This window comes from Streptomyces liliifuscus, from assembly GCF_016598615.1.
Lineage (GTDB): Bacteria > Actinomycetota > Actinomycetes > Streptomycetales > Streptomycetaceae > Streptomyces > Streptomyces liliifuscus.
Genome location: NZ_CP066832.1, coordinates 109,602 through 163,699, shown reverse-complemented (window position 1 = coordinate 163,699; position 54,098 = coordinate 109,602). Strand labels below are relative to the sequence as shown.

The window sequence follows — 54,098 nt, the reverse complement described above, 5'->3', positions numbered from 1 at the left end:
CCGCCGGCGACATGGCGGTGTCAGTCGCGGCGTTCGTCGAGGACACGGAGACGGCGGAGGGCGGCCTGTCCGGCGATCGGTGGGCCGCGGTGGGCGAGACCGTCGGGTGCCTGCACCGGACCCTGGCCCGGCACCCGGCCGGGCCTCCGCGCCGTGTGCCCGCCCGGGAAGTCTGCGACGTGAAGCGGGCCTGGCAGCGCCTTGACCGGCTGCTCGTCCTCTTCGCCAAGAGGCCGCCCGCCTCGGGCTTTCCCGCCTGGGCACGGGAAACCGCCGCCCAGCGGCTCGACGCGCTGCCTGCCGTGGCCGCCATGGTCAAAGGGCTGCCGACGACGTTGACGGTGCAGACCGTCCACGGAGACCTGGCCTCGCCCAACCTGCTCCTTCGCGGGCAGCAGGTGGCGGCATTGATCGACTTCCGACGGCCCGGTCACCGCAGCCCCGCCTGGGAGCTCGGGCGGATCGTCCTGGACCCGCGCACTGTCCTGGCGCAGCCGCAGTGGCCTACCGGCCTCGCCGAAGCTGTCGCTGCCTACCGGGAAGCCAACCCGGCGCTGCCGGCCGAAGAGCTCCTAGCCGTGCCCCGCCTTGCCGCCGGATACCTGGCCTGCTCGGTGTATCCCCTGTCCGAAGCCGTCGACGACCCGGCCGCCGTCACCCCCGAACTCGAGGCGTACGGCCGCAACCGGCAGGCGGCCATGGCCGAGCTGTGCGAGCGCCTGCCAGAAGCCGAGGAGGTGCTCCATGACTTCCTCCACTGACCCCTCCTCCTCTCCCGGCACCCGGCCGTCGTTGTGGCGGCACCGCAACTTCCGCCGCTACCTGACCGGGCAGGCAGCCAGCGTGACCGGCAGTTCGATCAGCAGCATGGTGATCCCCGTGCTGGCGGTGCTCGAACTGAACGCGACCACCGCCGAAGTCGCCTGGCTGACGTTCCTGGGCCAACTGCCGCCCGCACTGCTGGCATTGCACGCCGGGGCTCTCGCCGATCGACACTCCAAACGGAGGCAGATGATCGCTGGCGACCTGGTCAGCGCCGCCGCGCTGGCCAGCGTGCCGGTGGCGGCCGCGCTCGACCGGCTGTCCCTGACCCAGCTGATGCTGGTCGCGGTCGTGCAAGGCGCGGCGGGGGTGCTGCACGATGCCGCCGCGATCAGTCTCCTGCCCAGCCTGGTCGACCGGTCCCTGCTCCAGCGGAGCAACAGCCGCGTCGGCAGCCTCTTCGCCATCGCCGCCACCGCGGGCAGCAACCTCGGCGCCACCCTGACCGCGCTCCTCGGCCCGGCCCGGGCGCTTCTCGGGGATGTCCTGTCCTACCTCGTCAGCGCCTGGTGCACCGCCCGCATCCAGGCCCCCGAATGCGCCCGGCCGGCAGCGGAAGTCCGGCGTCTGCACACCGAGATCGGTGATGGCCTGCACTACGTGAACGGCGACCACCGGCTGCGCACCCTGACCCTCGTCAACGCGACGACGTCGTTTGCCCTGGCGCTCCTCAATACCTTGTGGGCGCTGTACTTGCTTGTTCCCGCTTAACGACGGTGTTGCTTACCGTCTGATACCCCACCTGACCTGCTCGTTTGCTTGTTGCACTCAGCCGGGTTGCATTGGTACTCATCGGCCATGCACCAATCGACGTACTCATCAGCAGGCTGGGAGTCCTGGGGACTTGCGTTCAGGCCGGCGATCCCGGAGGGGATGCCGTTGCTGTTCGACGAGGACCTTCTCTTCGAAGACAGCAACGGCGTCCGTCCCACCACCGTGATCAACTGCTGGGCCTGCGAGCTGCCAGCGAATGGATGCCCATCACCAAATTCGTGGCCCTACTACGTGCGTACGGTGCGTGAGTGGCTGGAATTCATATCCGGGCACGGGGTCGCCCTGTTCGACACGCGGCGTCGCCTGAAGGCAGCGTTGAGCGCGTACTCCGTCTATCGAGCCCAGGGGCCCATCCAGCACCGCTTCGAGACGTCCACGTGGAACCAGAACATGGGGATTCTGGCGGGGTTCTACAAGTGGGCGAAGGACGAGGAGTACGCCGACTCCGAGCCGTTCACGTACCGGCAGGCGGTCTGGACTTTCAAGGGGCAAGTCCGTCGCGGACAGGTCAACCAGTCACGGCGGCGCCAGGCCAAGCCTCACGTGACGATCAAGTATCTCGACGACGACTTCACGGACATGTTCCTGAAGGGGTTGGCGGGCCTGAGCCCCGACGGGGAGCGGGATCTGCGGTACCGCGGACGGGAGTTGGCCCGAAACTCGGCGGTCGGCCGAATGATCGTCTCCAGCGGGCTACGCAGCCAGGAGTACACATACCTGCTGGTCTGCGAGGTGCCCTTGCTTCCCTCGCGACGGACCGCGGTGCCGGTGTCGTTCCCGATCCCTTCCGGTATCACCAAGGGAAGCAAGTACCGCGAGTCGTGGATCGACTACGACTCGCTGGCCGAGCTGCACTCCTACATCGCTCTCGACCGAGCAGCAGCGACGTTCGGATCGTCGTGGCGTCCACCGGCCCGCTGGGGAGAGCCGCTGTTCGTGACGGACGCCGACCAGCGGGGCGGACGCGTCAACGGGGTCCGTGTGCAGTGGAGCTCGCTCGGCCCCGGCGATCGGCGGCGTCTGGTCGCCCCGGAGGGCGGTTCGATGCTGCTGTCGGTGTGGGGCCAGGGACGCCCGTTCACCGGATGGTCCACGGTCTTCGCCAGGACCTCTGACCGCATCCGCGAGCGTTACGAGCCGCGCTTCCCGCACGTCAATCCGCACCGGCTGCGTCACACCATGGCCATGGCGACCATGGCGCGGCTGATGCGCGGCTGGTACGAGCAGGCTGCTCGACAGGTCCGCGACACCGACGACGATGCCGCCCTGGCGCACTACCTGCGGACCCAAGAACCGCTGCTGATTCTGCGCGATCTGCTCGGACATACCAGTTCATTGACCACGGAAGCGTACCTCCACCGTCTGGACGTGCTCCGCCTGTTCACCTCCCTGTATCGACGGGTCGGCAAGGAGTACGGGCTGCTGGCCGAGGAGGCCGAGCTGGAGCTCGAGACTGAGTTCGACGACGAACCGGCGGTAGTCTGATGCCGGCCACCGTCACCCTTGACCCGCTGGGTGTGCACTGCATCTTCAGCGACGGGTCGGAGTACCGCCGTCCCCTGCGTGTGCGGCGGCCAGTGGAGCTCCCGGGGCTGGCACGCACGCTGCTGGAAGGCGCTACGGACCTTGTCCATCCGCACGGGCAGGTCGACAGCGCGGGAGGCTTCGACCTCTACCTCACGGCCGTCCGCGGCTTCACCGACTGGCTGGTCGAGTTCGGGTTCTCCGGCGGGGCCTCCGACCTGACGCGCGCGCTCCTCGCCCGGTACTGGCGGCAAGGGGTGCGATCCTCCCAGGAGAGCGCGCTGCGGGCGATGTTGCGCTGCGCGGATGACCAGGATCAGATTCTCGCGCCGGATGTGCGCGCGTTCGTCGATGGCCGGCTGTTCAACACGGGCGAGCGGTACGGCTCGCACCAGCCGTACAGCGAGGCCGAATGGGCCCGGCTCATCCGTACCTGCCGCGACGAGGTCGATGGCGCGTTCCGCGCGTTCTGCGCGGCCCGTGAGCAGGCTTCGTCAGCTGACGGGCCAGGGGCTTCGCTCCGTGAGCGCACTGCCCATCACTGGCTGGTGCTTCACAACGGGCCCGACCCGCTCGTCAGCGAGATGGCAGGCCGCGGCTCGTTCCCCTTCCGGCAGAGATACGGGGTCGGTCTTCGCGCGGTGCTGGATCCGCTGATCCCGACCCTGGATGTGATCATCGCCTATCAGCTGCTGTTCGGCGCCTACACCGGGGTCGTGCCGGACGGGATCGCGGACCTGGGACTTACCGACATCGAGTGGGCGGGTGACGAGAAGATCCTCCTCAGCTACGTCAAGGGCCGCACGGCGGCGGAGAGCCTTGCTCTGTCACGTCAGGCCACTCGCCTGCTGGAACAGTGGCTCGATCACTCCGCGGTGGCCCGCCGCTTCGCGCCCGAGGAACTGCGCGACGAACTCTGGGTGCGTTTCACGCCGAGTGGCACATGGGCGGGAGAGCGATGGCTGGCCAAGCCGGCCACGCGCCTGTCCATATGCGCCTGGGTGGAGCGGCGCCAAGCCGTCGACGAGGACGGGCGCCCCACGCAGATGACTGGTGACGACGGCCGCCCCCTGTTCCTTCACCGGCACCGCATCCGCACTACCCACGACGCGCTGAAAGACCGATCGCACTGGCGCGGCAGCCGCCGGTCAACGCTGGATCCGAACCGGTCCCCCGGCATCGAGGGGGACCACTACCTGACGAACACGACGCCGGCTCAGCGCGAGGCGGCGGAAGACATCATCGCCCAGGCGCAGGAGGACCTCGTTCGCCGGGCGCTGCCGCCCTTGGTGCTGGCCACCGCTGAAATGGCCGACCTGGTGGAGAACTATCCCGAGCACATGAAGCGGCTCGGCCTGGACGACGACGCCTTGGCGCAGCTTTTGTCCGGGGAACGCGACGTGTTCACCGCGGCATGTGGAGATCAACTGTCGGGGCTCCATGGGCCGAAGGGCAAGCCCTGTCCGGCACGCCCGTGGGTTTGCCTGCTGTGCCCGCTGGCCTTGTTCGCCCCACGCCATCTGCCGAACCTGCTGCGACTGCGGGCGTTCTTCTCCCGCCAGTGGCAGCAGATGCCCACCGCCGAGTTCATCCCCGTCTTCGGCCCGTACGCCCACCGTCTCGACGAGATCCTGACCCCCGACCGGTACTTCTCCGAGCACGCGCTACGGGCAGCAGCTGCCGAGGTCACCGACTCCGATGTCGAGCTTCCGCTGCGACCTGAGGAGCACACCGTATGACCACCCTGCACCGGCCCGCGGGCCTCGCGGCTGCCTTTTCGCGTTCCGTCTTTCGAGGTGAAGACGTGTGCGCTGCGGCCGGTCTGCCGGTCCACGGCGCGGGCCCGCATCCTCACTTCGATGACGCAATTTGGGACTTCACCGGTGTCATCGGGCTGCCGCGGTACCTTGCGCGGTACGCGCGGATCTTGTCCTTCACCGAGATCCTCAATCCTCAGTGGAGGGAACTCGCGAAGGAGTTCATTTTCGCCCGGCTCGCACCGGACCACCGTGCTGTGCGGGAACTTGCTCACGCCTACCGAACGCCGGTGCTGATTGCCACGGTGCATGGGCGGCTGACCGTGCTGACCGGCTGGCTGAACTGGCTCACCGAGCAGGGCGTGGACAGTCTCGGGGAGGTCACCCAGCAGCACTGCGGTGCCTACCTGGAGCTTCGCAAGAAGGTACGGGACAAGCACGGTGTCGTGATCCGCGACAGCAGCCCCGGCTACCGCATGGACGTCGTGGCGGTCATCCAGGAGCTGGGCTACTACAAGGAATTGTTCTCGGCCGACGGCTACGTGTCGGCCTTCCGTCCGTGGGGGCGACGCACGGCGTACTCCGTCGCCGGGATGGTCCGTCGGACGGGCAACACGACACCTCCGCTGAGCAACGACGTCTTCCAACCGCTCGTCGCGGCGGCCCTGTACGTGGTGGAGGTGCTGGCGCCGCACGTCATGGAGCTGCAGCAACAGTTGCAGGAGATGGTGCCGAACCGGCCGGGCCGCAACAACCGTGAGCGTCCGGACTGGAGGGTCGAGGTCGCGCAGGCCATCGACCGGCACATACAGGAGGGCGATCCGTTGGATGTCGCTCTCGATCACGTCGTAGCCGAGCGGCTGGCGGACGGCTGGGATCCGGACGATCCGCTGCTGCGGGTGAACCTGATCTCCCTCGCTCACGAGACCGGGCGGCACGCCTTCCACTACACGTGGCTGCCCACGCTGCGCGGCCACCTGGAGGAGGCCGTCAGGGAAGTCGGCCTGTCCAAACGCTGGGGCCGGACGGCCGCTCTGGTCGAACGCGCGGACGGACGGGGCAGTGTTCCCTGGACCCTGCCGCTGAACACCACCGAGGCCCGCCTGCAGCTCTCCCGGGCCCGCACAGCCTGCGTCATCGCGCTCGCCGCACTGACGGGGATGCGGAAGAGTGAACTGGCTGAGCTGACCCATGACTGCCGCCTGCCTCCCGAACAGCTCGGCGAGGGCCGCGTTCGCTACCGCCTGAAGGGCAAGGTCATCAAGGGCCGGAAGCTGGGTGGTGAACACGATCAGTGGGTGACCATCAAGCAGGCGTACGACACCGCCGGCGTAGCCGCCTCGCTCGCTGACCCGGTGAAGAACGCCGGTCACCTGTTTAAGTCGCTCTCCTTCTTCACCCCGTACGAATGGTTCCTGACCTGGGTCAATGGCCCAGTGGGCCGTCGCCTTGGGCTGGCGCCGATCCCCGAGGTGCCGGTCAGTCTGCGGATGCTAAGGAGAACCCTCGCGGTGGAAATGGCGCACCGGCCCGGTGGTCTGCTGGCGGCCAAGATCCATCTCAAGCACATTTCCGTGGTCACCACGGAGGGCTATGCGGACCGCCCCGGTGGGGCCCAGTCGGTGCTGATGGCCGAGTTCGGCCAAGAGGAGCGAGAGCACAAGATGCGCGTCGCTCTCGACGCTTTCCGCGACTACCAGAACGGTATCCGGCCTGCGGGGCCTGGCGCCAGCGACCTCCTGGACTTCTTCGCGTTCGTCGACGAACAGCTGGATTCCTCCGGGGCGCCGAACATCAAGCGCAGCGACCAGGAGGTGACGAACCTGCTCGCCAAGCGGGCCAAGGCCCTGCACCTGGGGCCGGCGAACTACTGCTGGTTCCTCGATCCGTCCAAGGCGCTGTGCCTCAAGCTCGCAGGGGCCCACGCCCGCGGGGCGACAGAGCCCTTGATCGGCATGTGCGATTCAGCGCGGTGCCCCCAGGCCACCCACCATGCCGGGCACCGCCCGGTGTGGGCGGCTAGCGCGGAGAGCAAGAAGGTGTTCATCGCCACCATCGGGCGCGCGCAGCGGACGGAGAAGGCCCGGCTGGGTGCGGAGCTTGCCCGCGATGAACGGGTGTTGTCCGAGATTGACGTGAACTCCGGAACGGGGGCATGACGTGGCCCGCATCAGCGACGAGACCCGACGGGACAACGAGGCGGCCATTCGGCACGTCATGGACCGGCTCCTTGCCGGTGAAATTCCCGCAGGCAGCAAGTGCGATATCAAGACCCTCGCGGCCCAAGCCGGGGTCACCCGCACCGGCTTCTATCCCAAGAAGAATCGCGACGGCTCGCCGCGGCCAGGTCCCTACCAGCACCTGGCGGAGGAGTTCGAGCGCCGGTTGGCCGAGCTTCGGGAAACGGGCGTGATTCCGGACCCGCGGGCTGCACAGATCGAGCGCCTCAAAGAACAGGTCTCCGGGCTGAAGGAGCGCCTCGCCGCGCGTGACGAGCAGATCGGCGGTCTCACGGACTTCAGGGAACGGGCTCTGTCGCAGATCGCCGCCCAGCGGATGGAGATCGAACGGCTTCGCGATGCCTTGGCCGCGCCGTCGAATGTCCGGGCTCTGCCGAACAGCTCGAGAGCGAGTGCGCCGTACGGATCGTGTAGCTGACTGCCCGCTCCAGCACCGGTTTCGGCTGGCACCCGCGCAGGGTGCGGTACTGCGGCGCCTGCGAGAACGTTCACGTACAGGGGCGGGGTTTTCGGTCGAAGACTGCCGGGTGCCCCGCCCCCTGCGTTGAGATGGGATCTCCTCGCCGGGCCGAGGACATGCCCCCTTGGGGCCGTCGAACGTCCTTATCCCATCGGTCTGGTGACGCTGGAGCCCACGGAGTTCAAGGTGGTCACCAGCCGATGGTCAGGCGGGTCACGCGGCGGTTGACGTGGGCACCGGCGGCGAGACGGTCGTCGGGTGTGGCCGCGGGGTAGCCGGTGACGACGGGCTGCTCGGGCCTCTCCTGGCTCCAGCGCCGCAGGAGATCGCTGACCTGGCCGATGAGTTTGCTTCTGTCCGGGCCGCGCGCGATGAGGCCGAGCCCGTTGGCGTCCTCGCAGGCAGGGCGGGCGGTCACACAGACGAGGGTGCCGCCGTCGTACAGGCCCGCCCCGGCCCGGGATCGGCCAGGCCGAGGGCACGGGCGGAGGAGCCGATGGACAGTCGGCCGAAGCTGAGGCCGCTGTTCATGGTGGCGAGCCAGAGGTCGAGGGACACCCGCCGGTGGCAGGTCAACCTGTGGTGCGACACCTGGCTGGCTTTCTCACCGCCATTCGGCCCCGGTTCTCCGGTTTGCGTTGGACCACCCCAAAACGGACGGGTGTAGTTCCGGCTTCGTCCGGCACCACTGCCCACCGGCCGATACAAAACCAAGTGGGGCCACGTGAGGCCGGAATCGAACGAAGGCTCAGGTCCAGGTCAGGCCGGAACAGGTGGGGCCAAATACTCCGAGAAAGCCAACCTGGCAGGCCGGCTGGCCGCCGAACAGATGACTGTCCGCCACCTGTCATGTCGCTGCCGCTGCGTCAGAGGCTGGCGCTAATGGCTCGGGTCATGACTGGAGGCCAGCGTCCTTCCTACTGGTTCGCTCCCGCCCGATGCCGGGTACGAAGCGGCCCGCAGTGGCCGCGTAGTGGAGGTAGGTAGGGCCGTGGACTGCCCGAAGGTAAGGCTCCTCGACCACACGCACCTGTAGCTCGACGGCGATGATCAGCGCGGCGAGGCAGGCGAGCGCCAGGACGTTCGGCACCATCAGCGTCAGTCCGAGGCCGGTGACGGCCATGGTGGTGAAGATCGGGTTGCGGATGTGAGCGAACGGGCCGTCGCTGACGAGTGCGGTGCGCTCGGCGTGGTCAACGCCCACCCGCCAGGACGCTCCCATGGCCTGCTGGGCTGTCAGTGTTCCGGCGACGCCGAGCATGGCGATCGCCGCACCGATCCCGTACACGGCTGGGATGTCGTCGATGAGGACCGGCAGGCCCGCCAGTGTCGCGGCGGGTGCGGCGACGGCGCCCAGCAGAGCCACGACGAAGAGCACTCCGGCCCACCACGACGCCGAGCCGGGCGTGCCCGACAGGCCGCGGAACCCGGAGTCGCCGGTGCGGCGGCGCTGGATGAGCGTGCGCAGGCCGAAGGCGGACAGCAACCAGAATCCGTACAGCGCCAGTGCCGCCCAGGCCCAGCCGATCATCGGGTACTCGCCTCCTTCGCCGGGGTGCAGCACGAGCAGCCCGGCCCGCACCCGCATCCGTCCTGCTCCTCGGCTTCAGGAGTGATTCCTCCGATGGGCATCGCGCAGCAGTTGTCGCCGCGCCATGCCTCGCGGCCTTCCTTGACCGCGACGGCGGCGATGACGAGGGCGGCGACGGGGTCGGCCCAGCTCCAGCCGAGCAGGGAGTTGGCGAGCAGGCCGACCAGGAGGACGGCCGACAGGTACGTGCACAGGAGAGTCTGCTTGGAGTCGGCGACCGCGGAGGCGGAGCCGAGTTCGCGTCCGGCGCGGCGCTGGGCGGTGGACAAGAACGGCATGACCGCGAGGGAGAGGGCGGCCAGGACCATGCCCGGTGTGGAGTGTTCGGCCTCGCCGGTGCTGGTGAGGGCGCGTACGGAGTCGACGGTGACGTAGGCGGCGAGCGCGAAGAAGGAGAGGGCGCTGATGCGCAGCGCCGTCTTCTCCCGGGCTTCGCGTACGGCGTGGTCGGCGGCGGAGAACTGCCAGGCGACGGCTGCTGCCGATGAGACCTCGACGACCGAGTCCAGGCCGAAGCCGATCAGGGCGGTGGAGGAGGCGAGGGTGCCGGCGGTAATTGCGACCATCGCCTCGATGACGTTGTAGGTGATGGTGGCGGCGACCAGCAGGCGTATGCGGCGGGCCAGTTGGGTGCGGCGGTCCGGCGCGGGGCCCAGGGAGATCGACATCGTCATCAGCAGCAGCCCTTCTCCTCGGCGTCCGGGCAGGTGCGGTCGGCCTCGACAGCGAGGACCGCGCCGAGCAGGTCGTCCAAGGCGTGGCCGAGGCGGGCGTCGGCCAGTTCGTAGCGCACGCGACGGCCTTCGGGGACGGCGACGACGATGCCGCAGTCACGCAGACAGGCGAGGTGGTTCGACAGCCGGGTACGGGAGATCTCCAACGCCTCGGCCAGATCGGCCGGGTGCGCGGGCGCCTTCCGCAGCGCAAGCAGGATGCGGCAGCGGAGCGGGTCGGCGAGCGCACGGCCGAAGCGGGCCAGGGCGTCGATGTCGGAGGCAATGGTCAGCACACCCTCGACGGTACACGGAAACTTGAATTCAGGGAACCGTGTACCGTCGTCGCGTCGGCCCGAAGGTCAGTGGTTGTGCGGCCCGTCCCGGTGGGTGGGGCCGTGCGGGTCCTCGCAGTGCGCGGCGTCGCCCGCTCCTTCGCCGGTCAGGGCGAGTTGCAGCACCTCTTCCTGGGTGTGGTCGACCTGGAGCGTGGTGTGGGTGATGCCGTAGTCGTGCTGGAGGAGTTCTTCGAGGTCGCGGCGGACGGCGTGGCAGTCGCCGCCGGGTTCGACCAGGACGTGCGCGGACAGGGCGGACTGGCCGGAGGTGATCTGCCAGACGTGCAGGTCGTGGACCTCGACGACGGCCGGCTGGGAGACGAGCTTGTCGCCCAGTGCGTCCGGGTCGACATCTGCGGGGGCGGCCTCCAGGAAGATCCGGCCGGACTCGCGCAGCAGCCCGTACCCGGCCTTGAACATGAGGGCGACCACCACGAGCGTGGCGATGGCGTCGGCGCGGGCGAACCCGGTCGTCAGCACGATCAGACCTGCCACCGCGGTGCCGATGAACGCGAACAGGTCGTTGAGGATGTGCTGGTAGGCGCCCTCGACGTTGAGGGAGGAGCGGTTGGCCTTGGAGATGCACCAGGCGGCCGCGATGTTCACCACGATCCCGGCGAGGGCTGTGCCGAACACCAGCCCGCCTTCCACCTCGGGCGGATCGATCAGGCGGTGCACGGCCTCGTACGCCAGCCAGGCACCGAGCAGCAGCAGGGTCAGGCCGTTGGCCTGGGCGGAGAGGATCTCGGCACGCTTGAGCCCGTAGGTGAAGACGCCGCGTGCCGGGCGTGCGGACAGCCGCATGGCGATCAGCGCGAACACGATCGACACGGCGTCGGTCAGCATGTGCGCCGCGTCCGAGATCAGGGCGAGGGACTGGGCCATGATGCCGATGACGACCTCGCCCGCCATGAACACGGTGATCAGGCCGAGCGCGATGCCCAGCCAGCGCCGGTCGGCGTCCGCCGAGACGCCGTGGGAGTGCCCGGCGTGCCCTCCTCCTCCGTGCTCGTGTCCTGGACCGTGCTCGTGATTGCGATCGCCCATGTTGTACGCCTTCCCCCTCGCAGCGGTTGCCTTGCCCGCAGTGAAACGCACGCATACGCGAATCACCAAAGGCTGCATCGGTGACCGTTGTCATGTCGGTTAACAATCATCTGACCTGCGGAAACCTCTCGACTGGTGGAAGCGTCCGAGCGGCGGCGCCGGGAGCTGGACCCTGTCGTGAACCAGCGGGCGGGGTGGTCGGTACGCTTCCAGGACGTACGGGCCATGCGATCCCGTCACCTGTCACCCGCCGCCCCGTCCGCTCCCCGCGACGGACTCCCTGAAGGCCACGATCTGATGCGTACGCACTGCTCGCCCGGACCCGGCTCGCCGGCGTCCGGCGTTCTGCGCGGGCTTCGGGCCGGGGTGCTCGCGGTGCTGTGCGTGCTGTTGCCGCTGGCCGGGCACGTGCTTTCGCAGTGTCACGCGCCCCGGTGGATCATCGTGGCCGCGACGGCGGCCGTCGCGCTGCCGGGCGCGGCGGTGCTGACGCGGCATCGGCTGACGGACACCCAGCTGCTGGGCGTGCTCGCCCTCGCGCAGTTCGCCTACCACGTGGCCTACTCGCTGCCCGGAGCCTGCGCCGCGGTGACCGGGCAGGACAGTTCCGTCGGCGGCCTGGGCCGGCTGATCGAGCACGACGCGGCCGCCGGGCCGCCGCCCGGCGTGCTGCTCGCCGGCCACCTGGTCACCCTGCTGCTCGTCGCCCGCCTGCTGGGCGTTTCGGAGCGGCTGCTGTGGCAGAGCAGGTCCCTCCTGCTGGTCGTACGGCGTCTGCTGCTGTTCTTCTGGCCACTGCTCGGCGGCCGTCACAGCACCGGCGCGCAGGCCGCCTACCCCGAGAGCACCTCGCCGCTGATGTCGGCTCTGCTGGTGCGGCTGCACGAGGGCCGGGCGCCGCCGCGTGACGGGCACGGTCCGTTCGCCCTTCTCCGGCCGACGCCGATCGGCGCTCTCCGCCTGCCCTGACGGGCCTGACGCGAGGGCCGCCCGGCGGGCCGGTCCCTCCCGTCCCGGCGCCCTGGCTGCCGGGGGTCACAGAGAGTTCCGCGTCATGTACGTCACCGACCGGCGTGCCGTCCGCACGGCGGCACGCGCCCTTGTTCTCCCCGCCGCCCTGGCGGCCCTGGCCGTCGCAGCGCCGCAGGCCGCGGCCCACACCGAACTCGACACCAGCAGCCCGGGCGCGAACGCCGAACTCGCCGGGCTGCCCCCGCGCGTCACGCTGACCTTCAGCGACGCGATGACCCAGAAGTACGCCAAGGTCGCCGTCACCACCTCGGACGGCAAGTCGGCCGCCTCGGGCGAGCCGCGGGTCTCCGGCAAGACGGTCACCCTCGCCCTCGATCCCGCCTCGCCCGCCGGGCCGTACACGGTGGGCTACCGGGTCGTCTCCGCCGACGGCCACCCCGTCTCCGGCTCGTACACCTTCACTGTCGCCGCGACCACCAGCCTCACTCCGTCGCCACGCGCCGCGGAGTCGACCGGTGCGGCGACTCCCCGCGCCGCCCAGGAGTCCGCGCCGGACAAGACCGATACGGGGTCCTCCGGTGGGGGCGTCCCCGTCCTCGTGGGTGCCGGCGCGCTGGTCGTGGCAGCCGCGGGCGCGTACGCCGTACGACGAAGGCGGGCCGGTCATGGCCACTGAGACCACCTCCAGGGCCGGGCGGCTGCCGCAGCTGCCGCTCGTGCTGGCCGGATCGGTTGGCCTGGCCGTCGCCGTCACCGCGGTCGCGGTGTGGGCCGGTGGCGGGGCCGCGGTCGAGATCCCCGGGATTGAGGATGCGGGTGCGCTGACCGCGTGGGGCCTGCCGGTTGCCCGTACCCTCGCGGACGCGGCCGCCGTGGCGAGTGTGGGTGCGCTGTTGCTGGTCGTCGTGCTGTTGCCGGGCGGCAAGAAGCTCAGCCCAACGCAGCTGCGTTACCTCAACTGGGCTGCCGCGGCTGCGGCGTTGTGGACGTTGGCGGCGGTGGCCGCGCTGGTGTTCACGCTCTCGGACCTGTTCGCCCAGCCGGTCGGCGAGATCGTGTCTCCCGCGGTGGTGGCGGACTTCGTCGCCACGGACGCCCAGGGACGCTCGTACGCGCTTATGGCGGGTGCCGCGGGTCTGATCGCGACGCTCTGCGTGGGCATCGGCACGGCCCGCTGGGCCCGTCTGGCGCTCGTCCTCGCGGTCGCCGGGATGCTCCCGCCCGCCTTCACCGGGCACTCCTCGGCGGCGGGCAATCACGACGCCGCCGTCACCAGCCTCGCCCTGCACCTGGTCGGTGTCGCGGTATGGGTCGGCGGGCTGGTCTTCGTCCTGATCGTCGCCGCGCGCAGGGAGGAGCAGGCGGCGGACGCCGTCCGGCGCTTCAGCCCGCTCGCCGCGTGGGCGCTCCTCGCGGTCGCGGCCAGCGGCATGGTGAACGCCGTGGTCCGATTCCCGTCCCTGGGTGAGGTGTTCACCAGCCGGTACGGGCTGATGGTGCTCGCCAAGGCGGCGGCGCTCGCCGCGCTGGGAGGCATCGGATGGTGGCATCGCCGCCGCACACTGCCCGCCCTCAAGGACGGCAGGCGGCGGGGGTTCGTCCGGCTCGCCGCCGGCGAACTCCTGCTCATGGCCGCCGCCATCGGTCTCGCCGTCGGCCTCTCGCGCACTCCCGCCCCCGGCGCCGGTGACGCCTCGCTCTCGCCCACCGAGGAGCTGCTGGGCTTCGCCATGCCGCCGCCGCTCGGTGACTTCCCGTGGACGCCGCTGTTCACCCAGTGGCACTTCGACCCGCTGTTCGCCTTCGGCGCGGCCGCCGCCGCGCTGCTGTATCTGGCGGGCGTACGGAAGTTGCGCAAGCGGGGCGACAAGTGGCCCGTGGGACGGACGATTTCGTGGCTGCTGGGCCTGGCGGTGACCGTCCTGGCCACGATGAGCGGGCTCAACACGTACGGCAAGGTGCTGTTCAGCGTGCACATGGGCCAGCACATGATCCTCGCGATGACGGTACCGATCCTGCTCGTGCTGGGCGGGCCGGCCACCCTCGCCCTGCGGGCCCTGCCCGCCGCCCCGAAGGGGGAGCCGGACGGGCCGCGCGAGATGCTGATGAAGCTGCTGCACAGCCGGTACGTCAAGGTCATCTCGCATCCGGTGGTGGCCAGCGTGCTGTTCATCGGCAGTGCCTTCGTCGTCTACTACAGCTCGCTCTTCGAGACCCTGATGCGCAGCCATCTGGGCCACACGTTCATGCTGGTGCACTTCCTGGCCGTTGGACTGCTGTTCTTCTGGGTCGTCATCGGCATCGACCCCGGCCCGCGCCGCCCGCCCCATCTGGGCCGGCTGTTCGCGCTGATCCTGACGATGCCGTTCCACTCCTGGTTCAGCATCTCGCTGATGAGCTCGACCGCGCTGATCGGCGAAGGCTGGTGGTCGGCGCTCGAGCGGCCCTGGGTCGAGTACCCGATGGACGACCAGTACGACGCCGGAGCCATCGCCTGGGCCACCGGCGACATCCCCGTCCTGATCACCACGATCATCCTGGCCATCCAGTGGGTCCGCTCCGACCAGCGCGAGGCCCGCCGCGTGGACCGGCAGATCGACCGCGGCGACGGCAACGACCCGCTCGCCGCCTACAACGCCTACCTGGCGGGCCTGCACGCCCGCGACCGGCGACCCGCCAACCCCCCTACGACGACCACGCCCACCGAGGAATCATGAAGAAGCTGCACAAGCACCTGATCGTCGCCGCCGTGCTGGTGGCCGGTTTCGCCGCCGCCTTCGGCTCCTTCCTGCTGTTCTCCCCCGACGACCGCGATGCCGGCGGCCTGGACGTGCAGCCCGCCGCCGAGGCGCTGCCCGTGCGCGACTCCAGCCACCGTCTCAGCGAGCCGAAGAAGAGCGAGCTGACGATCGTCGAGTTCCTCGACTTCGAGTGCGAGTCGTGCGGGGCGATGTACCCGGTGGTGGAGCAGCTGCGCGAGGAGTACGGCGACCGGGTCACCTTCGTCGCCCGCTACTTCCCCATGCCCGGCCACCGCAACGGCGAACTCGCCGCCCGCACCGCCGAAGCCGCCGCCCGACAGGGCAAGTTCGAGGAGATGTACACCAAGCTCTTCACCACTCAGAAGGAGTGGGGCGAGTCCCAGGAGTGGAAGGAGTCCGTCTTCCGCGGCTACGCGAAGGAACTCGGCCTGGACATGGCCCGGTTCGACGCCGACCTCGCCGACCCGGAGGTGGCCGGACGCGTCCAGGACGACCAGCGCGATGGCCTCGGCCTGGGCGTGCAGGGCACCCCGACCTTCTTCCTCGACGGAGAACAGATCGCCATCCCCGGTTCGTACGAGGCGTTCAAGGCGCTCATCGATGCCCGGCTGTCCGACTGACCGAGTGCGGAGGCAGCATGCAGTACCTGATCGACCAGGTGCGGGTCTTCCGCGCCCGCGCGGCAGCCCACACCCTGCACCTGGCCGGCCTCACCCAGCACCACCGGCCACGGGCGATGCTCATCTCGTGCTCCGACGCCCGCGTCGTGCCCGCCCTGCTCACCGCTGCCCGGCCCGGAGACCTCTTCGAACTGCGCACATATGGAGGGGTGATACCGCCCTACGACGCGAACACGCCGACCGGCGAATCCAGGACGATCGAGTACGCGGTCAACGAGCTGAAGGTCGCGGACATCATCGTCTGCGGCCACTCGCACTGCGACGTCGTCACCGCGGCCATGCACGACAGCCTGACGGCCTCCGGCATCACGGAGTCCGACGACGATCCGGCCCCACTGACCGGAGACGTCACCGCCGCCGGGCACTGGCACGTGCTCAGCCAGCTCGACGCGCTCAGCAACTACCCGTGCGTCGTGCCCCGGCTGGCCGACCGGTCGCTGCACCTGCACGCCTGGTTCCACGAGATCGACACCGGCGCGACCCTGGCCCACCACCCCCGCGCCAGCACCTTCCTGCCCCTGTGAACCACCAAGCCCCATCTGACGTATACGACGAGGTGAACGCCCGTGACCTCCACCAGCCGGCTCGTCTACGACGAACGCCTGACCGCCCCCAGAACCTGGTGGGCCATCGCCGTCCTCTTCGGCCTCTCCCTGGCCCTGATCTTCCTTCCCTACGGGCCCATCGCCGCGCTCATCGCCCTGGCCATCGGCACCTGTCTGGCCGGGATGTACGTCAGCGCGCAGGGATCGGCACGCATCCGGGTCACCGACGACACGCTGTTCGTGATGGACGCCCGCATCCCGCTGGCCGCGCTGGGGCAGCCGGAGGTCCTCGACGGCGAGGAGGCGCGGGCCTGGCGGACGTACAAGGCCGATCTGCGGGCCTTCATGGTGATGCGCAGCTTCATCACCACCGCGGTGCGCGTCGAGATCGTCGACCCCGACGACCCCACGCCCTACCTCTACCTCTCCACGCGGACGCCGGACCGGCTTGCCGAGGCGATCGGTGCGCGAGCCTGACCGAACGGTGTCGTACGGCTGTTTCCCGGACGGGCGCCGACCGGTAGGGAATGATGAGCGACCGTGCCACGTGATCACGTGACCGGGCACGAGATGCGTGCCCCCGCAGGCCGGGCCGGCCGCGCGGGAACGTGCGCGCGGGCCGGCCTGTTCGCCGTGCTCGGCACTGTGCTCGCGGCCTTCGGCCATCACGCGATCGCCGAGGGCACGGTGCCCTGGCGGCTGGCGGGGGCGTCGGTCCTGGCCCAGTTCGCGGCGGTCTGGCCGCTGGCACGCCGCCGCTACACCCCGGCCGCGACCCTCGCGTTCACGCTGGCCACGCAGGGCGTGCTGCATCTCGCGCTGTCCTACGCAGACGGTGACACACCGACGGGTATGGCGGGGCACGTAATGCACGCCGGGCACGGCACGGCCGTGGCAGGGGACGGTCACGGCTGGCATCACGCCGGGGCGGCGATGACGGCCGTGCACGTGGTCGCCGCGCTGGTCGTGGCCTGGCTGCTGCACCGGGCGGACGCACGGTTGACGGCCGCCTTCGCCGCGCTCGGGACGCTGGCCAGGGCGGCCGTTGCGGCCCTGGTCCAGGTGCTGCCGCGACCGGTCCACGACACCGGCCGCATGGTGCTCGCGCTGCCCGACCGGCGGCCAAGGGCCCTCTTCGAGGTGGCGGCGCACGCATGGGATGACGTACTGGAGCACGCGGTGGTGCGCAGGGGACCACCCGGGCGGGAGTGCCTCCATCCCTCACCGGTCCCTGACGTCTGCGGGGCCGGCTCTTCCCGTACCAGCAAGGAGCTTCCCTGTGTCCATGTCCAAGCACCCGTTGGCCCGTGCCGGCCGCCGGATCGCACTCGCCGGTGCCGCCGCACTGACGGCCACGCTCGCCCTGGCCGCACCGGCCGCCGCGCACGCGGAGGTCGAAGCCGACAAGGCCCAGGCCCTGGCCGAGAACGTCACCCTCAGCTTCGTCTCCGAGGCCGAGTCCGCCTCCGCGGGCTTCACCGAGATGCGCGTCGTGCTGCCCAAGGGCATCGCTCCCGGTGACGTGACGCTCGACGAGGCCCCCAAGGGCTGGAAGCTGAAGGCCACCAGCGACGGTTACAACGTCGCCGGCCCCGCTCTGAAGGCCGGCGTCGACGCCGAGCATAAGATCAAGGTCCGGCAGCTGCCGAACGCCAAGGAGATCGCGTTCAAGACGATCGAGGTCTACAGCGACGGCAAGATCTCCCGCTGGATCGAACTGCCCGCCGGGGGTGAGGAGCCGGAACAGCCCGCGCCGGTATTGGAGTTGAAGGCGGCGGCCCCAGACGCCGAGCCGGTGAGCCCCAGTCCCAGCGCCAGCCCGACCGAGAGCGAGACACCCACCCCGACCCCGTCGGCTACCGAGTCGACGGTTGCGGCTGCGGGCTCCGAAACCGACACCAAGGCGACAGAGGAGGACGAGGGCGGCTCGACGGGCCTGGTCATCGGCGGAGTCGTCGTGGCGCTGCTCGTCCTGGGCGGCGGTGCGTGGTGGCTGGTGAAGCGGCGCACGACCACTTCGCAGAGCTGACCCCCGTTTGACGTGTCGTCTGTGGGGCGGAACCGCTTCCGCCCCACAGGCCGAACGCAGGAGCCGCGTGCGTGCTCATCGGACACGGGTACGGTGTGAGGGCCCGTTATGAGCCCGGTAGAAGGTGACTCCCGCTTTCGAGTGAGAACGAGTTATGCGAACCGATCGAGCTCCCGGATGGCCTTCACGCCTCCCAAGTGATCTTGCTCTGGCAAAGGACCGTTTATGAGAGCGGACTCGGGGTGGCCGAGAGCGAGAATGGTGTAGATCTCAGCGAAGCGGTGGTCCGGGCGGGTTCAGGGAACCGGGCGCAGGCCGTCGAGGGTGACGGCGACCAAGCGGGTCACTGCGGCCTGGGAGGTGAGGGCGGTCGCGGCGGTCAGGGCGTGGAGGCAGTACTGGGCGAGTTCGGCCGGCGGGACGTCGGAGCGCACGTCGCCGGCTTCGACTGCTTCGGCGAGGAGGTGCTGGAGCATGCCGTGCAGGTGCCGTTCTGCGTGGGTGACGTGCTCGCCCTGGTGCAGGAGTGCGGCGAGTTCGCCACCGTGCCGCTGCCGGGCGATGCCCGCGTACGCCTCCAGCGCCGCGCGTAGGCGCTCCATGGCGGTGCCGTCCTGGTCGCGGATGCCTGCGAGCTGCTGGAGGTGGGCGGCGACTTGGCGCTCATGCCAGGCCCGCAGGACCGCTTCGATGTCGGCGAAGTACTTGTAGAGCGTCGCGCGGCCGATGCCGGTCTGCTCGGCGATCTGGGACATGGTCACCGACCGCAGGCCGCCTTGGGCCACCAGCTTCGCGGTGGTGTCCAGGATCGCCTCCCGCACGGCGGCGCGGTGCGCGTCGATCGTCTCGTTCCACAGCTTCGGCACCCACCCAGGATACGGACGCCCACAGGGCATACACTCAGTTTCAGCTAGAGACAGAGTGTCTCGAAAAGCAGGAGGTGTCATGGCAGGCTCACCGGGCCGTCACGAGGACGACGGCGAGGGAGCGCCGCGCTGGGTGAAGGTCTCCGCAGCGGTCGCTGTCGTCCTGGTGCTGGTGTTCGTGATCGTGCACCTGGCCGGCGGCGGCATGACGGGGCACGCACTGTGACCCCGTTCCCGCCGCGGCTGCGCAAGCAGGCCCTCACGCTCCACGTCACCTCCTCGGTCGGCTGGCTGGGCGCGGTCGCGGCGTTCCTCGCCCTCGCCGTCGCCGGACTGATCAGCAGCTCACCTCAGACGGTGCGGGGCGCCTACCTGGCCATGGACGTGGTGGGCTGGTTCGTGATCGTGCCGTTCAGCATCGCCTGTCTGCTGACCGGCCTGGTGCAGTCCCTCGGCACGGCGTGGGGGCTGCTGCGCCATTACTGGGTGATCGCGAAGTTCCTGATCACCGTGGTCGCGACCGTTCTGCTGTTGGTTCACATGCAGCCGGTCGGGCACCTCGCGGATGCGGCCGCCCGGGCGGCGCTCGCGGGCGGCGAGCTTCAGGGCATGCGGATTCAGCTGATTGCGGATGCGGCCGCCGCCCTGGTGGTCCTGCTCACAGCGGCCGCCCTGTCGGTGTTCAAGCCGCGCGGGGCGACCCGCTACGGGCGCCGCCGCCAGCGCGAGCAGACGCCCCAGCCGCGCTGACCCGCCCCCATGCGGTCAGCCGAGGAACCGGTACTTCGCCACCCGCCCCGTCATCGCCAAGGCCCTCGCCCGCTGGGGCCACAGCCTGCTGCCCCTGGTCCTGATCGCCATCGGACTGCTCATCCTCATCAAGGGCGGCGCCTTCGGCCTGTGACTGGCTGGCACCCCCCTCCGTTCGAATCTGTCGCGGCACCCGGGTGCCTGGTGCACAGCCACGACGCTGAACATCAGGGTGCCTCCCCCGGAGCCGGAAGGTCCGGGGCGGCCGCCACGAAAGCCCGATACCTCCAGCTGCACCCCCAGGCACGAGCGCGCCCGGCCGCACCGTGAGGTGCGGCCGGGCGCAGAGCCGAGCGGCTGGGTCAGTGGTAGGCGTGGACGACGGCGTGGCCTTTGCCGCGGCCGATCATCCACTTGTTCACCGGCGTCGTGATCACGAAGGCCACGGCGAAGCCGCCCAGCAGGGCCGTCCAGAACAGTGCGTCGGACAGGTGGGCGTCCATCGCTCCCGGGGTGAGGGCGATGATGCCGTTGTCGACCAGCTCCATCACGGCGATCGAGACGGTGTCGGCGGCCAGCGCCACCTTGATGGCGCTCTTCCAGCCCAGGCCGGCCCGGCGGACCGCGAACAGGGTGAACGAGTAGCCGAAGAGAAATGCCAGCGTGATCGCCAGGGCCATCGTCTCGACGTTGCCCCACAGCAGGGCGGTGCCGATGACCATGCCGAGGATCTCGCCGATGGCGCACCCGGTCAGGCAGTGCAGCGTCGCCTTGGCGGCCGTCGACCAGGACGCCCCGGGGGCGTGCCCGCCGTGGCCGCCGGCGTGAGCGGCGTGGTGGTGAGCCTCTTGGGCGGCCGGGTCGTGCGCCGTGCCGGTGTGGTGAGCGCTGTGGTCCATGACCTTCATCCCCATTCCCGTCCAGTGCGGTCCGTTCACCGGGCCCCACGCCACAACCGTATACCCCCTAGGGGTATTCCTCTAGTGGTGTTCCGTCGTCTGGGCGGTGGGCTGGTGGAGGACCTTCCAGGTGCGGCCAGCGTCGGTGGACTGGTAGACGGTGTCGGTGCTGTCGGCGGCCAGCAGTCGCTGCTCGGTCACGGCCGTGAGCACGGTCGGATCACCGCCTTGCGGCAAGCGGCCGTGCTCGGTCCAGGTGCGGGCGTCCCGGCTGCTGAGCGCGCGACCGTCGGCGGCCAGGGCGACGAGCAGCCCGGGGGCGGGCTCGTCGATCGCGGCCAGGGCAGGGGCGTCGGGGACGGCCGTGAAGGTGCGCCCTCCGTCGATGCTGCGCTGGAGTCCCTTGCCGGTGGCGGCCCACACCGTCTCGGGGGTCTTGGCGTGCGCGGCGAGGTCGAGCAGCGGCAGCCGGGCGCGCTTGTCCCAGCTGTGGCCGCCGTCGGTGCTCGCCCACACCTTGCCGCTCTGGCTGTCGAAGCCGTACAGCCTGTCCCCGGCCTGCTGGAGGGCGTGGAAGTCGGCTTCACCCTCGGCGGAGAGCGTGGTCCAGGTCCGGCCGGCGTCCGTGCTGCGGATCAGGCCCAGGTGAGGGGAGCGGGCGTCGGGGTCGGCGGGTGAGGGGTGGCCGCTGGCGAGGAAGGTGGAGGGGCCGGTGACGGTGAAGCCCATGGTGTCCTGGTAGCGGTCGGCCACCCGGACCGCCTTGCCGCTGCTGAGACGGAAGACGCCGAGGTGTCCGGCGGCGTAGACGGTGTTGTCGGCTGGGTCGACGCCCAGTCCGTGCAGGTGGCCTGTTCCCGGGTCGGGGGTGGCGGCCTGCTTGGTGGCGGGGCCGGTGCTGGTGCAGGCGGCGAGCAGCACGGCGGCGGCTGCGAGGAGGGCAGCGGCGCGGCCGCGGCGCCGGGGTATGCGGGCAGAGGTGATCACGAGCGGATTCCAAGCTGTCGGGGAGGAGCAGACGGTGCGCGGGCGTGCCGGGGCGGGCGCCTGCGGCGCCCGCCCCTGTGGCCGGTGTCCGGTCAGTTCTTGCCGAGCAGCTTGTTCATCTGGGTGATCTCCGCGGTCTGGGAGGTGATGATCGCGCCGGCCATCTTCTTGGCGGGCGCGTAGGCGCCGTCGGCCTGTTCGGTCTTGGCCATGGCCACCGCGCCTTCGTGGTGCTTGATCATCATTTCCATGAAGGCGGTGTCGAACGCCTTGCCAGAGGAGTTCTTGAGCTGGTCCATCTCCTCGGGCGTCATCATCCCGCCGTCGGCGCCGTGCGCGGAGTGGTCCATGGCGCCCTCCGTCGGCACCTCCTCGCCCCAGGAGGTCAGCCAGCCGGACAACGTCTTGATCTCCGGGTCCTGGGCCTTCTTGATGTCCTCGGCGAGCTTCTTCACCTCCGCCGACTCGGCCCGGGACGGCGCGAGGTCGGCCATCTCAACGGCCTGGCGGTGGTGCGGGATCATGCCCTTGGCGAAGGCGACGTCGGCCGCGTTGTGCTGGCCCTGCGAGGCCGACGCGGAGGCGGACGGGGACTTCGAGGTGTGGCCGTCGTGTCCGGCCGAGCTGTCGCCGTTCCCGCCACAGGCGGCCAGGACGAGCGCGGCCGCACCGGCGGCAGCCACGGCGGCGGTACGACGGACGAGGGAACGCTTGTGGTTCATGGTGGTGCAACTCCTTCACCGCGCAGCCACGACAGGGCGCGCGGGTGTTCATGGGATGAGGGCGTGCGATGGCGCGGCACCAGCCACCGGAAGTATCCGGGCCTGGGGGTGCCGTGCGGGCCGCTCTATATCCGCAGGAGTTGCAGCTCAGACAGGTCGGGCGGCGCCCGGCCGCTCCCGGCCGACACCGCAGCTGGCGACACCGAGGCAGAAGCGACGGGCGCGTCCGTCAGGACGCTGGTCAGCGCGGGCGGCGCGTACCCGGAGCCGATGCCGGCCGCCGCACACGTCCCGTCCGCGTGATCGAGGTGATCCGGCCCGCCGTCCGCGTGCGAGCATCCCTCGCTCGCGTGCGCGGCGCCATCGGCCATAGTCATCACCATGTCGTGACCGGCATCCATGCGTGGTGACGGCGCCCCGGCGGGGCCCAGGGCGTGCATGCCCAGCACACCGGTCAGGACCGCCATCACCAGCAGCACGAACAGCCGCCCGGCGGGGCGGCGGCTCGATCCGGTGCTGCTGGTCATGAGGCCCATCGTACGGTCCGCCTTCAGGTCCGCTCGGGCGCGCGCCAGGACAGGGCGACGAGCAGCAGGCCGCCACAGACGATGAAGACGTCGGCGAGGTTGAAGGTGGGCCACCAGCCGGTATGCAGGTAGTCGGTGACCTGTCCGTCGGGAGCCCGGTCGAGGAGGTTGGCGGCAGCTCCGCCGAGGACGGCGGCCAGCGCCCCACCCCACAGGCGCGAGGCCGTCGGGGCGGTGCGCCACAGCGCGGCCGCCACGATCAGGGTGATGAGCCCGGTGACGGCAATGACGGTCCAGGCGGGGGCGCCGGCGGCGAAGGAGAACGCGACCCCGGAGTTGAAGGCGAGCCGGAGGTCGAGCGGACCGCCCTCGATCGGAGAGCCCGGCAGGGCCTGCTGCGCCCACGCCTTGAGGCCGAGGTCGGCACCGGCGAGGACGGCGGCCAGGGCCAGCAGTCCGGCCCGGCGCTTGAGAGCGCCGGGCCGGGCCGCGGCCGTGGTGGTGGGGGCGGTCACTTGCAGCCGTCCGAGCAGGAGGACGCCTCGCCGGCCGCGGCCGACTTGTCGTCGTCTTCGCAGCCGTCGTCGCAGACGAGTTCGCCCTCCCAGGCTTCCTTGCCCTCCATGATCGCGAAGGCGGCGATGACGAATCCGGCGACCGGGTCCAGCCAGGTCCAGCCGAAGAAGGCGAACGCGAGCAGGCCGGCGAAGGTGGACACCGACAGCCAGGCGCACAGCTTGGTCTCGGCGGCGTCGGCGACGACCAGGCGGGAGTTCATCTCCAGACCGGCCTTGCGCTTGGCGCGCGCCAGCCACGGCATGATCACGATGGACACGCCGGTCAGGACGATACCGACCAGCGAGGTGTCGGGCTTCTCTCCGCTGAACAGGTCGCGGACGCCCTCGACGGTGACGTAGGCGGCGAGCGCGAAGAACGTGATCGCGATGAACTTCAGCGCCTTGCGTTCCTTGGCCTCGTCCGGCTCGCCGCCCTTGATCTCCGCCAGCAGCCGTATCAGGACCACCACCGCGGCGGCGACCTCGATGCCGGAGTCGATGCCGAACCCGATCAGCGAGACCGCCCCGGCGGCCGCGCCGGCCGAGATGGCGATGATCCCCTCGATGACGTTGTAGCCGATGGTGAACTTCGCGTACCGCACCGCGCGGTGCGCGGCCGGCCCGGTGACATCAGGAACGGCGGCGGGGGCGGTGCTCATCGGGCGGACTCCTCGACGACAGGGGTGGTGGTTCCGTAGGTGGGGCACAGGTCGACGGCCTCGCCGGTCGCGGCGAGCAACTGCTCGGCGGAGGCCAGCAGGTCCAGCAGCTCGGGGTGCGCCAGCGCGTGCAGGGTCGCGCGGCCCTGCGGACGGGAGGTGATCAGGCCGCAGTCGCGCAGGCAGGCCAGGTGCGCCGAGACTGTGGACTGCGCCAGGCCCACACAGGCGACCAGGTCGGTCACCCGCGCTTCGCCCTCGGCCAGGCGGCGCAGGATCGCCAGGCGGGCCGGGTCGCCCAAGGACCGGAACAGGGCGACCGCCGCCGAGGGCGCCCCGCACGAAGTGGTGGCCGACGGTGTGGCCTCCGTGCTATTCATCGTCATGGAACGATGATAGCCATGCTAGTCGATGTCATCTTTGGGGGGCCGCGTCATGCTGATGAACCGGATCGAGAAAGCGGCGGTCAACAATCCCGCCCGCCGGGCGCTGCAACGCTTCTACGAGGTCCCGGCCCTGCTGCGGCTGGCCGGCGGCCCGCTGCCGCCCGGTGTGAGAGCGGTGGAGATCGGCTGCGGCTCCGGCTACGGCACGAAGCTGATCCTCGACCACTTCCGCGCCGCGCAGGTCGACGCCGTCGACCTGGACGAGACCATGGTCGCCAAGGCCCGGCGCCGGCTGGCGGACCGGCCGGGCCTTGTCCGCCTGGCCGTGGGCGACGCGACCGACCTCAAGTCGGCGTTCGGCGCCAAGGACGGTGCCTACGACGCCGCGTTCGACTTCGCGATCATCCACCACATCCCCGACTGGCGATCTGCCGTCGCGGAGATCGCCCGCGTGCTGAAGCCGGGCGGAGTGTTCGTCTTCGACGAGGTCACCGCGCACGCCCTGGCCCGCCCGTCCTACCGGATGCTGTTCGAGCACCCCGAGCACGACCGGTTCACGGCGCAGAAGTTCCTCGCCGAACTGCCGCGTCACGGCCTGGCGGTGACGGGCGCGTTCACCCGTATCAGCGGCGACTACCTGCTCGGCGCGGCCCGCAAGCAGGACCCGGACCGGGGGTGAGGGCGATGGCTGCCTGGGCGCTGGTGCTGTTCGGTGTGTTCCTCTTGCTGGACGGCGGTGTGCGGATCGCCGTCCAGCGACGCCGTGCCGGGGAGAGCGGTGTGTGGCCGTTGCCTCTGTGCGGGGACGGCCGCCCTGGGACGGTTCGCCCGGGAGTGGCTGTGCTGCGCCGGTCAGCTGGGCGGAGCGTGTCCGTGCGTACGGACGGTCAGAAAAGTGACGGCCTGATGGTCACGTTCTTGGAGACGGTGACCTGGTCGATGTCCGTGACCCGGACGGTGACCCGCAGGGTCCATGTTCCGGACAGCGGCAACCGCAGGCGGTCGGCGGCCCAGTAGCCGCCCTTGTTGGCCAGTTTGGCGTCCAGCGGGCCGATCCGCTGGGCGTTCTGGGTGAGGGTAAGCCGGAGTTCGGGGACCGTGGCGATGCCCTTGTCGGGGCCGTACACCAGAGCTTCAACGGTGTTGTCGCCGACGCGCCCGGGCCCGAAGGTGAGCTGCACCGCGCCGGTGCCGTTCGGGGTGCCGACGTCGAACGGGATTGTCACGACCCGCGCTGTGGGTTCCTGGGCGGCGGCGGTCGCTGCGGCGCTCTGGACGGCGGCGCGGCTGGGCTGGGTTCCGGTGAGCAGCGTGGTGATCGCCAGGACCACGACACCGAGGACGGCCTCGGCGGCGACCGACCGGCGCAAACTACGCCGGTGGCCGTCGGAGGCGGACGGCGAGCCGGATGGCCCAGGGGTGTCAGGCAGATCGCACAAAGTGGGCGTCCCGGCGTCGCCGCCCGTTCCCTCGGCTGTGTCGCTGCCTGAGGAGGCGCCGACGCCGACGGTCTGTGCCACACGTACAAGTTCGGGTGCGGCCGCCGGAAGGGTTTTTGGCAGCCGCTCCTGGGTGAGCTGCGCGGTCCACTGCCGGGAGAACCACGCAGCGGTCAGCACCAGGGCCACCGCACCGACCTTGAAGGTGAGGAGCCTGCCGTACTCGGTGGTGGACACGGCCTCCCACGAACCGACCTGCCGCCACGACTGGTAGACGCCGGTCGCGACCAGGACGACGACCGCGGTGAAGGCCAGCCGGGAGAAGCGCGCAACCGCTGCCACCGGGACCACCACATCGGCGGGTGCCCGGAACAGGGCAACGACCAGCGCGGCCAGACCGCCCAGCCACACCGCCATGGCGAGCAGGTGCAGCACCGAGACGGGGATCGCCAACGGCACCTGGATACCGGCGGAGGCGTGTTCGGCGGCGGCCCAGGTGAGGGCCAGGCCCACGGCGAACAGCGTGCCCACGACGCGTACGCCGATGCCGAACTGCGGTTCCGCGGCGGGCTGATCGACCGCGTGCGCGGCGGCGGGATCGCGCTGCGTCCTGTCAGCTGCGCGGCGGAGGCGGGCCGCGGACAGCGCCACGAGGATTGCCGCCGCCGCGAGCAGCACCAACCGCACGCTCAGGGCCAGTCCGGTCTTGCCCGTGATGGTTTGGCCCAGGAGCGACAGGTCGAAGGCCGCGGTGAGACCTCGGCCGGTCTCGTACGGGCCGCGCAGCAGCAACAGCACGACGGTGGAGGCGAACAGCGCCGTCCAGCCGGCGAGCAGCAGCCTGCGCAGCGGGCGCAGGCCCGCGCCGGCCGGCCAGCAGACGAGGGCGAACAGGGCGACGCCGATCAGCAGGGCGAGGCCGCCGTACGCGACGTAGCGGAAGACGTCGTAGATGCGGGAGACGGCGGTGTCGTCCGAGGACTCGGTGGGCACCACGGCGGCGGTGGCGGACGGCTTGCCGACGGAGAAGGTGAACGCGCCGGAGATCGAGTGGCTGTCCGCGGAGACGACCCGCCAGGACACCGTGTACGTGCCCTCGGGCAGCTTGTCGCGCAGCTTCACCCGGGCGGTGTCCGTTTCCTTCCCCGCATGCGTGACCGCCCCGCTGTCGACCCGCAGGTTCTTCGGGGACAGGACACGCAGGGAGCCGTCGGAGAGGCTGACGGATTCACTGAAGGCGAGCGTGATCTGCTTCGGGGCCGTCTTGAGGACGGAGACGTCGGCCGGTTCGGCGCTGGTCAGGGTGGCGTGGGCGGAGGCGGATCCGGCGCCGCCGAGGAGGAGGGCGAGCACCGTGCCGACCAGGAGCATGACGGTCAGCGGTTTCCTGGTCCGGCGCGGTGCCGTGTGCATGAAGCAGTCTCCAGGTCAGGGGGCGTACGCCGCAGGAAAGGGCTGCGACGGGGGTGTGCGATGGCGGTGGGGACGTGGCCGCCGCTACGACGCGCTCGGGGCCGGGCCCCCGCTCAGGCCGCTCAGTTCCTGGATGGTCCCGCCGAGCTTGGCACGGAAGCCCTCCAGCATCTCCGGCTTCGCGGCGAGGACCCAGCGCGGGCCGACGAGGTACTTGCCCCCGTAGATCGCGGCGGAGTCCAGCCAGGTCTCCTTGTACTTCTCCTCGGGGAAGGTCGTGATGCTGTAGTCGACCTTGGCCGTGTGGCACACGCCCTGGCGCAGTTCGTCCGCGTCAATGCGGATCTTGGGCTTGCAGCCGGTGAGGTTGGCGATCACCTCGACCTTGGCCGGGGCCACGACACCGGCCGCAGGGGCGGCGGATATCTCCGACGGCTTGCTGTTCGGGGACGCGTCGTCCTCACCACCACTGCAGGCCGTCGCCAGGGGAAGAAACGCCAGGCTCGCGGCGAGTGCGGCGCCGCGTATCAGGCGGGCGGTGGGCAGGGTACGGCCGGTGCGTCCCCACTGTGGGTGCTGTGACTGCTCGGGATGCTGGGGCACGTGCCTCTCCGTATCCGGGCTGGGCCTGCCCGCACCAGCGGACAGGCGTACGACAGGGAGTACGGGTGAACATCCGTGGCCGTTCACCCCGTATGTAACCAAAGGCCCGTGGGGCGGCCGGAACACCGCCCCACGGGCCCTCACTCACGCCGAGGCGTGGGTGCGCTCGGGTTGAACGGTGTGCGCGTTGTGCTGGTCCGCCCAGTGCTGCAGGGCGCTCATGCAGGCGTGGTCGAGGTGGCGCAGCCCGGCGAGGTTGAGCTCGACGGGCCGGTCGGCGGGCAGTTGTTCCAGGGTGTCGAGGATGCGCGGCAGGCGCAGGAAGGTGGCGTGGCCGGCGATCCGCACCCGCACCGGGCCGCTGCCCGGGTCGGTGACGTCGATGTGGACGTGCGAGGTCTCCCAGGCCGTCTTGACCACTGCGAGGAGCAGTCCGATCAGGACGCCTTCGAACATGTTGGTGACCAGGATCGCCCCGGCCGTGATCACCAGCACCACGGCCTCGCCCCGGTGTTCGCGCCACAGCGGCCCCAGCTCCTTGACCGGGAGCAGTTTGAAGCCGGCGTGGATGAGGACGCCGGCGAGCGCGGCGGTCGGGATCATGCCGAGGGCGCCGGGCAGCAGGGCGGCGAACAGTAGCAGCCACACGCCGTGCAGGACGCGGGAGACCTTGGTGCGGGCGCCCGCCTGGACGTTGGCGGCGCTGCGGACGATCACCGCGGTCATCGGCAGCGCGCCGAGCAGCCCGCACAGGGTGTTGCCCGTGCCCTGGGCCATCAGCTCTTTGTCGTAGTCGGTCTTCGGGCCGTCGTGCAGCCGGTCGACCGCGGCGGCGCTGAACAGTGACTCGGCGGAGGCGATCAGCGTGAACGCGACGATGGTGGTCAGCAGTCCGACCTCGGCCAGCCGGCCGAAGTCGCTCCCGCCGGGCGGCTGGATCGCCTCCATGAGGCCGCTGACCTTGACGCGGGCGACGGGCAGGTCGAAGACGACGGTGGCGAGGGTCGCCGTGCCGACCGCGACGAGCGGACCCGGCAGCAGTTGTGCCTTGCCGGGCAGCTTCTTCCACAGCGTCATGACGGCGATGGTTCCGGCGCCGAGGGCGACGGCGATCAGGGCCGGGTCCGAGAGCAGGACGTCGACGGCGAGGCCGGGCAGTCCGGCGATCTTCTCCATGCCGGTGCCCGGGGCTTTGCTGTCCGCGAGCGCGTAGAGCTGTCCGAGGATCAGTACGAGGCCGATGCCGGCGAGCATGCCGTGCACGACCGACAGCGAGATGGCGCGGAAGAAGCGTCCCCAGCGCAGGGCGCCGAGGGTGAGTTGGAGCAGCCCGCAGGCGAGGACGATCACGCCGAGGGCGGACAGGCCGTACTCCTGGACGGCGGTGAGGACGAGCACGGTCAGCCCGGCGGCGGGCCCGCTGACCTGGAGGCTGCTGCCGGGCAGCAGCCCGGTGACGAGACCGCCGACGATGCCGGTGATCAGGCCGAGTTCGGCCGGGACGCCGGAGGCGACGGCGACGCCCACGCACAGGGGCACGGCGACGAGGAAGACGACCAGGGAGGAGGTGAAGTCGGTGCGCAGGGCGGACCGGAGGGAGGAGAAAGGTGAGGTCATGGCGTTCTCTCTGTGGGGGAAGGAACGTCGCGTGAGAAGCGACCGGAGCGGACGGGTAGAGCTGTGGTCCGGTCGGGTCACAGGGGCTTGAAGGCGCGGGTGCCGGGCATGGCGAAGAGGACTTCGCCGGTCTCGACGGTGTAGTACCAGCCGTGCAGCCGCAGCCGCCCCGACGACAGGCGCCGGGCGATGAACGGGTAGCTGCGCAGGTGGTCGAGCTGGGTGAGGACGTGCTGCTGGGTCACCTCGGTGGGGTCCTCGCCGAGCCCCTGGGTCTGCCACGGCTCGTCGGTCCTGGCGCGGTGTCCGGCCCGGGCAAGCCAGCGCCGTACGAGCGGCATCGTCTGGACGTTCTGCTCGCGCATCAGCCCCTGGACGGCGCCGCAGTGCGAGTGGCCGCACACGATGATGTCGGGTACCTGCAGGGCCTGGACGGCGAATTCGAGGGATCCGGCGACACCGCAGGCGGCCTGCCCGCGGTAGGGCGGAACGATGTTGCCCGCGGTGCGCAGCTCGAAGAGGTCACCGGGGCGGGCACCGGTGAACAGGGAGGGAACGACGCGGGAGTCGGAGCAGGAGATGAACAGGGCCTGGGGCTGCTGGCCCCCGGCCAGCCGGGCGAACTCCTCCTGCCGGTCGGCGATCTTCTCAGGGAACGTACGGGCGTGCTCGATGAGAGCGTGCATGGGAATCGGCCTCGTAACTCTTCGTGGGGCTCTCAGGACGAAAGGGAGCGAAGAGTGCGTACTGCGCGCGTCCGGGTGTGCGTCAACGAACCGTGGGGAGCGCCCGGTTGGACGCTCGTCCCGCGGTGGTGCGTACCGGAAGTGCGAAGGGTGCGCGCAGCACGCTGCCGATCAGCAGCGGAAGGTCTGCAGAGTGCTGGGGGTGGGCGCAAGTCCGGCGCCCGGGTTCCAGACCTCCCTCGCGGTGCGGGGATGCGCCGGCCCGGACACCGCGGTGAGGGACGCGAGTGACTCGTCCGCGATCGCGTCGGCGGCGAGCGACGGTGCCTCGACGGGGTGACCGGTCCGGGGCGGCAGGGCGAGCGCCTCGGCGTCGGCCTGGTGCTGCTGCGAGCCGGCACCGACATGCGGCACGGCAGATGAGGAACCCTGCTGCTTCCTGGACTCCGGTTCGATCGCGGGTGCCATGGAGGACACCGCGCCGGATGCGACCGAGGAGTGGTGCGGCGTTCCGAAGTGCAGCAGGACAGCCGCGGCGAGCAGCACGACCGCTGCCGCCATACGACGTATCACCACTGGACCCCCGACGCTTCGCTCATGCCGACGCCAAAACGTTACCGGCCTGCGTTCCTTGGACATGCTGAACTCCCGGGTGGAAAAGGTGACATGAGCAACACCGGCACCCTGGTTGCAAGAGCAATCACCCGGTTCGGCGGAGCTTGCCGGATGTAGGCAGCCGGTGAGGACCGGGCGGCGGTGCGGCACTACCCGGAGACTGCGGCGAGTCGGCGCAGGACCGCGGTGGCCCGTGTGCGCAGGCGCCGCCGGACGGGCTCGGGCGAGGCCGCCGCGGCCGGGGGCTTCGCCGCGACGATCTCCTCGCGGACCGCGGCATCGTCTGCCGGCGGGTGGGGCGGCTGGGTGTGCGTGTAGGCGATCTCGGCGCGTACGAGCGCGCCGACGGCGGCGTAGACGTCCATGGGCATGGTGATGCTCCTGCGGTGCAGTCAGGGAAGGGAGGGGAACCGGTGAGGTGCCCGCGCGCATGTCAGGGCGGGGCGCCGGTTCCTCTCAGCAGCGCAGGACGACCGAGCCGAAGGGCGAACCCGGGGCGGACGCACTCGTCACGGCGGGTGACACGTTGCCCGGCGATGAGGCCGCGGGGGCGCCTGGTGTGGTGCCGGACACGGCCGGGGGGTGGGAGAGGTCCGCGAGTTGGCGTGGCCCGTAGCCGGAGGCGTCGCAGGACTGGGGCGCGTCGCCGTCCTGATGGCCTTCGGCGCCCGCTGCGGTCACGACCACCGGCGGTGCCGTTTCGCAGAGGTGCGCGCTCGTCGCGGCGGCACGCAGTCGGCAGCCGTCCAGGTCGAGCGCGGTCAGGTGCGACGGGCCGGGGCTGAACGTCGCGTGCAGGAGGGCCAGGAGCGCGAGCAGCACGACAGCGCCCAGGCCGCGGGCTGCCGCGGGCCTGGGTGCTGTCGTGCCGGGGGTGTGCCGCATCCGGATCTCCTGGTGTGCTCCCGCTCAGAGAACCTCCGGATGCCGGGCGGTGCGGCCTGGATGCGGCCGATCGGGGCCGGGATTCACCCGATGCGGTGATCGGGGGTAACGGAAGTTGCCCGTACGGGCGTCCGCCCAAGACGCATACGGATCCGGGCGGCGCGGGGAATTTCACCATCGCGCCGAGGCTCGGCACCGCGTGGAGCAATCACCTTTAACAAGAACTTTACGTGATCTATTGATTACTCTTTGTGTTCATGTGGGCTGGCTCGGTCTCTCGAAGCAGCCGCTCCGTGGCACGGACCGGAGCGGTGCTCCTGGTGTTGCTGGCCGCGCTCGTACATGTCCTGGCCTGCGCACACGGCCCTACAGCTACCCCGGCTGGGCAGGCCGACACGCCGCTGTTCGCCTCCTCCGCGAGCTGTGGGCAGGCCCCCGAGCGGCCGCAGCAGACGATGGCGCGGCAGGCGGCTCCCGCAGACCACGGCGGTGTGCACTGCTGGGGCCTGGATGAGCCGACGGTTCAGCCCCCGCGCGATGTCGCCCTGGCCGTTCCCGCGGTTCATGACGCTTCCCGCGCCGAATTCCTCGGCACCCAGCCGCCGCCCCCGTCCCCGGCCCTTCAGTCCACGCCCGCCACGCCCGGCGTGTCATCCACCGGGCAGACGCGGTCCCGTATCGGCGTGTGGCGGACCTGATCGTCCCTGCTGCCTAGCCCTCCCTGACGACTCCGGCGCGGCAGCCGATCACCTCCGCCTCTTCCCCCGTTCATACGACCGGTCGCCGTTCGCGGCGCCGGCCGCAGGAGAAGCACGCCATGAACCACCTCACCCGCACCGTTGTGCCCACCTCGCCCGCCCAGCTGCTGGCCGGCGCCGAACATCCGCTGCACACCCCCGCCGGCCTGGTCGGCGGCACCCCTGTCCTGTGGATCGGTGAACCCTTCGCCCCCGCCGGACGCGGCTTCTGGGTCAAGCTCGAAGGCCACAACCCCGGCGGCATCAAAGACCGCACCGCCCTGCACATGGTCCGCGCCGCCCGCGAACGCGGCCAGCTGCTGCCCGGCGCGCGGATCGTCGAGTCCACCTCCGGCACCCTCGGCCTCGGCCTGGCCCTCGCCGGAGCCACGTACGGCCACCCGGTCACCGTGGTCACCGACCCCGGCATGGAACCTCTCATGACCGGCCTGCTCACCGCGTACGGGGCCGAGGTCGAACTCGTCGACACCCCGCACCCCACCGGAGGGTGGCAGGAGGCTCGCCGCCACCGCGTGGAGGAACTCCTCAACCGTCATCCTGATGCCTGGTGTCCCGACCAGTACAACAACCCCGACAACGTGGCCGCCTACGCTCCGCTGGCCCACGAACTCGTCGCCCAGCTCGGCCGCATCGACACCCTCGTCGTCTCCGTCGGCACCGGCGGCCACTCCGCCGGCATCGCCTCCGTTCTCCGTGGCTTCTTCCCCCGGCTGCGGGTCGTGGGCGTGGACACCACCGGCTCGACCATCTTCGGCCAGCCCGCCGCCCCGCGCCTGATGCGCGGCCTGGGCAGCAGCATCTATCCCCGCAACGTCGCCTACGACCTGTTCGACGAGGTCCACTGGGTCGCCGCGCCCGAAGCCGTGTGGGCCGCCCGGCGCCTGGCCCGCCACCACTACGCCACCGGCGGCTGGAGCGTCGGCGCCGTCGCGCTCGTCGCGCGCTGGCTGGCCCGCACCCTGCCCGCCGAGAACCGGGTCGTCGCCGTCTTCCCCGACGGCCCGCAACGCTACGTCGGCACCATCTTCAACGACACCTACTGCCGCGAACACGACCTCCTCGGCCACCTGCCCGCCGACGACCCGGACGAGATCGCCCACCCCGGCGACCGGGTCGTCACCCGCTGGACCCGCTGCACACGCATCGCCGACCCGCTCGCCACCACCGGCGAGCAGAATGCCGTCGAGCAGGCTCTCGCGGGAGCCGCCCGATGAAGACCCTGTGGCAGCAGACCCGCTCCTTCCCGCCCGCCGTACGCCTGTTGATGGCCAACCAGTTCGCCATCAACCTCGCCTTCTACATGCTCATGCCCTACCTCGCCGCCCACCTGTCCGGAGGGCTCGGTCTCGCGGCCTGGGCGGTCGGACTCGTCCTGGGCGTGCGCAACTTCTCCCAGCAGGGCATGTTCCTGATCGGCGGCACACTCGCCGACCGCTTCGGCTACAAGGCCCCGATCATGGCCGGCTGTCTCCTGCGCACGCTCGGCTTCGGCCTGCTCGGCTGGGTCGACAGCCTCCCCGCCCTCATCGCCGCCTCGGCGGCCACCGGCTTCGCGGGCGCCCTGTTCAACCCCGCCGTCCGCGCCTACCTGGCCGTCGAGGCGGGCGAGCGGCGCGTGGACGCCTTCGCCACCTTCAACGTCTACTACCAGGCCGGAATGCTGCTGGGCCCGCTGGTCGGACTCGCCCTGCTGGCCGCCGACTTCCGGCTCGTGTGCACCGTGGCCGCCGCCATCTTCGCCGTACTGACCGTGCTGCAGTGGCGTGCTCTGCCCGCACGCCACGGCGACACGGCAGGCACCACGGCCGCACCGGACGGGGTGCTGGCCCAGTGGCGCACGGTCGTCGCCAACCGGCCCTTCCTGCTCTTCGCCACTGCGATGATCGGCTCGTACGTCCTGACCTTCCAGGTCTACCTCGCCCTTCCCCTGGCCGCGTCCAACGCCCTGGGATCGAAGGGCACTTGGGTCACCAGCGGCCTCTTCGTCGTCTCCGCCGCAGTCGCCGTCATGGGTCAGCTCAGGCTCACCGGCTGGGCGAAGCAGCGGTGGAGTTCCGGGCGGGCACTGGTCCGCGGACTGACCGCGATGGGACTCGCCTTCCTGCCGCTGGCCCTCACCCCGCCCGGCGCCACCGGCGCGGTGCTCGCCGCCCTGGTGGCGGCCGTGGTGCTGCTCGCGGCGGGCAGCGCGGTGGTCTACCCGTTCGAGATGGACACCGTCGTCACCCTCTCCGGCAACCGCCTCGTCGCCACCCACTACGGCCTGTACAACACCGTCTCCGGCTTCGGCATCACCCTCGGCAACCTCGCCACCGGCGCCCTCTGGGACTTCGCCGCGAGGCACGACGCCCTCTGGCTGACCTGGTGCATGCTGACCGTCACCGGTCTCATCTGTGCGGCATCCGTCGCCGCGCTCGCCCGCAGCGGGCGCCTGGCCGTACGAGAGGAACCACAGCTCGCCCCTGCCTGATGCAACCGCCTGGGAGGCCGACCGGAGCGGTCGGCCTCCCAGGTGTCACTCCCCTTCGCGGTCTTGCGCTTGCGGCGCCGGACCGCGAGGAGCCTCCCTGTCGAGGTTCCTGTCCTCCCGGCGGTGCATGAAGTGCACCCATACCAGCAGGACAACGGCCAACACCCCCAAGACCATAAGCAGGATCATCTGGGTGGAAGCGAGGAAGTCGAGCAGACCTCCGCCGGAATCCTCGTGCTCGGGTGCGTACCTGTCATCGGGTGCGGGGCTGTCGGATCCCAGGACTGCACGGACGAAACCGTCCGGGCACCACCCGGCCAATGGGATGGGCATGGCGAAACGCTCCAGGACATCAGTGGTCGCGAACGGTCCCCGGGCCGTGCACGATCACGGCTCCGGGCCGGTCGCACGAGTCGTGCGGACGGATTCGGCGATACGCCGAACTCACGGCCCGCACGGCACGCGCTGATGCCGAAGAACGAGGCAGGCGACAGGAAGCAGCGGAATGTCCGAGGCTCGCCCTCGGGGACGGGACGTCACCGCTTCGTAGGGAAGAGGGAGAGGCAGTCCGAGGAAGCCGGCCAGTCGGAGCAGCCACTGCCGGGCAGGCTCCAGGCAGGCGTTCACCAGCCGGGCGGGCAACTCGCACGCACTGCTCAACAGCCAGGTCAGCGCCACGGCCACCGTGAGGTTCAGGGCGGCCATGGCCGGACTGCTGTGGTGCCACGTGGGCAGCAACCGGTAATGGCCGTCCGAAGCAGCCAGCGGTTCGGTGGTGTTGAGCCAGATCGGCAGGGCCGCCTGCGCGGCCGCGAGGAGCAGCGCCGTCGTACGGGGCGAGCAGACCGCGAACGCGAGGAACGCGCCCACGAATAGTACGGATGCCGCGAGTGCCACCGCCGGCCCTGAAACCGGCGAGTCGCCCGTGGCGTGGTGAAGTCCGGCGGCCAGGGCACTGCCGAGCACCGCGACGGCGGCTGCGCGGACGGCGCTGCCCTTCACGGTTCGGTCACCGACAGACTGGACGAACATGTTGAGGCAATTATCCCTGCCCGGTGTCGCCTTCGAGGGCGGTGTGTCCGACCAGGGTGCGGACCACCCCCTGTTGGGTGCTGCTGGGCACGCTTTCTGGCCGAAAGCGGCCCGGTGGAGCGGCAGGTGAATCCGCCAGACGCTGTTTCCTGGCCGAGCTGTTGTTGCTTCTCGCGGATGGGGCGCTACAGCCACGGCTGGACGCCCGCCAACCCGTAGCGCAGTTGCCCCGTGAAGTACGTTCAGATACCGCTGACTTGGAGGATTCCGACGAGGACGAGCACCGCTCCACCGAACCGCATCATGCCCCGCGCGTTACAGCGCGCGAGCCCGAACGCCTTCAGCGCGCGCCGGAAGCCGATCACGGCGACGAGGAACTGCAGGCCCAGGCCGACGCTGTAGACGAAGGCGAGTATGGCGCCGCGTCCGGCGCTGCCCGTGGTGACGTACAGGCTGAGGACGGCGGCGAGGGTCGGGCCGATGCACGGGGGCCAGCCCCGGCCGAAATGCGTGCGCTTCCCGGGCGGGTTCGAACCCCCACGAGGACGCGGCCCTGGGCCAGGTTCTGAACCAGCCGGGTTCGGCGGGTACCGCCGACGGGGTCGTTCCGAATCCCCGCCCGGGAGCGCGCCGCCTGGTCGCGCTGATCTCTCGGCGGTCGCTCAGTCGCAGGTGACTTCGTCGCGGGGCACGTACTGGGTCCTTGCGGTCTCCCGCTCGACCTCCTCGCCACTGCGACAGACCGGCTGGACAAATCCGCTGACAAGCCGTCCGGACAGTTGACCAAAGCACGAGGTCAGCGCGACGCCCGAGGACATTGCAGATCGGAACCTACAGCTACGCAAGGGACTTCAGTGACCGCACGCCCGGCTGCCCGCCCTGTGCTCGGCCGCGTGGGAACCGCGATCACCTCCGCGCTCCTCGCCGCCAGCGGAGGCGGCTGTTCCGATCGGGCGCAGCAGCGGGCACACTCGGAGTCATCGGTGGCCCTGTCCCATGTGCACGGCTGGCGGTCGACAGCGGCCACAGCGATGCGCTCACCCCATCCGCGCCGGACTGCAGGGCGAATTCGATCGCCCAGCGGCGTCGGCGATCCCGCCCAAGCGCTCGGGCTTGGTGCCGTTGGGCGCGTAGGCAAGCCGGCAGGCGATCCGGTCGGGCCAGGCCCGGCTCCGGCGGGCGAGCACCCACGGCCGGCGGGTGAGACAGTCACTCCGACGCCGCGAATGCTCATCACGGATGGCAGGAGGACGACTACCAGCGGGTCGGGCACTTCGATGTTCAGGCATCCGGTGATGGCCGGAGATGATCGTGGAAGTGACGCGCAGGTCCGACGCGGGCATGGTGCGGCGTCCGACGAAGACGAGACCAATGGGAGGTCTGGTATGCAGGTCACCGCGCTCGGGTGGGCTCTGACGATCGGTGTGATCCTGGCGCTCCTTGCCCTGGATCTGGTGGTGGGCACGGTACGTCCGCACGCGGTGGGCTTCCGGGAGGCGGCCGCCTGGTCCGCCTTCTACATCGCGGTGGCGGTGGTCTTCGGCCTGGTCTTCGCCACTCAGGTGGGGTGGGAATACGGCGCCGAGTACTTCGCCGGCTACATCGTGGAGAAGAGTCTGTCAGTCGACAACCTCTTCGTCTTCGTGATCATCATGTCGACGTTCGCGGTGCCCCGTGAGCACCAGCAGCGGGTGCTCACCTTCGGCATCATCGCCGCCCTGGTCCTGCGAGCGATCTTCATCGCCCTGGGAGCAACGCTGCTGTCGCTGTTCTCCTTCATGTTCCTGCTCTTCGGACTGCTGCTGCTGTGGACCGCGGTGCAGCTGTACCGCCATCGTGACGAGGACCCCGACGTCGAGAACAACGTGCTGGTGCATTCCTGCCGTCGGGTGCTGCCGGTCAGCGACACCTACGTCGGTGGCCGGCTGCTGGCCCGTATCGACGGCCGGCGCGTGGTCACGCCGCTGTTCGTGGTGTTCATCGCCATCGGCGGCACGGACATCCTGTTCGCGCTGGACTCGATCCCAGCGGTGTTCGGAGTGACCGAACAGGCTTACATCGTCTTCGTCGCCAACGCCTTCGCCCTGCTGGGTCTGCGCGCGCTGTTCTTCCTGGTAAGCGGCCTGCTCGACCGGCTGGTGTACCTGTCGAGCGGGCTGGCGCTGATCCTGGCGTTCATCGGGGTGAAGCTGATCCTGCACTGGGGGCACGGCCTCGACTCCGGGGTGCCCGAGATCTCCACGCCCGTGTCGCTGGCGGTCATCGGCGGGGTTCTGGCCGTCACCACGGTGGCCAGCCTGCTCAAGTCCCGGCGCGATCCCGCGGCCCGGGCGCACGCCGGAGCTGTTATCGGCGCCCCGCCCCGCGCTGCGCATGGCGAGCACCGCCCTTCCGACCACTGAGGTCTCCCTGGCCGCGGTCTCGCACGTGAGTGCCACCCATTCCCGGCACGAACGCCTCAGCGGACCCCTGTACATCGGACGGCGACATCGTCCGGTGGGCCCTGACATGGCGGTCGCCCGCTCTGGCCGTGGGACGGCCCACGGTCTGGGCATCCCCATCGGGAAGGTAGGGCGGACACGACTCGGCGGCCCCGACGAGTGGCTGATGGACGGGGCCGGGCAGGTGCTCGGCCCCGACCCAGGTCCTCACCGTAAACCGGGGGCGAAGGAGTCACCCAGCGAGCACCCCTGGGCCACCGGATTGCAACTGGCCTCTCGGCAGAGGCATCTGGAGAGGCCATCTCTACCAGCCGACGCGCTCGCAGCCGGTGTGCTCGGCGGGTTCGACCTGCAGGGTGGCATGGGCGACACCATGGCGATCGCGCAGCAGGTCGCGCGCCTCGTCGAGGACGGCGTGGCTGTCGGCGCGGTCGGCGGTCACCAAGTGGGCCGTTGCCACGTTCATGCCCGAGGTCAGGGTCCACAGGTGCAGGTCATGCACGTCCTTCACGCCGCCGACGGCGGCCAGATCGTCGGCCACGGCGGCCTGGTCCATGCCCGTCGGCACGTGCTGGCCGAGGACGGCGAAGACCTCGCGGCCCAGTGCAACGGCGCGCACCGCGACGAACGCACCGATGGCGAGGGCGACCAGGGTGTCCCAGAGGGGCTGACCGGTGGCGGCCACCAGCCCGCCCGCCAGAATCACGCCGACCGAGCCGGCGGTGTCGGCCACGACTTCCAGGTAGGCGCCCTTGACGTTCAGGCTCTCGGACGCGCCGGACCGCAGCAGGAGCAGCGCGGCCACGTTGACCGCCAGGCCGAGCACGCCCACGACGAGCATGGGGCCGGAGTCGACCTCGGCGTCGCCGCCGATGCGGCCGATGGCTTCGGCGACCACATAGACCGACACGCCGAGCATCAGCAGCACCGAGAGCAGGCTGGCGAACACCTCTGCGCGATAGGAGCCGTAGGTGCGGCGGCCGGTGGTGTCGGGCCGGGTGGCTATCCGGGTTGCCACCAGCGCCGCGCCCAGCGCCACCACGTCGGCGGCCATGTGCCCGGCATCCGACAGGAGCGCGAGCGAGCCCGACAGCAGCCCGTAGACCAGTTCGACCACGAAGAACGAACCCACCATGGCGAACGACACCGCGAGCCGCCAGCGGTGCCGGCCTCCCGCGTGACTGCCCACCCCATGGCTGTGACCGTTTCCGCCCATGACCGCCCGCCCCTTTCACGATGTCTGTTCCAGGCAGGGAAACACACAGGGACCAAAAGGGGCAAAGGCTGCATCGGTGACCGTTGTCATGTCCGTTAACAGGCTCCTGACCTGCGAAAATACAACCGGTCCGAAGGGGCGCGATAGGAGCCGCCCAACGGCGGGCCCGGGTGCGGAAGGGTGATTACGCGACCAACGGCGTACGGACGAACAGCCGCACCACTTCCAAGAGCGCGACTGACTATCCGAAGGCCCGAACTCATGCGACCGCTGTGCCCGACAGGCCCCGCTCCCCGGCGGCCGGCGCGCCGCACGGGCTGCGGGCGCGCCGGCTCGCGGTGCGGCGACGGCCGCGATGGCCGGGCCGGGCGGCGGCGTGCTAGCCCGCCGCAGGTTGACGGATACCCAGGCTCGGAGTGCCGCGACGGCGCAGTTGGCCTGTCACGCCGTCTGTTCGCCCTCGCCCGGGTCCCCGGAGATGAAGCTCATGGCCGACATGCTCAGGGGGCGCGGCGCGGCACCCAGGTGACCTCGCTGTCCTCAGGGCTCCTGAACACCTTCACCCTCCGCTCGGGCCCTGCTTGAGGGCGGCACCGAGCACGTAGTCGCTGCGGACGGGTGAAGGCCCCGCGCACGTCGAGGCCGTGGCGTGGACACCGGCGACCTCGACCCCCATCTGCGGGGCCTTCCCCAGCCGGTGGCCGATGCCGCCCGCGACAGCGTCGCCGGGGCCCATGCCACCGCCCGACGCCTCGACCCTCCGCTCGGCGCGGACCTGACCAACCACGCCGCCGGGGCCTTCACCGACGCCGTGTCCCGCGTCTTCCTCACCAGCGCGGCGGTCTGCCTCGCCGTTTCGGCCCTCATCGCCCTACGGCTTCCCGCGCAGCCTCGTCAACAGCCAGCGGCCGAGGACGCTCGCTAGAGCTAGAGCCCGCTTCAGATGCCCACCGTGAACCCGGCCGACCAGGACTGCATCTGGCTGATGAGACTGCTCCACACGCCGGTCACCATCAGCAGCCCCGTCGCGATCATCATGCCGCCGCCGATACGCATCACCCACTGGTAGTGAGCCTTGACCCAGGAGAACACCCCGAGCGTCTTACGAAAGGCCAACCCTGCAGCGAGGAAGGGCAGTCCCAGCCCAGCGCAGTACGCGACGGTCAGCACGGCCCCGCGGCCGGCACTCGCCTCGCTGAACGCCAGCGCCTGCACCGCGGCAAGGGTGGGGCCGATGCACGGGGTCCAGCCCAGGCCGAACAGCACGCCCAGCATCGGGGCACCGGCCAGGCCGGCCGCCGGGCGCCGGTGCAGGCGCCACTCGCGCCGGATTCCCGGTAGTACGCCCATGAACGACAGGCCCATCACGATGGTCAGCGCGCCGAGGATCCGGATGAGCGGTTCCTGGTACTCCAGCAGCGTGTTGCCCGCGTAGCCGAACGCGGCCCCGAACGAGACGAACACGGCCGTGAACCCGGCCAGGAACAGCAGCGTGCCCGCCAGGATGCGCCCGCGCCGGGCCTCGGCAAGATCCGCGCCGCTGACCCCGGTGATGTACGAGAGGTAACCGGGCACGAGCGGCAGTACGCACGGGGAGAAGAAGGAGACGGCGCCGGCGAGTCCGGCGATGGGCAGCGCGAGCAGGAGGGAGCCGCTCACGACGGTGGCGTCGAGTCCGGCGGCCAGAAGCATCACTCAGTCTCCTTGCGTCCGCATGGATTGACAGGGCTGTCACCGGGGCAGGAACGCGTCCGGATCCGGATGGAAGGTCGCCACCGAGCCGCTGTTCACCTCGTAGAACCAGGCGCGCAGCGTCAGTGTGCCGTCGTCCCGGCGCGGCGCGATGTGTCTGCGGGACAGCCTGGCACGGCCGATTCACGGTCGTGCGGCCGGGGCAACCTTCCGCACCGGACCCGCATACGCGGCGGCACACAGCCGTTACTATCAGCGGCGATGAACCGAGCGGGACACGGCGACAATAGGGCGCGGAGGTCCGTGGGATCGGCCGCCCTCGCGTGCTGGCTGGCCGCGGCGCTGACCGCTCTGTTCGTGTGCGTGAGTGCGGTTGGGCACCACGATGTAACGCGGGGGCCCATTGTGCAGGTCACCGCTGTTGCCCCGACCGAGGCGAGCGCGTCGTCGCACGGTTCCAGGGCCGCGATGCCGGACGGCTGTCCGGCGGGCGGGACCTGCTGCGTCTCGGCGACGCACCATGTCGGGGCCGTCGTCTCCACACCACCCCAGCTCGACCCGGTGGTCCTACCGGAAATGCCCTGCGCATCGAGGCCAACCGGCCCTCTCCTCGCGGCGGTGTCGCAGACGGGCCGCGCGGCGCCGAGCCTCCATGTGCTGCAGGTGCTGCGGACGTAGCGGGATGTCCGGGCGGCTCCCCGTGCCGCTCTCCCTCCATCCGACATCCCCCTTCGTAGCACCGCCGTGCCTTCGCGCGGCGGGGACAAGGAACACCCATGGGTGCCCCCAAGACAGGCAAGTCCGCCCGCAGCTCCGCTGAACGCAAGGCTCATGTGCAGGCAATGCGCCGTGCCGAGAAGGCCCGCGAGCGCCGCAACCGCATCCTCGCCATCACGACCAGCACGCTCGTCGTCGTGTCGCTGGCCGGCTGGGGCGCGTACGCCCTCAACAGCGCCAATGAAAAGGAAGAGCAGAAAACCGCCGAGGCCAAGAAGCCCGTGCAGGGCACGAAGAGCTGGGACGCGAAGAAGCTCGGCCGCAACCACGTCGAACAGGACGTCGACTACCCGATGACCCCCGCGGTCGGCGGTGACCACAAGAACGCCTGGATGAACTGCCAGGGCGACGTCTACGAGAAGCCCGTCGCCGCCGGAAACGCGGTCCATTCCCTGGAGCACGGCGCGGTCTGGATCACGTACAACGACAAGGCGTCCAGCGCCGACACGGAGCAACTGGCCAAGCAGGTCGCCAAGACCCCGTACACCCTGATGAGCCCGGTCAAGGAACAGGCCGGCACCATCATGCTCTCCGCATGGGGGACACAGCTCAGCGTCGACAAGGCTTCGGATCCCCGGGTCGAGAAGTTCCTCACCAAGTACGTCCAGGGCGCACAGACCCCCGAGCCGGGCGCCGCGTGCACGAACGGACTGAGCGCGGCATGAGCGACACCGAAACACTGACCGAAGACACGGACACCGACACGGCGGACGCGGGCTCCATGCCGACACGGCCCACGTCGCGACCGTTCCTCATCGCCACGGCGGTCGTCGTGGTGCTGGCGCTGGCCGCCTGGGCGCTGACCACCTCTCTCTCCGACGACACTGCCACCAGCCCGGTGCCGGCCGTCGACTCCGCCGACGCGGGCTTCGCCCGGGACATGGCCGTTCACCACCAGCAGGCCGTGGAGATGTCCTACATCGTCCGCGACCGGACGGACGATGAGGACGTCCGGCGCCTGGCGTACGACATCGCCCAGACCCAGGCCAACCAGCGCGGCATGCTGTTCGGTTGGCTTGATCTGTGGGAGCTGCCGAAGATCTCCGTCGACGGCTACATGACCTGGATGAAAGACCAGGGGCATGGTGAGCACCAGGCCAAGGGCGGGGCTCTGATGCCCGGGATGGCGACCGACGGTGAGTTGGAGCAGCTGGGCAAGCTCAAGGGGCGGCAGGCCGAGGTCCTCTACCTGCAGCTGATGACCGACCACCACATGGGCGGCGTGACCATGGCACGTGCCTGCGCTCAGCGGTGCGAGGTCCAGGTGGAGAAGAAGCTCGCCCAGGGCATGGTCGACGCCCAGCAGTCGGAGATGGAGTTGATGGCCGACATGCTCAAGGAGCGTGGTTCCGCAGCGCGGTAGCGGGGTGGCCTGTGGCGGTCTACGGCAATCCAAGGCTGCGGACCGCCACATCATCGCGTCTTCAGTGGTCCTTGACGGGCTGCGGATGGGTCAGCAGCCCGCCATGGGCCGCACCCGGGACGTGTACGAACCGGGAGTTCGGCAGCGAGTCTGCGGCAACCTGGCCGCTGCGCGGCGGGAAGTACGTGTCGTGCTCGAAGCAGACGACCAGAGCGGGTGCCGTGATGTCACGGAGCCTGCCCATACGGGTCCCGTCACGCAGCCAGTCGGCGGCTGCCGCCGACTGGCCTCGCTCGCCCTCGGCTGACGTCCACGCCTGCTCCTGTGAGCTGAGCAGGTCCAGCCAGCCGCGGACCTGCTCCTCGTCCTCACACAGCACCGACGGTGCCAGTGTGGAAAGCAGCGTCTGGAGCCGGACGAAGGCGGGCGGCAGTGTCCCGGTGGCCTCGATGAGTTCGGCCTCAGCCCGCAGGACCGCGTCCAGCACGGCGGTGAGCGGCCCGGCACCGGCCATGAGTACGAGCGAGCGCACCAGGTCGGGGCGGGAGCGGGCCAGCAACTCGGCAGTGAAGCCCCCCAGGGAGTAGCCGACGACCGCGGTTTCGCCGATGTCCAGGGCTGTCAGGAGTCCTTCCAGATCCGCTGCCAGCTGCGCCATCGTGTAGGGGGCGGGGGGCGCGTCGGACGGGGCCACGCCGCGTGCCGCATAGGTGACCACCTCGTGCCCGGCTTCCACCAGCGCATCGCGCAGGCCACTGAACTCCCAGGCGACGGGTGGCATTCCGGTCCCGCCCGCCAGGACCACGGGCCGCCCGGTGCCGACTCTCTCGTACGCGAGCCGCACCCCGTTCACGGCGACTGAATCCATCGCCTTCTCCCTCCCCCACGCTTACTTGCTGTAGGACGCGGACCACCCGCCGGACGTTGCCCGGGCAGCGTCCGGCGGGTTGCTATTGCGCAGGGAACGGCTGACAGCGGTCAACTGCCGCCGGGCGAAAACACCTTGCGGGGACAGGGTTAGCGGACCTGGACGAACACCGGGTTCGAGTAGAACCACAGATCGTCCCAGGGGCTCTCCAGTCCGTCGGCGAGCGGCTCCGCCTCGTCGGTGCTCGTGCCGCGCACGCGGGCGTAGAGGTCGGTCTCGACGTTGCGCAGGGTGTACTTGATGACGTACTCGTTGCCGTGCTTGCGCCAGTCGCGGGGGCCGAACCGCGCCACGACCTTCGTGGTGGGGTTGGTGTCGGAGTCGGGGTTGGCGGTCGGGCCGGTGACCTGACCGACGATCAGGTCGACGCGCTGGACCTCCGGGTGGTCGCCGTTCGCGTTCTTGCCGGCAAGCGGCCGGAACCGGATCTCGATGTCGACGTCGCTGCGCTTGCGGCGGCTCACGGAGAGGGTCTCGCCCATGGCCGCACTCCGGCCCTGGCTGCCGGCCGTGAGATCGAGGCTGGTGATCAGGTCGCCCGTGCCGACCCAGATCCGGCCGTTGCGGAGCCCGTCCATGATGTCGGCGTAGTCCTGCCTGGCCAGCACGTAGGTCTTGCTGTACTCGCCGGGCCAGAAGTCGGAGCCGCCGCGCGTCCAGTGCACGTGCGAGTCCGAGGTCGCGGTGATCCACCAGCGCCGGCCCTCGCCCAGCAGCGAATCCCACAGCCCGCCGACACGAGCCGTCATCTGGTCGAAGCCACCGTGGGTCGGGTAGCTGCCGTAGCCGCCGCGCGCGCCGCCGTTGAGCGGGCCGGCCTGGTGGCCGGGAGCCCCCTCGAAACCGACGTATATCTCCGGTGCGGCGTTGTTGCCGTTGCGGAACTCGCGCGGCGTGTCCTGCCCGTAGACGCCGAGGCCGGTCGCCGAGCGTGCCGCGTGATGGGCGATGACCAGCGGCTTCTGCCGCATGTCCTTCGCGGCCTTCAGGAACTCGATCATCTTGGCCTCGGTGTTGCGGCCGGGATCGGAGGGGAAGGCGTCGCGTGCGGCGAAGCGGCTCTCCAGCTCGAACAACTGCTGGGCCTCGTCCGCGTGGTGAGGGATCATCAGCGTGTGGTGGTCCAGCGCCGGGGCGTCGAACTCCATCCCCCAGAACTGGAGAATTTCGGGCACGAGCACGCGTGAGCGCAGCAGGTCCGGATACGCCTGCTCAAGGTTCACCTTCGAGTGCGTCGGCCCACCGTGGTCGGTACACATCGCCCAGGTGAGGCCGAAGTGCTTCGCCATGATCGCGTTGGTGACGATCGGGTAGACGGCGTCGCCGCCCTTCTGGAACTTCGGCGGGTTCGCCGACGTGTCGAACGAGCCGCTGTACTCCGAGTGCACGTGGTGATCGCCGGCACGCCACACTCTTCTTCGGGAGCCGCCGCCCGGCGTGTGGGTGTCACCGTCATCCGCCGCGGCGGGAGTGGCCCCCGCCAGCGGGCTTGCCGCGACCAGGGTTGCCCCGACGCCGGCGTACTTGACCAACTGGCGCCTGGAGACTGCAGAAGGCGCGGGATCCTTGGCGTTCTTGTCCTTCACTGAAAGCCCTTCGATCGAATGCTGCGAGCATGCTGACCGGCAAGTCTCGAAGCGCACACTGAACGCAGCATGAACAAGGGTCGGGAGCGCCGAGGGCAAGCGCGTGATGTCTGGACGTTTGGCGAGCTTCTTCGTCGGACGCCTCCGCGAGGGAAGCTGTAAGGGAGCCCGTCTACTATGGCGCTGCGTATTCGCTTGCGCATTCGGTGGTGAAAGGGAGTCGGGGCCATGCGGCGGCTGGGGGATCTCGAGGCGGAGATCATGGATCGCCTCTGGACGTGGAACCGTCCGGCGACGGTGCGCGAAGTCGTCGACGACATCAACAAGACCCGTCCCGTCGCGTACACCACGGTGATGACCGTCACCAACATCCTGTACTCCAAAGGCTGGCTGCTGCGCGGCAAGCAGGGCCGCGCCTGGCTGTACACCCCGGTCCGCAGCCGCGAGGCGTACGCCGCCGCGCTCATGGAGGACGGTCTGGGAGCCAGCAAGGACCGCCCGGCCGCGCTGGTCCACTTCGTCGAGAACATGTCCGAGGAGGAAGTGGCCGCCCTGCGCAAGGCCCTGCGGAACGTGGGACGACAGGACAAGCCGTGAACGCGGCCCCCGTTCTGATCGCCTACACCGCAGCCATCGGCTTCGTCGCCCCGCACCTCATGCTGCGCAGCAGCTGGCCGCACCGCGCGCCCGCCCTGGCGGCGGCGGTGTGGCACGCCCTGACGGTCGCGTTCTCGATCGCGGCCACGCTCGCCGCGTACAACCTGGCCGTACCGACCGAGCACCTGCACGCGGGACTGGTGGGCCTGCTGCACTCCTGCGGACTTGACGTGGGATCAGCCCACCCGGACCCCGACACCGCGGACCGGCTCGCCGTCGCCCTGCCCGCCACCATCGTGGTGGCCCTGGCCGCGAGCTTCGCCTTCCACCTCGTACGAGCCCGCCGGGCACGCACACGACACCGCAAAGCCGTGGACCTGGTGGGCCGCCACTCGCCCCACCTGAACGCCACCGTCCTGCCCTACGACGTCCCCGCCGCCTACTGCCTGCCCGGACTGCGCCCCCGGATCGTGATCAGCGACGCGGCGGTGCGCCGGCTGACGCCGGAGCAGCTCGACGCGGTGCTGGCACACGAGCAAAGCCATGTCGCGGGCCGGCATCACCTGGCACTGATCGCCGTGGAGGCGTTCGACTCCGTGTTCCGCCGACTGCCGCTGGCCCGCCACGCCCGGGAGCAGACGGCCCTCCTGCTGGAGATGGTCGCGGACGATCGCGCCCTGCGCAGCCACTCCCAAGACACGCTCGCCACTGTCATGTACGAGATGGCGGAGGCCCGTGCCCCGGCGGGGGCATTCGCGGCAGGAGGTCAGACCGTCCTGATCCGCCTGCAGCGAGTCCTGGGGCCGCGCAGGACCCCGCACCCCGTCCTGCGGGGTTCGATGGCCGCCGCGGCCGTGACCACTCCGCTGCTGCCTCTGGTCATCGCGTGCCCGCCCGGTCTCGGCTGACCGGCGGCACCTGAGACTGGTGTGATTCGGACTCACTTGCGGGACGAACTACTAAACTACTAAGTTCTAACGCGCTTGCTCACTGGCAGCCGTGCACCGATCCGACGGGCACGCTCAGTTGCTTGGTCCAAAGACGCGCAGAGGAGCCACCCCAGCATGGGAACGCACCGTCGGCCGAAGCCGCCCAGCCGCGCCCGGATCGCCACGCTCGGCATGGCCGCCGGCGCCGTCAGCCTCCTGCCGACGCAGGCCCAGGCGGCCCCCAAGCCCACGGTGGACGAGGTGCGCCAGCAGGTGGAGAAGCTCTACGAGGAGGCCACGGCTCCCACAGAGGAGTACAACCGCATCAGCGCGGAGCAGAAGAAACTCCAGCGAGAGGCCGACCGCGCGCGGGACCGGCTGGCCCGCAAGCAGCAGGAGGTCAACGAACTGCGGGAGAAGATAGGCCCGTTGGCGGCCGCGCAGTACCGCAGCGGCGGCATCGACCCGAGCGTGCAGCTCTTCCTGTCCGGTGACCCGGACGACTATCTCGAACAGGCCGAGATGCTCGACCGTACGAGCAACCGACAGGCCGACGCCCTCGGGGCGATGCAGGCCAAGCAGCGCGAACTCACCCAGGAGCGCCAGACCGCCCAGGAACGCCTGAAGGACCTGGAGGAGACGCGTACCAAGGCCGCCAAGAAAAGGGACGAGGTCCAGGCCAAGCTCACCAAGGCGCGCAAGCTCCTGAACAGCCTGACGGCCGCACAGCGCGCCAGAATGGAAGCCGACCAGGAGCGGGACGACGCCGCCGCGGGCGTCAGCGACTCCGCCGCCACCTACAACGGCCCGGCGAGCGGCCGCGCCAAGGCCGCGCTCGACTTCGCGTACGCGCAGCTCGGCAAGCCCTACGAGTGGGGCTCGACGGGCCCCAACTCCTTCGACTGCTCGGGGCTGGTGGGCGCCTCCTGGCGCACGGCGGGGGTCTCGCTGCCGCGCACGGTCAAGGAGATGTACGACGCCGGCCGCAAGGTCGCCCGCTCCGACCTGCAGCCCGGCGACATCATCTACTGGTACAACGACAACCAGCACAACGGCATGTACGTCGGCAACGGCAAGGCCATCCACGCACCGCGCACCGGCAAGAACATCGAGATCGTCCCCCTCGACAGCATGCCCTTCTTCGCCGCCAGCAGGCCCTGAACACCAACACCCGTACTCCTGCCGGTTCCCGCGCTCTGCGTCGTCATCTCACGACCGAGGCCGTAGGGATTCGTCCGCGACGTCGATGCCAGGTGCCGCAGGACTCAGAATTCCGGCACCCGATATCCCGGTGCGGATGGGGGCTCACGTCCCCGACGCCCTGGGTTGAAAATCCGTCAGGCAGAGCCAGTTCCGCCGCGCCGAACGAGACGTCGAAACGGTCGCACCAGATGCTCACACTCATGTACTCGGCCGGGTCGACATCGGCGGGCAGGACGTAGTTCTGGTCGCCCTTGTTCCCCTTCAGTGCGCCGAGATTCTCTGAGGGCGAGGGCGAGGATCTCGGGGCACTGAGTGGAGGCAACGTGCAGACCTCGGCGGACACTGCCGCCGGGGTCCTGCACTGTCCAAGATCTTTTCGCCGACAACCGCTGTACGGAGAGAACGACCCCTGAAGGAAGCCGCGGTGATCCCCTCCCCGCTCCGTACGAAGGGGCAACGCCCGGCGCGGCGGGCCCCGACAGGCGCGGTCCTCACGGACCCGATACGCGCGATACTGGAGAGATGAAGGTCGAGGTCTTGGCAGTGCTGGACTGCCCGAACGCCGAGCCCGCCGTCCTGCAGGTGCGTCGGGCGCTCGACACTCTCGGCTTGCACGACACCGAGGTCACCAGGCGCGTCATTACCGACCAGCAGCAGGCCGAACGGGCAGGCTTCACCGGGTCGCCGACCATCCTGCTCAACGGGCGAGACCCGTTCGCCGAGCCCGGACGCCCCGCGGGACTGGCCTGCCGGGTGTACCGAACTACACACGGATTCGCCGGCACCCCCGACCCCGGCCTGCTCCTGCAGGCACTCGAAACAGCCTCCCCATCCTGACCTGGAAGCCCCTCGCCCCATCAAGATCACCCCAGAGTGTCCTTCGGCTCACTTGGGCCCCCTCGCCAAGGGCTGGCCGCCATGCTGGGGATCGCGGGCAATCCACAGCACGAGGTACGCGATCCAACCCAGCAGCGCGGTGGCGATCAAGTAGGGGGCGTGGTTCTTCATCGCAGGGTTTCCTCCAGGTGTTCCGCACAGGCGTAGTCGGCTGGCGGCGGCAAGGGCTCGACGGCGGGCGGCCGCTCGGCTGCCGAGTGATCTTGTAGCAGCCGGGAGGAGAGCAAGTAGGGTATGGCCTTCGTCACAGCTCCGAACGGGGATAGCGACACGATGCGCTGCTGCTATGCGACACCGACCACGTCGCCAGTCGCCTCGTAAAGCGACACGACCTGCGGGGGACACGGTCTGTGCGGGAACAAACCTGCTGGACCGGCTCGGTGCCTCCCCATCCGCGTTCGGCGTGATCATGGGCATCGGGGGTGCTGGCGGGGTGGTCGGTGCGTTGCTCGCGCCGAGGATCGCCGCCCGGATCGGTATCGGCCCCACGATCATCGTGGGGTTCGCGGTCAGTCCCCTCGCCCAGGTGCCCCTGCTGTGTGCCGGGCCAGGACTGCGGTGGCAGATCGTCCTGGCCAGCACGCTGGCGGTGCAGTTGTTCTGGGCGACGGCGTCCGGGACCAGCCAGCGTTCCCTGCGCCAGGCCGTGTGCGACCCGGCCTTCCAGGGCCGGATGCAGTCCGCCAGCACCACGCTCACCGCCGGGGCACGCCCGCTCGCCGCCGCCACCGCCGGCGGCCTGGTCCTCCTCCTCGACGTCCGGGCCACCCTCGCCGTCGGCGCGCTCCTCCAAGTCGTACCCGTCGTCCCGCTGCTGGCCTCACCCGTCCGCACGCTGCGGAAGATCCCCACCCGCGCGGCCGTGCCGCCAGCCCGAGAAGGAGCCCCTTCATGACCACCGCGTCCACTGCGGCCGTGACCTACTGGGAGCCGCTCTGGTCCCAGGGCCGCCGCTACCGGCAGCTCGACGACACCGAGAACCGGCTGCTGGAAGACCACCTCGGCCCCGGTCGCGACCGCCCCGCCCTCGACATCGGCTGTGGTGACGGCTCGCTCGCCCGACGCCTCGCCGGACTCGGCTACCGCGCCACCGGCATCGACTGCTCCCCCAGCGCCATCGAGCTCGCCGCCGCCCAGGACACCGGGCCCGGACACGAACCGGCCTGGCGGTGCATGGACATCACCACCGACGACCTCCGTGTCCTGCCCGAGCCGGCGTACGCGGTCGTCACCTGCCGCTTGGTCTACCGATGGATCGACGACAAGGCCGCCTTCCTCGACCGCGTCCGCCACCTCCTTGCCCCGGGCGGGACCTTCTGGGTGGTCACCGAGATCGCCGGGCGCCGCCCCGCTACCGACCCTTTGCGGGGCCTCGGCATCACACCCGCGCAGGCGGAGATCCTCACCGCGGGCTGGTCCGCCGTCCAGACCGCCGACCTCGACGTCCTGCGCTGCTACGCCCTGCACCCCTGATCCCTGCCCCGGCTACCGGATGGAGAACCTGGTGACCAACGAATCGGACACCGTCGAGACCTGGAACGTCTACGGCGCCCACCAACTGGCCAGAAGGGTGGAGCTGCCCGAGCTGGACCGGTGGGACTGGGGCATCCCCGACATCGGTCCCGGCATCGAAGCGCTCGGCGACGTAGACGGGCTGCGCGTCCTCGACCTCGGCAGCGGCCTTGGCCGGCATGCCGCTTACCTCGCCGCCCGGGGTGCCGACGTCACAGCCGTGGATGCCTCCCCCGCCCAGCACCAGCGCGCCCTCACCCGCTACCCGGACTCCCCGGGTCTGCACCTGGTATGCGCCGACGCCGTGGCCCACCTGCGCGACGCCGATCCGTACGACCTGATCTACTCCGTCGGCTCCATGCCGTACCTGGACCCCGACCGGCTGTTGCCCGTCCTGGCCAACAACCTTGCACCGGGAGGCCGACTGCTCTTCTCGGCGCTGCACACCAACTCGGACGGCACCGGGCCGTCGGCCGAGTTGATGCCGCGCCCCGAAATCCTGCGGCTGCCCGGTACCACCGAAGACCACCGGGTGAACATGTGGGTCCTCACCCCGCAGCTGTGGGAGGACCTCTTGGTCCAGCACGGGCTCAGAATGGAGGCGGTCACCGCGATCGACTCCCCGAAGCCGGACAACCACGTCTCCTACCGGCTGTACGCAGCCCGGCACCTGCAGCGGGTGCCCAGCCCGGGCGGTCACGCCGGGCCAGTCCCCCGGACCGATGACCGAGCCGTCGACCGGAAGCCGACGGCGGTTCCAGGGGGAGCCACACCGTGGCCGCGCTGACGGACGATCCGCGGTTCGCCGCGACAACGTTCGTGGTGATCGACTTCGAGGGCCTCACCCCGGCAGGACGGCCCGCCGAGCCGATCGAGGTCGCGGCGCTGGCGCTGCGCCCCAGGGATGGCCGACTGGTGGAAACCGGCCGGTTCGAGGAGCTGATGCGCCCGCCTGCCGACGTGCCCGTGACCGCGCGGGACGTCCAGCTCAAGGGCATCACCCAGCGAATGCTCACCTCGGCGGCCCCCGCTGCCGAGGTGATGGCGCAAATCGAGGCGCGCCTGACTACGCCGCCGTACCGGCTGGTCGCCCACCACGCCTCCACAGAAGCCGGAATCATCGCCCGCCAGGCAGAACACTGTCCCGTACTCGCCGCGACGCCGCTCTTGGACACGTTGCGCCTGGCCAAGGCCGTCGTGCCCGGTCTTGGCTCCTACGGACTGGACAGCCTGCTCGGCCACTACCGCATCGCCAAGCCTGCCGGACGGCACCGGGCGATGCCGGATGTCGAGGTCACCGCTCAGGTGCTGATCCGCCTCCTGGACGACGGGTGCGTGGGCGGCCGGTGGAGCACGCTGCTTGAGCTGGACATGGCCGCCGGATTGCAGCCCACCCAGCCGCCCCCGGCTTCGGACGCGGAACAGGGGGCCCTGTTCTGAGCGGCGGCCCGCCGCAAGGAGACGTCGCGCGGCCGACGCCCCCCGGAACCACACCCGTAAGGAGACTCTCCACCATGAACGTCCCGCACCTGCCGTCGCTGCTTGGGGTGTTCGCGCACCCGGACGACGAGAGCCTCCTGGCTGGCGGCGTGCTCGCTCAGCATCACGCCTCCGGCGCCCGTACCGCCGTCGTCACCGCGACCTGGGCGCCGGACAGCCGCCGCACTCCCGAACTCACAAACGCCTTGCATGCCTTGGGCGCCGGCGCCGCACGCCTGCTCGGCTACAGCGACGCCCGCAACCCCGAGGCGGCCCCCGGCCAGCCTCGACTCGTGGATGCTCCCCTCGACGAAGCAGTCGGCCGCCTCGTCGCTCACATCCGGGCCTTCCGGCCCGATATCGTCGTCGGGCACGACTCGGTCGGCCAGCTGACCGGCCATCCCGACCACGTACGCACGCACCAAATCACTCTGCTCGCCGTCGAAGCGGCCGGCCTCGCCCACCTGTATCCCGAAGCGGGCCCGCCCTGGCAGCCGACTGCCCTGTACGCGGCTACGCACCCCGAGTCCGGTGTGGGCCTGCTCGGCCCGCTGTTGGAAGGGGTGGGCAAGTCCATCCTCGCGGTACCGGACTCGTACGTGACCACCAGCGTCGACGTCACACCGTGGGCCGACATGAAGTGGGCCGCGATCCTCGCGCACCGCGGCGAAGTCGCACGCGAGCGTTCCCTGCCCGGCATCCTCGCCCGCCTTCCCGAATCCGACCGCAACCGGATCATCCAGACCGAGCACTTCACCCACCTCACCGCCGGCCCTGCAAAGGGCGACCCCGTCCAGCTGACCCACTGACACCTCGGCCCTGTGCCGGCCGCCTTTCACCGCGTCCACGAGCAAGCACCTAACCGTAGGAGAGCGATGACGACGACTTCTGCCCCCGACGAGCGCCTCAGTGTGACCAGGGCATTGCGGCTGGCGGTCGCGCAGAGCACGGTGCCGGAGGACCCAACTGACCGAGGTGCACTGCGGGCAGCCGGGCAAGAGATCCGGGCCCTGATGGTCGAGGCCGCCGAGGCAGGTGCGCGGTTGGTGCAGTTCCCCGAGGGGGCGATCACCTACCCGAGCAAGCACGTCATGGCGGCGGGCCCGGCCGGCGAGCTGGTGCCGGCTGATTGGAGTCGTGCCGCGTGGGACGTGATGCGCGAGGAAGCGGAGTCGATCACCGCGCTGGCGGGGAAGCTCGGGCTGTGGACGGTGTTCGGATCGGTCCATCCGCTCACACCGCCGAACCGACCGCACAACAGCCTCTACGTCGTCGCCGACCGCGGCCAGCTGGTCGCACGGTATGACAAGAGGTTCCTGTCACACACCGAGGCTTCCTACCTGTACTCCCCTG

General features: G+C 70.3%; 61 protein-coding genes and 2 pseudogenes (2 of these 63 cut by a window edge). 34 read left to right on the top strand and 29 right to left on the bottom strand.

Going from position 1 to position 54,098, the window contains the following annotated elements; genetic code table 11:
* From JEQ17_RS48940 to JEQ17_RS48915, 6 genes are all read left to right on the top strand, one after another.
* A protein-coding gene (locus JEQ17_RS48940) for a phosphotransferase enzyme family protein (protein WP_200402222.1) crosses the window boundary here: on the top strand, positions 1-761 show its 3' portion. The gene continues 277 nt to the left of window position 1, outside the view; the window shows 761 of its 1,038 coding nt (coding positions 278-1,038); its start codon lies beyond the left edge, outside the window; the stop codon is at positions 759-761.
* A complete protein-coding gene (locus tag JEQ17_RS48935) occupies positions 745-1,533 on the top strand; it encodes an MFS transporter (RefSeq protein ID WP_200402221.1) in 789 nt (262 codons plus the stop codon). The genes JEQ17_RS48940 and JEQ17_RS48935 overlap by 17 nt, the downstream gene beginning before the upstream one ends.
* 162 nt (positions 1,534-1,695) lie before the next feature.
* On the top strand, positions 1,696-3,081 hold the full coding sequence (locus JEQ17_RS48930) for a site-specific integrase (RefSeq protein WP_024127588.1): 1,386 nt from the start codon (positions 1,696-1,698) through the stop codon (positions 3,079-3,081).
* On the top strand, positions 3,081-4,859 hold the full coding sequence (locus tag JEQ17_RS48925) for a hypothetical protein (RefSeq protein WP_024127162.1): 1,779 nt from the start codon (positions 3,081-3,083) through the stop codon (positions 4,857-4,859). The genes JEQ17_RS48930 and JEQ17_RS48925 overlap by 1 nt, the downstream gene beginning before the upstream one ends.
* On the top strand, positions 4,856-7,036 hold the full coding sequence (locus tag JEQ17_RS48920; protein WP_193460133.1) for a site-specific integrase: 2,181 nt from the start codon (positions 4,856-4,858) through the stop codon (positions 7,034-7,036). The genes JEQ17_RS48925 and JEQ17_RS48920 overlap by 4 nt, the downstream gene beginning before the upstream one ends.
* A gap of 1 nt (position 7,037) precedes the next feature.
* On the top strand, positions 7,038-7,535 hold the full coding sequence (locus tag JEQ17_RS48915; RefSeq protein ID WP_024127586.1) for a hypothetical protein: 498 nt from the start codon (positions 7,038-7,040) through the stop codon (positions 7,533-7,535).
* A 232-nt stretch (positions 7,536-7,767) separates the two neighbouring features.
* On the opposite strand, the gene JEQ17_RS48910 is transcribed toward JEQ17_RS48915, so the two are convergent.
* The 6 genes from JEQ17_RS48910 to JEQ17_RS48885 form a co-directional block, all read right to left on the bottom strand.
* Positions 7,768-7,995, bottom strand: coding sequence for a protein-L-isoaspartate O-methyltransferase (locus JEQ17_RS48910; RefSeq protein WP_024127585.1), 228 nt, complete (start codon positions 7,993-7,995; stop codon positions 7,768-7,770).
* The gene (locus tag JEQ17_RS48905) at positions 7,992-8,168 is read right to left on the bottom strand and encodes a hypothetical protein (protein WP_200402220.1); all 177 of its coding nucleotides are present in this window, start codon (positions 8,166-8,168) and stop codon (positions 7,992-7,994) included. The genes JEQ17_RS48910 and JEQ17_RS48905 overlap by 4 nt, the downstream gene beginning before the upstream one ends.
* A gap of 301 nt (positions 8,169-8,469) precedes the next feature.
* Entirely contained in the window at positions 8,470-9,108 is a 639-nt protein-coding gene (locus JEQ17_RS48900) for a methyltransferase family protein (RefSeq protein WP_024127584.1), read from the bottom strand.
* Positions 9,105-9,842, bottom strand: a complete 738-nt coding sequence (locus JEQ17_RS48895; protein WP_024127583.1) for a cation transporter — start codon at positions 9,840-9,842, stop codon at positions 9,105-9,107. The genes JEQ17_RS48900 and JEQ17_RS48895 overlap by 4 nt, the downstream gene beginning before the upstream one ends.
* Entirely contained in the window at positions 9,842-10,177 is a 336-nt protein-coding gene (locus tag JEQ17_RS48890) for an ArsR/SmtB family transcription factor (RefSeq protein ID WP_024127582.1), read from the bottom strand. Before JEQ17_RS48890 ends, JEQ17_RS48895 begins: the two co-directional genes overlap by 1 nt.
* Before the next feature lie 66 nt (positions 10,178-10,243).
* A complete protein-coding gene (locus tag JEQ17_RS48885; protein WP_234048888.1) occupies positions 10,244-11,266 on the bottom strand; it encodes a cation diffusion facilitator family transporter in 1,023 nt (340 codons plus the stop codon).
* Between the two features lie 225 nt (positions 11,267-11,491).
* Here JEQ17_RS48885 and JEQ17_RS48880 point away from each other — a divergent pair, with 225 nt between their 5' ends.
* From JEQ17_RS48880 to JEQ17_RS48855, 6 genes are all read left to right on the top strand, one after another.
* On the top strand, positions 11,492-12,235 hold the full coding sequence (locus JEQ17_RS48880) for a hypothetical protein (protein WP_234048887.1): 744 nt from the start codon (positions 11,492-11,494) through the stop codon (positions 12,233-12,235).
* An 85-nt stretch (positions 12,236-12,320) separates the two neighbouring features.
* Positions 12,321-12,914, top strand: coding sequence for a copper resistance CopC family protein (locus tag JEQ17_RS48875; RefSeq protein ID WP_024127579.1), 594 nt, complete (start codon positions 12,321-12,323; stop codon positions 12,912-12,914).
* A complete protein-coding gene (locus JEQ17_RS48870; RefSeq protein WP_024127578.1) occupies positions 12,904-14,955 on the top strand; it encodes a cytochrome c oxidase assembly protein in 2,052 nt (683 codons plus the stop codon). The genes JEQ17_RS48875 and JEQ17_RS48870 overlap by 11 nt, the downstream gene beginning before the upstream one ends.
* Complete coding sequence (locus tag JEQ17_RS48865; protein ID WP_024127577.1) at positions 14,952-15,620, top strand: DsbA family protein; 669 nt, start codon at positions 14,952-14,954, stop codon at positions 15,618-15,620. The genes JEQ17_RS48870 and JEQ17_RS48865 overlap by 4 nt, the downstream gene beginning before the upstream one ends.
* A 17-nt stretch (positions 15,621-15,637) precedes the next feature.
* Positions 15,638-16,204: a carbonic anhydrase gene (locus tag JEQ17_RS48860; protein ID WP_024127576.1), complete on the top strand. Its 567-nt coding sequence runs from the start codon at positions 15,638-15,640 to the stop codon at positions 16,202-16,204.
* A gap of 42 nt (positions 16,205-16,246) precedes the next feature.
* On the top strand, positions 16,247-16,702 hold the full coding sequence (locus tag JEQ17_RS48855) for a DUF3093 domain-containing protein (RefSeq protein ID WP_024127575.1): 456 nt from the start codon (positions 16,247-16,249) through the stop codon (positions 16,700-16,702).
* Positions 16,703-17,142: 440 nt separating this feature from the next.
* On the opposite strand, the gene JEQ17_RS48850 is transcribed toward JEQ17_RS48855, so the two are convergent.
* Positions 17,143-17,313 carry a hypothetical protein gene (locus JEQ17_RS48850; protein WP_193460132.1) on the bottom strand — a complete coding sequence of 57 codons (171 nt, stop codon included), beginning with the start codon at positions 17,311-17,313 and terminating at the stop codon, positions 17,143-17,145.
* Between the two features lie 197 nt (positions 17,314-17,510).
* On the opposite strand from JEQ17_RS48850, the gene JEQ17_RS48845 reads away from it, so the two are divergent.
* The gene (locus JEQ17_RS48845; protein ID WP_181412034.1) at positions 17,511-18,254 is read left to right on the top strand and encodes a DUF1775 domain-containing protein; all 744 of its coding nucleotides are present in this window, start codon (positions 17,511-17,513) and stop codon (positions 18,252-18,254) included.
* Between the two features lie 296 nt (positions 18,255-18,550).
* Here JEQ17_RS48845 and JEQ17_RS48840 read toward each other — a convergent pair whose 3' ends face one another.
* Complete coding sequence (locus tag JEQ17_RS48840) at positions 18,551-19,120, bottom strand: TetR/AcrR family transcriptional regulator (RefSeq protein WP_024127573.1); 570 nt, start codon at positions 19,118-19,120, stop codon at positions 18,551-18,553.
* A 79-nt stretch (positions 19,121-19,199) separates the two neighbouring features.
* On the opposite strand from JEQ17_RS48840, the gene JEQ17_RS48835 reads away from it, so the two are divergent.
* From JEQ17_RS48835 to JEQ17_RS50405, 3 genes and pseudogenes are all read left to right on the top strand, one after another.
* A complete protein-coding gene (locus JEQ17_RS48835; protein WP_181412033.1) occupies positions 19,200-19,346 on the top strand; it encodes a hypothetical protein in 147 nt (48 codons plus the stop codon).
* Positions 19,343-19,870 (top strand): hypothetical protein, encoded by a 528-nt coding sequence (locus tag JEQ17_RS48830; RefSeq protein WP_024127572.1) that lies wholly within the window; start codon positions 19,343-19,345, stop codon positions 19,868-19,870. The genes JEQ17_RS48835 and JEQ17_RS48830 overlap by 4 nt, the downstream gene beginning before the upstream one ends.
* 28 nt (positions 19,871-19,898) lie before the next feature.
* Positions 19,899-20,024 (top strand): annotated as a pseudogene (locus tag JEQ17_RS50405) (cadmium resistance transporter); the annotation flags it as partial.
* Between the two features lie 208 nt (positions 20,025-20,232).
* Here JEQ17_RS50405 and JEQ17_RS48825 read toward each other — a convergent pair.
* From JEQ17_RS48825 to JEQ17_RS48795, 7 genes are all read right to left on the bottom strand, one after another.
* Positions 20,233-20,769, bottom strand: a complete 537-nt coding sequence (locus JEQ17_RS48825; RefSeq protein ID WP_181412032.1) for a DUF4396 domain-containing protein — start codon at positions 20,767-20,769, stop codon at positions 20,233-20,235.
* 81 nt (positions 20,770-20,850) lie between these two features.
* Positions 20,851-21,756, bottom strand: a complete 906-nt coding sequence (locus JEQ17_RS48820; RefSeq protein WP_024127570.1) for a F510_1955 family glycosylhydrolase — start codon at positions 21,754-21,756, stop codon at positions 20,851-20,853.
* 92 nt (positions 21,757-21,848) lie between these two features.
* Positions 21,849-22,478 (bottom strand): DUF305 domain-containing protein, encoded by a 630-nt coding sequence (locus JEQ17_RS48815; RefSeq protein WP_024127569.1) that lies wholly within the window; start codon positions 22,476-22,478, stop codon positions 21,849-21,851.
* 125 nt (positions 22,479-22,603) lie between these two features.
* Positions 22,604-23,005, bottom strand: coding sequence for a DUF6153 family protein (locus JEQ17_RS48810; RefSeq protein ID WP_181412031.1), 402 nt, complete (start codon positions 23,003-23,005; stop codon positions 22,604-22,606).
* 23 nt (positions 23,006-23,028) lie between these two features.
* A complete protein-coding gene (locus JEQ17_RS48805) occupies positions 23,029-23,520 on the bottom strand; it encodes a signal peptidase II (protein WP_024127567.1) in 492 nt (163 codons plus the stop codon).
* A complete protein-coding gene (locus JEQ17_RS48800; protein WP_024127566.1) occupies positions 23,517-24,221 on the bottom strand; it encodes a cation diffusion facilitator family transporter in 705 nt (234 codons plus the stop codon). The genes JEQ17_RS48805 and JEQ17_RS48800 overlap by 4 nt, the downstream gene beginning before the upstream one ends.
* The gene (locus tag JEQ17_RS48795; RefSeq protein WP_024127565.1) at positions 24,218-24,607 is read right to left on the bottom strand and encodes an ArsR/SmtB family transcription factor; all 390 of its coding nucleotides are present in this window, start codon (positions 24,605-24,607) and stop codon (positions 24,218-24,220) included. Before JEQ17_RS48795 ends, JEQ17_RS48800 begins: the two co-directional genes overlap by 4 nt.
* A 49-nt stretch (positions 24,608-24,656) precedes the next feature.
* On the opposite strand from JEQ17_RS48795, the gene JEQ17_RS48790 reads away from it, so the two are divergent.
* On the top strand, positions 24,657-25,286 hold the full coding sequence (locus tag JEQ17_RS48790) for a class I SAM-dependent methyltransferase (RefSeq protein WP_024127564.1): 630 nt from the start codon (positions 24,657-24,659) through the stop codon (positions 25,284-25,286).
* A gap of 208 nt (positions 25,287-25,494) precedes the next feature.
* On the opposite strand, the gene JEQ17_RS48785 is transcribed toward JEQ17_RS48790, so the two are convergent.
* The 7 genes from JEQ17_RS48785 to JEQ17_RS48755 form a co-directional block, all read right to left on the bottom strand.
* On the bottom strand, positions 25,495-27,459 hold the full coding sequence (locus tag JEQ17_RS48785) for a copper resistance CopC/CopD family protein (protein WP_024127563.1): 1,965 nt from the start codon (positions 27,457-27,459) through the stop codon (positions 25,495-25,497).
* A gap of 84 nt (positions 27,460-27,543) precedes the next feature.
* Positions 27,544-28,062 carry a hypothetical protein gene (locus tag JEQ17_RS48780; protein ID WP_371558653.1) on the bottom strand — a complete coding sequence of 173 codons (519 nt, stop codon included), beginning with the start codon at positions 28,060-28,062 and terminating at the stop codon, positions 27,544-27,546.
* Positions 28,063-28,206: 144 nt separating this feature from the next.
* On the bottom strand, positions 28,207-29,679 hold the full coding sequence (locus tag JEQ17_RS48775) for a SulP family inorganic anion transporter (protein WP_024127560.1): 1,473 nt from the start codon (positions 29,677-29,679) through the stop codon (positions 28,207-28,209).
* Positions 29,680-29,756: 77 nt separating this feature from the next.
* A complete protein-coding gene (locus JEQ17_RS48770) occupies positions 29,757-30,365 on the bottom strand; it encodes a carbonic anhydrase (protein ID WP_024127559.1) in 609 nt (202 codons plus the stop codon).
* Between the two features lie 171 nt (positions 30,366-30,536).
* Positions 30,537-30,926 carry a hypothetical protein gene (locus tag JEQ17_RS48765; RefSeq protein WP_024127558.1) on the bottom strand — a complete coding sequence of 130 codons (390 nt, stop codon included), beginning with the start codon at positions 30,924-30,926 and terminating at the stop codon, positions 30,537-30,539.
* Positions 30,927-31,129: 203 nt separating this feature from the next.
* Positions 31,130-31,351 (bottom strand): hypothetical protein, encoded by a 222-nt coding sequence (locus JEQ17_RS48760; protein ID WP_024127557.1) that lies wholly within the window; start codon positions 31,349-31,351, stop codon positions 31,130-31,132.
* A gap of 85 nt (positions 31,352-31,436) precedes the next feature.
* Positions 31,437-31,865 (bottom strand): hypothetical protein, encoded by a 429-nt coding sequence (locus JEQ17_RS48755; protein WP_024127556.1) that lies wholly within the window; start codon positions 31,863-31,865, stop codon positions 31,437-31,439.
* Between the two features lie 293 nt (positions 31,866-32,158).
* Here JEQ17_RS48755 and JEQ17_RS48750 point away from each other — a divergent pair, with 293 nt between their 5' ends.
* The 3 genes from JEQ17_RS48750 (at position 32,159) to JEQ17_RS48740 (ending at position 35,093) form a co-directional block, all read left to right on the top strand.
* Entirely contained in the window at positions 32,159-32,563 is a 405-nt protein-coding gene (locus tag JEQ17_RS48750) for a hypothetical protein (RefSeq protein ID WP_024127555.1), read from the top strand.
* 119 nt (positions 32,564-32,682) lie between these two features.
* A complete protein-coding gene (locus JEQ17_RS48745; RefSeq protein ID WP_024127554.1) occupies positions 32,683-33,837 on the top strand; it encodes a PLP-dependent cysteine synthase family protein in 1,155 nt (384 codons plus the stop codon).
* Positions 33,834-35,093, top strand: coding sequence for an MFS transporter (locus JEQ17_RS48740; protein WP_024127553.1), 1,260 nt, complete (start codon positions 33,834-33,836; stop codon positions 35,091-35,093). The genes JEQ17_RS48745 and JEQ17_RS48740 overlap by 4 nt, the downstream gene beginning before the upstream one ends.
* A 444-nt stretch (positions 35,094-35,537) precedes the next feature.
* Here the strand turns inward: JEQ17_RS48740 and JEQ17_RS48735 are convergent, their stop codons facing one another.
* The gene (locus JEQ17_RS48735; protein ID WP_024127551.1) at positions 35,538-36,125 is read right to left on the bottom strand and encodes a hypothetical protein; all 588 of its coding nucleotides are present in this window, start codon (positions 36,123-36,125) and stop codon (positions 35,538-35,540) included.
* Between the two features lie 1,385 nt (positions 36,126-37,510).
* On the opposite strand from JEQ17_RS48735, the gene JEQ17_RS48725 reads away from it, so the two are divergent.
* A complete protein-coding gene (locus JEQ17_RS48725; protein WP_193460129.1) occupies positions 37,511-38,527 on the top strand; it encodes a TerC/Alx family metal homeostasis membrane protein in 1,017 nt (338 codons plus the stop codon).
* 343 nt (positions 38,528-38,870) lie between these two features.
* Here the strand turns inward: JEQ17_RS48725 and JEQ17_RS48720 are convergent, their stop codons facing one another.
* Positions 38,871-39,782: a cation diffusion facilitator family transporter gene (locus JEQ17_RS48720; RefSeq protein ID WP_024127548.1), complete on the bottom strand. Its 912-nt coding sequence runs from the start codon at positions 39,780-39,782 to the stop codon at positions 38,871-38,873.
* 649 nt (positions 39,783-40,431) lie between these two features.
* Between JEQ17_RS48720 and JEQ17_RS48715 the strand changes: the two genes are divergently transcribed.
* The gene (locus JEQ17_RS48715) at positions 40,432-40,707 is read left to right on the top strand and encodes a hypothetical protein (protein ID WP_024127547.1); all 276 of its coding nucleotides are present in this window, start codon (positions 40,432-40,434) and stop codon (positions 40,705-40,707) included.
* Between the two features lie 14 nt (positions 40,708-40,721).
* Here the strand turns inward: JEQ17_RS48715 and JEQ17_RS48710 are convergent, their stop codons facing one another.
* Positions 40,722-41,474, bottom strand: a complete 753-nt coding sequence (locus JEQ17_RS48710) for a cytochrome c biogenesis CcdA family protein (protein WP_024127546.1) — start codon at positions 41,472-41,474, stop codon at positions 40,722-40,724.
* Positions 41,475-42,250: 776 nt separating this feature from the next.
* Between JEQ17_RS48710 and JEQ17_RS48705 the strand changes: the two genes are divergently transcribed.
* Together JEQ17_RS48705 and JEQ17_RS48700 are read left to right on the top strand one after the other, a co-directional pair.
* Entirely contained in the window at positions 42,251-42,916 is a 666-nt protein-coding gene (locus tag JEQ17_RS48705; protein ID WP_024127544.1) for a DUF3105 domain-containing protein, read from the top strand.
* Positions 42,917-42,972: 56 nt separating this feature from the next.
* On the top strand, positions 42,973-43,614 hold the full coding sequence (locus JEQ17_RS48700) for a DUF305 domain-containing protein (protein WP_234048916.1): 642 nt from the start codon (positions 42,973-42,975) through the stop codon (positions 43,612-43,614).
* Between the two features lie 61 nt (positions 43,615-43,675).
* On the opposite strand, the gene JEQ17_RS48695 is transcribed toward JEQ17_RS48700, so the two are convergent.
* Positions 43,676-44,482, bottom strand: coding sequence for an alpha/beta fold hydrolase (locus JEQ17_RS48695; RefSeq protein ID WP_024127542.1), 807 nt, complete (start codon positions 44,480-44,482; stop codon positions 43,676-43,678).
* Positions 44,483-44,631: 149 nt separating this feature from the next.
* The gene (locus JEQ17_RS48690; protein ID WP_024127541.1) at positions 44,632-46,128 is read right to left on the bottom strand and encodes a CehA/McbA family metallohydrolase domain-containing protein; all 1,497 of its coding nucleotides are present in this window, start codon (positions 46,126-46,128) and stop codon (positions 44,632-44,634) included.
* A 228-nt stretch (positions 46,129-46,356) separates the two neighbouring features.
* On the opposite strand from JEQ17_RS48690, the gene JEQ17_RS48685 reads away from it, so the two are divergent.
* The 3 genes from JEQ17_RS48685 to JEQ17_RS48675 all read left to right on the top strand — a co-directional run bounded on the left by JEQ17_RS48685 (position 46,357) and on the right by JEQ17_RS48675 (position 48,815).
* A complete protein-coding gene (locus JEQ17_RS48685; RefSeq protein ID WP_024127539.1) occupies positions 46,357-46,725 on the top strand; it encodes a BlaI/MecI/CopY family transcriptional regulator in 369 nt (122 codons plus the stop codon).
* On the top strand, positions 46,722-47,633 hold the full coding sequence (locus tag JEQ17_RS48680) for a M56 family metallopeptidase (protein WP_024127540.1): 912 nt from the start codon (positions 46,722-46,724) through the stop codon (positions 47,631-47,633). Before JEQ17_RS48685 ends, JEQ17_RS48680 begins: the two co-directional genes overlap by 4 nt.
* A gap of 156 nt (positions 47,634-47,789) precedes the next feature.
* Positions 47,790-48,815 carry a C40 family peptidase gene (locus JEQ17_RS48675; protein WP_200402219.1) on the top strand — a complete coding sequence of 342 codons (1,026 nt, stop codon included), beginning with the start codon at positions 47,790-47,792 and terminating at the stop codon, positions 48,813-48,815.
* A 184-nt stretch (positions 48,816-48,999) separates the two neighbouring features.
* On the opposite strand, the pseudogene JEQ17_RS50400 reads toward JEQ17_RS48675, so the two are convergent.
* Positions 49,000-49,134: pseudogene (locus JEQ17_RS50400) on the bottom strand (DM13 domain-containing protein); the annotation flags it as partial.
* Between the two features lie 245 nt (positions 49,135-49,379).
* Between JEQ17_RS50400 and JEQ17_RS48665 the strand changes: the two are divergent.
* Complete coding sequence (locus JEQ17_RS48665; RefSeq protein ID WP_024127536.1) at positions 49,380-49,694, top strand: hypothetical protein; 315 nt, start codon at positions 49,380-49,382, stop codon at positions 49,692-49,694.
* A gap of 48 nt (positions 49,695-49,742) precedes the next feature.
* Here the strand turns inward: JEQ17_RS48665 and JEQ17_RS50615 are convergent, their stop codons facing one another.
* Complete coding sequence (locus JEQ17_RS50615) at positions 49,743-49,865, bottom strand: hypothetical protein (protein ID WP_258404859.1); 123 nt, start codon at positions 49,863-49,865, stop codon at positions 49,743-49,745.
* 322 nt (positions 49,866-50,187) lie between these two features.
* Between JEQ17_RS50615 and JEQ17_RS48660 the strand changes: the two genes are divergently transcribed.
* The 6 genes from JEQ17_RS48660 to JEQ17_RS48635 form a co-directional block, all read left to right on the top strand.
* Entirely contained in the window at positions 50,188-50,649 is a 462-nt protein-coding gene (locus JEQ17_RS48660) for an MFS transporter (RefSeq protein ID WP_234048886.1), read from the top strand.
* A complete protein-coding gene (locus JEQ17_RS48655; RefSeq protein WP_200402218.1) occupies positions 50,646-51,227 on the top strand; it encodes a class I SAM-dependent methyltransferase in 582 nt (193 codons plus the stop codon). Before JEQ17_RS48660 ends, JEQ17_RS48655 begins: the two co-directional genes overlap by 4 nt.
* Before the next feature lie 31 nt (positions 51,228-51,258).
* Positions 51,259-52,053: a class I SAM-dependent methyltransferase gene (locus JEQ17_RS48650; protein ID WP_234048885.1), complete on the top strand. Its 795-nt coding sequence runs from the start codon at positions 51,259-51,261 to the stop codon at positions 52,051-52,053.
* Entirely contained in the window at positions 52,041-52,706 is a 666-nt protein-coding gene (locus tag JEQ17_RS48645; protein ID WP_234048884.1) for a 3'-5' exonuclease, read from the top strand. Before JEQ17_RS48650 ends, JEQ17_RS48645 begins: the two co-directional genes overlap by 13 nt.
* 74 nt (positions 52,707-52,780) lie before the next feature.
* Positions 52,781-53,554, top strand: a complete 774-nt coding sequence (locus JEQ17_RS48640; protein ID WP_200402216.1) for a PIG-L deacetylase family protein — start codon at positions 52,781-52,783, stop codon at positions 53,552-53,554.
* A 66-nt stretch (positions 53,555-53,620) separates the two neighbouring features.
* Positions 53,621-54,098 carry the 5' portion of a carbon-nitrogen hydrolase family protein gene (locus JEQ17_RS48635; protein WP_200402215.1) on the top strand. Its footprint extends 452 nt past the window's final position, so only the first 478 of its 930 coding nucleotides appear in the window; its start codon is at positions 53,621-53,623; the stop codon falls past the right edge of the window.

Coding starts and splice junctions, on each gene's coding strand:
- JEQ17_RS48935 (WP_200402221.1), top strand. CDS start 745: ATGACTTCCTCCACTGACCCCTCCTCCTCTCCCGGCACCCGGCCGTCG.
- JEQ17_RS48930 (WP_024127588.1), top strand. CDS start 1,696: ATGCCGTTGCTGTTCGACGAGGACCTTCTCTTCGAAGACAGCAACGGC.
- JEQ17_RS48925 (WP_024127162.1), top strand. CDS start 3,081: ATGCCGGCCACCGTCACCCTTGACCCGCTGGGTGTGCACTGCATCTTC.
- JEQ17_RS48920 (WP_193460133.1), top strand. CDS start 4,856: ATGACCACCCTGCACCGGCCCGCGGGCCTCGCGGCTGCCTTTTCGCGT.
- JEQ17_RS48900 (WP_024127584.1), bottom strand. CDS start 9,108: ATGATCGGCTGGGCCTGGGCGGCACTGGCGCTGTACGGATTCTGGTTG.
- JEQ17_RS48895 (WP_024127583.1), bottom strand. CDS start 9,842: ATGACGATGTCGATCTCCCTGGGCCCCGCGCCGGACCGCCGCACCCAA.
- JEQ17_RS48885 (WP_234048888.1), bottom strand. CDS start 11,266: ATGGGCGATCGCAATCACGAGCACGGTCCAGGACACGAGCACGGAGGA.
- JEQ17_RS48880 (WP_234048887.1), top strand. CDS start 11,492: ATGCGATCCCGTCACCTGTCACCCGCCGCCCCGTCCGCTCCCCGCGAC.
- JEQ17_RS48875 (WP_024127579.1), top strand. CDS start 12,321: ATGTACGTCACCGACCGGCGTGCCGTCCGCACGGCGGCACGCGCCCTT.
- JEQ17_RS48870 (WP_024127578.1), top strand. CDS start 12,904: ATGGCCACTGAGACCACCTCCAGGGCCGGGCGGCTGCCGCAGCTGCCG.
- JEQ17_RS48865 (WP_024127577.1), top strand. CDS start 14,952: ATGAAGAAGCTGCACAAGCACCTGATCGTCGCCGCCGTGCTGGTGGCC.
- JEQ17_RS48860 (WP_024127576.1), top strand. CDS start 15,638: ATGCAGTACCTGATCGACCAGGTGCGGGTCTTCCGCGCCCGCGCGGCA.
- JEQ17_RS48845 (WP_181412034.1), top strand. CDS start 17,511: ATGTCCAAGCACCCGTTGGCCCGTGCCGGCCGCCGGATCGCACTCGCC.
- JEQ17_RS48835 (WP_181412033.1), top strand. CDS start 19,200: ATGGCAGGCTCACCGGGCCGTCACGAGGACGACGGCGAGGGAGCGCCG.
- JEQ17_RS48825 (WP_181412032.1), bottom strand. CDS start 20,769: ATGGACCACAGCGCTCACCACACCGGCACGGCGCACGACCCGGCCGCC.
- JEQ17_RS48815 (WP_024127569.1), bottom strand. CDS start 22,478: ATGAACCACAAGCGTTCCCTCGTCCGTCGTACCGCCGCCGTGGCTGCC.
- JEQ17_RS48810 (WP_181412031.1), bottom strand. CDS start 23,005: ATGACCAGCAGCACCGGATCGAGCCGCCGCCCCGCCGGGCGGCTGTTC.
- JEQ17_RS48800 (WP_024127566.1), bottom strand. CDS start 24,221: ATGAGCACCGCCCCCGCCGCCGTTCCTGATGTCACCGGGCCGGCCGCG.
- JEQ17_RS48795 (WP_024127565.1), bottom strand. CDS start 24,607: ATGACGATGAATAGCACGGAGGCCACACCGTCGGCCACCACTTCGTGC.
- JEQ17_RS48790 (WP_024127564.1), top strand. CDS start 24,657: ATGCTGATGAACCGGATCGAGAAAGCGGCGGTCAACAATCCCGCCCGC.
- JEQ17_RS48785 (WP_024127563.1), bottom strand. CDS start 27,459: ATGCACACGGCACCGCGCCGGACCAGGAAACCGCTGACCGTCATGCTC.
- JEQ17_RS48775 (WP_024127560.1), bottom strand. CDS start 29,679: ATGACCTCACCTTTCTCCTCCCTCCGGTCCGCCCTGCGCACCGACTTC.
- JEQ17_RS48770 (WP_024127559.1), bottom strand. CDS start 30,365: ATGCACGCTCTCATCGAGCACGCCCGTACGTTCCCTGAGAAGATCGCC.
- JEQ17_RS48765 (WP_024127558.1), bottom strand. CDS start 30,926: ATGGCGGCAGCGGTCGTGCTGCTCGCCGCGGCTGTCCTGCTGCACTTC.
- JEQ17_RS48760 (WP_024127557.1), bottom strand. CDS start 31,351: ATGCCCATGGACGTCTACGCCGCCGTCGGCGCGCTCGTACGCGCCGAG.
- JEQ17_RS48755 (WP_024127556.1), bottom strand. CDS start 31,865: ATGCGGCACACCCCCGGCACGACAGCACCCAGGCCCGCGGCAGCCCGC.
- JEQ17_RS48745 (WP_024127554.1), top strand. CDS start 32,683: ATGAACCACCTCACCCGCACCGTTGTGCCCACCTCGCCCGCCCAGCTG.
- JEQ17_RS48740 (WP_024127553.1), top strand. CDS start 33,834: ATGAAGACCCTGTGGCAGCAGACCCGCTCCTTCCCGCCCGCCGTACGC.
- JEQ17_RS48735 (WP_024127551.1), bottom strand. CDS start 36,125: ATGTTCGTCCAGTCTGTCGGTGACCGAACCGTGAAGGGCAGCGCCGTC.
- JEQ17_RS48725 (WP_193460129.1), top strand. CDS start 37,511: ATGCAGGTCACCGCGCTCGGGTGGGCTCTGACGATCGGTGTGATCCTG.
- JEQ17_RS48720 (WP_024127548.1), bottom strand. CDS start 39,782: ATGGGCGGAAACGGTCACAGCCATGGGGTGGGCAGTCACGCGGGAGGC.
- JEQ17_RS48710 (WP_024127546.1), bottom strand. CDS start 41,474: ATGCTTCTGGCCGCCGGACTCGACGCCACCGTCGTGAGCGGCTCCCTC.
- JEQ17_RS48705 (WP_024127544.1), top strand. CDS start 42,251: ATGGGTGCCCCCAAGACAGGCAAGTCCGCCCGCAGCTCCGCTGAACGC.
- JEQ17_RS48700 (WP_234048916.1), top strand. CDS start 42,973: ATGCCGACACGGCCCACGTCGCGACCGTTCCTCATCGCCACGGCGGTC.
- JEQ17_RS48695 (WP_024127542.1), bottom strand. CDS start 44,482: ATGGATTCAGTCGCCGTGAACGGGGTGCGGCTCGCGTACGAGAGAGTC.
- JEQ17_RS48685 (WP_024127539.1), top strand. CDS start 46,357: ATGCGGCGGCTGGGGGATCTCGAGGCGGAGATCATGGATCGCCTCTGG.
- JEQ17_RS48675 (WP_200402219.1), top strand. CDS start 47,790: ATGGGAACGCACCGTCGGCCGAAGCCGCCCAGCCGCGCCCGGATCGCC.
- JEQ17_RS48665 (WP_024127536.1), top strand. CDS start 49,380: ATGAAGGTCGAGGTCTTGGCAGTGCTGGACTGCCCGAACGCCGAGCCC.
- JEQ17_RS50615 (WP_258404859.1), bottom strand. CDS start 49,865: ATGAAGAACCACGCCCCCTACTTGATCGCCACCGCGCTGCTGGGTTGG.
- JEQ17_RS48655 (WP_200402218.1), top strand. CDS start 50,646: ATGACCACCGCGTCCACTGCGGCCGTGACCTACTGGGAGCCGCTCTGG.
- JEQ17_RS48640 (WP_200402216.1), top strand. CDS start 52,781: ATGAACGTCCCGCACCTGCCGTCGCTGCTTGGGGTGTTCGCGCACCCG.